The sequence below is a fragment of the Pontibacter anaerobius genome, assembly GCF_026241195.1.
Classification (GTDB): domain Bacteria; phylum Bacteroidota; class Bacteroidia; order Cytophagales; family Hymenobacteraceae; genus Pontibacter; species Pontibacter anaerobius.
The window spans coordinates 1-48,093 of the sequence record NZ_JAPFQO010000017.1; the positions used below are offsets into that span (position 1 = coordinate 1).

Consider the following 48,093-nt stretch of genomic DNA (forward strand, 5'->3'; position numbering starts at 1 on the left):
GTTATGGTTGGGAAATGACAAAGTCAAGAGCATAACTTCGGCAGGTGGCTCTTTTACAGAGGGTTGCCCGGCAATAGAGAGGCCAATGATAGGATTGGTTTTTCTTTTGATGGTGGCCAGCCCGGAGCCTGACGCCTCTGGCAACGTCGCTAATAGCCCGCCATTAACGGCATTGCCGCCGGCTAAAGCGCCACTCGAGAAGGAGTTTAAAAGGAGAAAATAACCCAACCATCCGGGTTGCTTTTCCCTTATTTTTACATCGCAGTGCCGGGAGAAAATAGGGAAAAACAACCCCGGCCAACACACCCTAGCAAACACCCTCGCAAGCCTGACAAGCCAAAGCGTCTGCTAGACCATTTCGTTGATGGTAATCAAGAAGTATGAATGATTGAGTTGAGAGATAATGAAAACAAGAAATTGAAATCATCAGAGTGGAAAACTGTTTCAGCCATTGGTTTGATTTTCAGCTTTGGTTACTGCATCTCGATTATCAATAGCGATTGGCTTTCATTTCTTGGAGGAATAATAAGTATAATTAGCGGCTTTGTTTACTTTCTCTCTTTATTGGCTGTACTTGTAATTTCAGCATTAAAATGGAGAAAGATGAGATTATCATTGTTGCTCCTAAATCTAATTATAGTTGGGGCATTTTCACTTATATACTTGTATCGTGACGGATACTTTTTTGGCAAGATGAAATTAGAAGCTGAATTTATTAGTGACTTTGGAAGAAATGACTTAACCCTTTGGCAAGAACACTATAGATTAACCTCATCGGGAATGTTAAGCAGCAAAAGTTACTTTGGTAAGTATATTCTAAGAGGAGACACTATAATTCTTGACGGTGGAAAAGATTCATTTGTACCAAAAGAAATGGTAATCAAGGGTAATAAAATTCTTTTCACAAGAAATAAGAATCAAAGAGAGGAATATAGCTTCGAAATTATAGAAAATTAAAAATTACATTGCCCAACAAGGCACAGGCATCATGTTCGGCCAATGCCTCACCCACTGCCTGTCCGAAACCGTTAGCCAAGATAGCAAAGTATGAATGACAATTTGAAGTCAATAAGAACAGTGGGAATAGTGCTTATTGTAGTCTCATCTCTTATTATCATATCCAGCCTTATTGGATTATTTTACCTGGTGGACCTTATAGCTGAGGGAGCGAGTGAATTTGAAGAAGTACCATATGAGAGTCATATGCTTTCCTACGCAAAGCCTGTCGCTGTCGTATCTTTAGCTTTAGGCTTGGGATTCTTTGTTGCAGGAATTTTCATCACGCTCTATAAAAATTGGGCAAGAGTCTTAGCGCAAGTTTTCGCAGTGCTCTACTTGATTAGCCTCTGGTATCAGGCAATTTTCATTGCTCCCTACAACCCTTTTGACAAAGGAGAGTTTGGTGTAGAGCAAGCGTTCGGAGCTTTATTATGGTCTTTTCCTATCGTTCTGCTTATTAGGTATTTGAGCAGAGAAAAAGTAAAAAACCACTTTGCCTAACCCAATACATAAGCTATGCTACGCATCGCTCGCTTTATGTACTAATCCGAAATCTATGACTAAAACAAGCGCTTTGCTCTAAATATTGTTCAATCTCACCTCATAAGGCGTTCCCCTCTTGACGACGGCCACTGCCTGGTGCAGCAGCTTGTTCCTGACAGCGTTCAGGACGCTCATCTTGCTCTTGCCTTCCCCGACTTTCCGCTCGAAGTAGGTCCTCATCTCCCCGTTGTTGCGGATACTGCTCAGGGCCGCCATGTGCAGCACCTGCTTTAGTTCTTTGTTGGCGAACTTCGACACACCCGTCTTGCCCATCACGCTCGTGCCGCTGCGGTACTCAAAGGGAGCCACCCCGCAGTAGCAGGCCAGCTTGCGCCCGTCCTCCATCCTGGAGAAGCCCTGGGTGTAGACCAACAGCGAGATGGCAAGTACTTTTCCCACGCCTTTGACGCTTGTCAGCAGGTCATACTTCCGCTTCAGCTCACCGTCCTTTGCGATGAACTGCTGCATCTTTTCCTCTACCTGCTCCTTGCTCTTCTCTAAGCCCCTGATGGCTTTCCTGTTGACCTGCTCCAGCGTTTTGCCAGACACAGGGTCTATCTGCAGCAGCTCCTTGATGGTGCCCTTGATGCTTTTGAGCGCCTTGATGAGCCTGTTTCTGCTTGCCTGCAAATCCTTCAGCCTTTCCAGCGTCACGCCCGAGAGCGAGAGGCACTGGGCCTCCTGCTGGTGCAGAAGGGCATAGCGGGCGATCCTTTGCGCGTCCACCTTGTCATCCTTTCCCCTGACCATGCCAATGCTCCTTTTTATCTGCAGGGCGCTCTCCAGCCACACGTTTACCTCTCTTGCCAGCAGGTAGTGCACTAGCTGCCTTGTGTACTTGCCCGTGTGCTCCATGCAGCAGAGGGTGTCAGATCCCGCCTCGCATCCCTACTGCTTCATCCAGGCCTTCATCCGCTGGAAGCCCTCTCTGTTGTTGTTGAACTTCTGGTGATGCAGGACACCATCGCCTCTTCTGACCAGGCACACGTCCAGGCTGTCCTTGGACACATCGATGCCCAGGATAAAAGGGGAGACTTGCGGTTGCATTGGCTTTTCCATATCTTTTAGCATTAGTTAAGGCTAGCTGCGAATCGAAACCTTTATCGTGGGCCCAAAGTCCCTAAAATCTATATGACTCCTCGCCTGCAATTAAAAGTAAAAGCAGCCAGACTGATTCGGACTGTAGGAATTTCGCCTTGTTAGCGAGTAGTTCACTGGCTGCTCTTCAGGTATAGGTAGAAGTTACTTCAATACCTGGTAATAGGAAAGTATAGCTATTAGAAAAATGATATAGCGCTAATCTAAAGGTTAGGTGTAATAAAAATTAAAAAATGAAGGACAACCAAATCAGTCTTGAAGAGTTGAAGTCGTGGTTCTCCGATGTATGGAATATTATAGTCGATATTCATATTTCCATCAATAATATGGAGAGGTTATGGGTTGACAAATATGAGTATGAAGAGCAAATTAAAAGACATGGGTTCTTTCAGCACCATTGGTACCAGTTAAAGTTTATCTCAATAATCCAGTTCTACAAGCTGATAAAGGACACTGAAGAAAGAAGCTTTACTAAAGTCTGTAATAAGCTGATTAATAACAAATACACTCCTGACTTAAAGAACCATTTAAACATACTATCAAATACATCTACTTTGGTTTGTAAGGACAGAGCTGAATTAAAGTCCTTTGCAAGCCAACTAAAATCATCATTTGATGATAAGGCTGAATTGATAAGTAAAGTAATTGAGCTTAGAAATAACATCTATGCTCATAAAGGCACAGATAACCAAGTAAAAGCTGTAACCTTGGATGAACTAAAAGAGCTATGTGATTTTCTTACCAATGCATTTAATGATTTTTGGCTTAAAACCTTCTTCCAACAGGCTTACATCACGGCTGAAGACTGGAATATAAATTACGTTTTATTCCACTGTAATGAGTCTATGGAATGGGATGAGAAGGAGAGAATAAGAAAAATTACCAAAACCTAACACGGCAAAGGCTTTAAGCTTCGGCTGATGCCTTGCTCATAGCCTGTACGAGAACGTTGATTGTAACAAAAACCATCAAGTGAAGAAAATTATTCTCTCAGTATTAGCCATACTTACTATCTTTCTGCCCCTGCCCCAAGTATAACCTCCTATACTTTCCCTGGCCCAATGGCAGCACTTACTTGTTAGATATGTGGTATTCCAAACCAATAGAAGAGGTTATTGCCGAACTCAGCCCCGACCCCGCACGCGGACTATCGGAAGAGGAAGCGAAAGCCAGGCTGCAAAAGTATGGCCCCAACACGCTGAAAGAGAAAAAGAGGAAAAGTGTCTTCCAACTGTTTATTGAGCAGTTGCAGGACTGGCTTATCTATGTGTTGCTAGTGGCCGTGGTAATCACCCTGTTCATGGGCGAGTATATCGACAGCATCATTATTATGGCAGTGGTTATACTGAATGCCGTACTTGGCGTGGTGCAGGAGGTAAAGGCCGGCAATGCCATCGAGGCGCTCCAGAAAATATCCTCCCCTAAAGCCTTGGTACGTCGCGAGGGCATTGTAAAGGAAATAGATACCGAAAATATCGTGCCCGGCGACATCCTCATACTTGATACCGGCAGGTATGTTGCAGCCGATGCCCGCTTGCTTGATGCACCCAACCTGCAGGTAGAGGAATCATCGCTTACCGGAGAGTCTGTGCCCACGGCTAAAGACGCGACAGCGCTCCTGGAGTCGCAAATTCCCCTTGGCGACCGGAGTAACTCTGTTTTCATGTCCACGCTGGTTACCTATGGCCGGGGCACCGCGCTTGTGGTGGCAACCGGCATGCAAACCGAGGTGGGCAAGATCGCCAGCATCATCGGCGAAGAGGTGGAGCCCAAAACTCCGCTAGAGGAACGCCTGGACCATCTGGGCAAAATGCTGGGCAAGCTGGCCATTGGTATCTGCGTGCTCATTTTTGTGGTGGCCTTGCTGCAGGGCCGCGACCTGGCCGAAATGTTTCTGATCTCGGTATCGCTGGCGGTGGCGTCCATTCCAGAAGGCCTGGCCGCCATTGTGGCCATCGTGCTCTCGATCGGCGTTACCAGCATGTCAAAACGCAACGCCATTATACGGCGGCTTCCGGCCGTGGAAACGCTTGGCTCCGTCAATATCGTTTGCTCCGATAAAACCGGCACCCTCACCCAGAACAAGATGAAGGTGGTGAAATACTTTAACCTGGACGGTGAGGTAACGGTAGAGCACGGGGAGCAAAACACAGCCTCCGCTGATGCTACGTTGCTGGCAAAGGCATTCATCCTCTGTTCAGACGCCACTTATGACACCGATAAGGAGGAAGGCACCGGCGACCCGACAGAGATAGCCCTACTGATGCTGGGGGATGACCTGGGCCTAGATCGGGAGGCCCTTTCCGCCACAAGCAAACGCCAAAATGAGTACGCTTTCGACTCGGAGCGCAAGCTCATGTCAACCCTGATAGAGGAGGACGGCCACTACACCGTTTATACCAAGGGCGCTATCGACAACCTGCTGACCATCTGCACCCACACCCGGGAGAAGGGACAGGTGGTGCCACTTACCGAGGAGCACAGGCAGCGATATGTAAACGCCACGGAAAGTATGTCGGGACAGGCACTGCGTACCCTGGGGGTGGCTTACAGGCCCGTTGATGCAGTGATAGCTCCTCAGGAAATGGAGAAAGACCTCATCCTGCTGGGGCTGGCAGGAATGATAGACCCTCCCCGGGAGGAAGTAAAGGCTTCTGTGGACAAGGCCCGGAACGCCGGCATCACCTCCATCATGATCACAGGCGACCATAAGAACACCGCCTATGCCATTGCCCGCGAGCTGGGTATAACCGACAACCCCGGGCAGGTAACTACTGGCCAGGAGGTTGATGAGTTGCCAAAGGAAGTCTTTCGCGACAGGGTAAATAACTTTCGTGTATTTGCCCGGGTATCTCCGGAGCACAAGGTCAAGATAGTGCATGCGCTCAAGTCTAATGGCAATATTGTGTCGATGACCGGGGATGGCGTAAACGATGCCCCCTCGCTACAGGCTGCCGACATTGGCGTGGCCATGGGCATCACCGGTACCGACGTAGCCAAAGGCGCCTCCGACATGATCCTGACCGATGATAACTTTGCTACCATTGTCTCTGCCATAGAGCAGGGAAGAAATATTTACAACAACATCCGCAAGGCGGTGCTCTTTCTGCTAACCTGTAACCTGGGTGAGGTGGTGGCCATGTTCATCACGCTGTTTATAGGCTGGGAGGCACCGCTGATAGCTACGCAACTGCTGTGGATAAACCTGCTGACGGACACTTTGCCCGCCATTGCCCTGGGTATGGACCCCTCCGATCCTGACGTGATGAAGCAGCAACCGCGCGCTCCCGACGAGAGCTTTTTTGCAGGTGGCGCAGGCATGCGTGCCATTGGGGGCGGCCTGCTCATCGGGGGGTTAACGATTTTCGGTTTCTGGTATGGCTACTATGAACACGGCTTCAGCCCCTTCGATGATGCCGTACCGGTAGAAACGCTGGAGAATGCCAGGACCATCGCGTTCATGACATTAGTGGCATGCCAATTATACTACTCGCTGGCCCTGCGCCACCCTACTAAATCCATTTTCCAGGTCGGGGTTTTCTCTAACAGGTTCCTGATTGGTGCTATTGTGTTGGGTCTGCTGCTGCAGTTGGTGATTATTGGTGTGCCCGTTATGCAGCAGGCGTTTAACCTGCAGATGCTGGATTTCAGGGGTTGGGTAACAGTGATTATACTTGGGGTGGTACCGCTCGTGCTTAATGAACTGTTTAAAGTATACCTGCGAGCGAGGGAATGAGGTAGAGAGGGTAAGGTTTATACATTGTAGTTGATGCTTACTTTGACTTGAAGCAAGCTATCCTTTTCTGCTACCGATTATCCTCAGTCTTACTTGTCTAATGTTGCATCTCCGGCTTTGGTGCCCTCAAGGCCGGGAGGCCTCGTCTTCCCGCATCGCGCTGTGTCCCCTCATGCGCCGGGGGCGCTGCCCTTCGGGCACCTGATCTCACAAGGCGCTCAACGTGAAGACTGCGATCAGTTTTCGATAGCCACGGCTGACGAAGCTTCGGCAGAACTCCCCTCCTTGGTCAAGGAGGGGCAGGGGTGGTTGGATAATTCCCCTCTTCGGAGTGGATAGGGGAAAGAAAATCTTATGCAGGAAAACTATCCTGTACCCTTAAATACCTACACCACCTGCCCTATCCCAAACAAAAGCACGAACAGTAGCGTGGTCATCGCCATTTGTTTTAGGTATGGATCCAGCTCTTTACTGGTTTGCTTGCGCCACACATTAAGGCCGTTTACCACAACCAGCGGCAGCGCAAGTATAAACAGGAACTGCCAGGGGCTCTCATAGTTCAGCAGCACATAGCCGAAGGCACTGAGCACACCGCCGGCCAGCAGCAGCAGATGGTATACGCGAGCCCTTTTCGGGCCCAGGCGCACAGGTATAGAGCGCTTGCCGGCCAGGGTATCCGAGCTAATGTCGCGGATGTTGTTTACGTTGAGCACCGCCGTGGAGAAGAAGCCGCAGATAAGCGCCGGAAGTATAACCAGTGGCTGCAGTGCCTGCGCCTGCAGAAAATAAGTGCCCAGCACGCCCACCAGTCCGAAGAAAACAAACACGAAAATATCGCCCAGGCCGGCGTAGCCGTAGGGCTTGTCGCCGGCTGTGTAGTTGATAGCCGCCCAGATGGAAGCCAGCCCCAGCACCAGGAACGCCAAAAACAGCAGCAAGCCCTCTGCGCCGAAGGCAACCCAAAGCAACAGCAACCCAGACACCAGCGAGAGAAGGCTGAATACAGCCATGCCCTTTTTCATGTGCTCCGCCTGGATGTGTCCCGCCTGCACTGCCCGCATCGGCCCCTCGCGGTGCTCGCTATCGGCGCCGTGCTTCGAGTCGCCGTAGTCGTTGGCCAGGTTGGAGAGTATCTGCAGAAACAGCGTGGTGAGCACGCAAAGGCCAACCACCGTGGCGTCGAATACGCCGTTGGCGGCCGCCATAAAGCCGCCCATGCCAATGCAGGATAGCGCCAGCGGAAGGGTACGTGGCCTAAAAGCCGAAATCCAGGCCTTCACCAGACCTGGATTTTGGGTATTTGTGTGTTGTGATGTATTCAAAGTATAAAAACTAAATTCCGGCACAGGCAAACGACTGCGCCACGCAAAATCACTGTTATACTTACTGCTTGATGGCGGTTAGCAATTCCTCATCCATCGGTTTTACTTTGGATGGATAAAAAGCCATCACCTTGCCGTTTTCGTCTACGAGGTACTTGCAGAAGTTCCAGCCTGGCTCCTCGTTGTTCGGGGCATTCTGCGACAGCCAGGTATAAAGCGGGTGCTGGTCCTCCCCTTTTACAGAGATTTTATCGAACATCTGGAAGGTGACGCCATAGTTCTTCTGGCAGAAAGTGGCGATCTCCTCGTTAGAGCCTGGCTCCTGCCCCCCGAAGTTGTTAGCCGGGAAGCCAAGTATAACCACTTCGTTGCCATGCGTTTCGTGCAGCTTCTGAAGGCCTTCGTACTGCGGGGTGTAGCCGCATTCCGAGGCGGTGTTCACCAGCAGCACCTTTTTGCCTTTATACTTTGAAAAGTCAATCTCCTGCCCATCTAGCGACTCCATCTTGAAAGTATAGAAGTCGCTTGTAGTTGTTGCATTGTTTGCTGTTTCTGTAGCCATAGTTTCCGTTGATTTGGTTGCTTGATTTGGCTCTTTGCAGGCAACAAATGTTACCGCAGCGGCCATCATACTTAGGAAAGCAATTCTCTTGTTCATTTAGGTTTGATTAACTTTTCAGTAACAGCAGTCTATACTTTTTGTTTTGGAATCTGTGTTTGTATAAAGCAGAGACGCAATATTTTGCGTCTCTGCCTGTGCACGCCGCATTTACGCTATCGCTATACCTGCGTTATGTGCAGAAATTCCATCAATCAATTTAATCTTTTAAATCACCGGTCTTACATACGCTCCGGCACCTCGATGCCCAATAGCTTCATGCTTTCGCGCACAAAGCGGGCCACCATGGCCGACAGGGCGATACGGAAGCTACGGGCCTGCTCATCCGTCTCGTTGAAGATGGAGATCTCCTGGTAGAAACGGTTATAGGCCTTGGCCAGCTCGTAGGCGTAGTTGGCGATTACAGAAGGCGCGTACAGGTTGCCCGCCTCTCTCACCACCGCCGGGAAGTTCACCAACTGCGTGATTACCTCCTGCTCCACCTCGTGCAGGTTCTCAAAGTTATCGAAGGAGGCTGGCTCATATTTAATGCCCATCTCCCCGGCCTTGCGAAGTATGGCCGAGATACGGGCGTGCGTGTACTGCACAAACGGGCCTGTGTTGCCACGGAAGTCAATAGACTCCTGCGGGTTAAAGAGCATGCGCTTCTTCGGGTCCACTTTCAGCAGGAAGTACTTCAGAGCGCCCATGGCCAAGGTATGGTACAGCTCCTGTGCCTGCTCCGGCGTGAAGCCCTCTATCTTACCCAACTCCTCGGTTTGCTGACGGGCCGTGTCGATCATCTCCTGCACCAGCTCATCGGCATCCACCACCGTACCCTCACGCGACTTCATCTTGCCCGAAGGTAGGTCCACCATGCCGTAAGACAGGTGGTAAATGCCCTCCGCGTAAGGTTTGCCCAGCTTTTTCAGGGCCGCTTTCAGCACCTGGAAGTGGTAGTTCTGCTCGTCGGCCACCACGTACACCGACTGGTCGTACGGGAAGTCGTCATACTTGAGTTGGGCCGTGCCCAGGTCCTGCGTAATGTACACGGAGGTTCCATCGCCGCGCAGCAACAATTTCTCGTCTAGGCCTTCACCGGTCAGGTCTACCCACACAGAGCCGTTCTCCTTCTTAAAGAACACCTCTTTCAGCAGGCCTTCCTCTACCAGCTCCTTGCCTAAAGTATAGGTTCCGGACTCGTAGTAGAATTTATCGAAATCCACACCGATGGTGCGGTAGGTCTCATCAAAACCGGCGTACACCCAGCTGTTCATGGTTTTCCAAAGGCTCACCACGTGCGCGTCGCCCTGCTCCCACTTCAGCAGCATATCCTGCGCCTCCAGCATCCAAGGGGCTTTCTTCTTAGCCTCCTCCTTGTCCATACCCTGCTCCACCAGCGCATCGATCTGCTCTTTGTAGGCCCTGTCAAACAGCACATAGTACTTGCCCACCAAATGGTCGCCCTTCAGGCCGCTGGTCTCCGGGGTCTCGTCATGGCCCAGCTTCTCATAAGCCAGCATCGATTTACAGATGTGGATGCCGCGGTCATTCACCAGGTTCACCTTCATCACCTCATGCCCGTTGGCTTTCAGGATCTCAGCTACAGAGTAGCCCAGGAAGTTGTTGCGCAGGTGACCCAGGTGCAGCGGCTTGTTAGTGTTTGGCGAGGAGTACTCCACCATCACGTTGCGACCGCTCGGCTCGGCATGGCCATAAGTTGCATCCGCCATCATGCCACGGAACAATCGCAGCCACTCCCGCTCCTCCACCTCCAGGTTCAGGAAGCCCTTCACCACGTTAAAGTCTTTGATTTCTTTTGCGTGCTCTTTCAGGTACTCGCCCAGCGCCTGGCCTATCTGCTCAGGGCCCTTGCCCACCTGCTTGGTGTAGGGGAAGGTAACGAAGGTAAACGAGCCGGCAAACTCCTTGCGGGTAGGTTGCAGCGCTATGGAAGAGGCATCAACAGTGATTCCGAACAAGGCATGCAGCGCCTGGCTGATGCTTTGGCTAATGGCGTTTTGTAATTGCATTACTGTATGGCTGTACTTTTAGATTCTCGGTGTAAAATGGCTTCGGTGGCGGCTTCCAGTATATCGAAGGCGTTCTCGGCCATGGTATTTTCGGTGTCCAGTGTCGGGTTGATCTCTGTCATCTCGTAACACACCACGCGTGGGTCCTGCAACAGCAGATAATTAAGCTCCTTGGCCTGCGTTACGGTGAGCCCGGTTTCCACAGGGGTGCCGGTACCTTTGGAGAACTTGGAGTCAAGGCTGTCTACGTCGAACGAGACATAGATGATATCGCAGTCCTTCAGGCGGTCGAGCGCCTCCTGGGCTACCTGCGGGATTCCTTTCTTGTTCACCTCGTCGTAAGTAAAGTTCTTGATGCCATTTTTGGCGATGAAGAAATCCTCCGGCTCCTCGGTGTCGCGCACCACAATGTATACCAGGTGCTCCGGCTTCAGCTTAGGCCCGTCAAAACCCAGTTTCTTAAGCGAGTTCCAGAAGAAAACGGTTTCCGGTGCCGGGTCGTTGATCTGGCGCTCCAGGTTATCCACGTTTAGGGCCATGGCCAGCGGCATGCCATGCACATTGCCCGACGGCGAAGTATAAGGCGAGTGGATATCGGCATGCGCGTCGATCCAGATTACGCCCAAAGTTTTATCCGGATAGGCGGCTTTTATACCAGCAATGGTTCCGTGTGCGTTAGAATGATCACCGGCCAGCACCAGCGGGAACATGCCCATGTTAATGGTTTGCTCTACGGTGTTGGCAATGTTCTTTTGCACGGTCAGGATGCTGTCGATGCGGTGTGCGTTCGGGAAGACATCCTTATCAAACAAAGTATAGTTCAGATCTGGTACGCTGACAGAGTTAAACCGTTTGAAGTAGTCAGAACCTTTGTCCCAGCAGGCTACGCGCAACGCTTCTATCCCCATGCTGGCCCCTCGGGTTCCGGCCCCCAGCTCAGACCTGACTTCTATCAGTTTTACTTTTTTCATAGATTTAGAACAAACTTTTTGCAAAGATGGTAAAATACGATCAATATTGCATGTTTTCTTAATTCCCCCCAACCAACAGAATGGATAAATACACTGATCTGATCCACCAAACATTCGATTTCCCTACTGAAGAATTTACGGTAGAAAACAATGAGTTGCTGTTTAATGGGATTCCGTTAATGGATATCATTAAGCAATACGGCACTCCGCTAAAACTGACTTACCTGCCTAAGATTGGCTCGCAGATACAGAAGGCCAAGCGCCTGTTCAACGAAAGTATGCAAAAGCTTGATTACAAAGGCACTTATACTTACTGCTACTGCACCAAGGCCTCTCACTTCTCTTTTGTGATGGAGGAGGCCCTGAAAAACGGCGTGCACATCGAGACTTCGTCAGGGTATGACATGGAGATCATTAAGGCGCTCTACAAGAAGGGTAAGATCGATAAGAATACCTACATTGTGTGCAACGGCTTTAAGCGCGAGCGCTACCGCCAGCACATAACGGAGCACATTAACAACGGCTTCGTGAACTGTATGCCGATTCTCGACCACCTGGGCGAGATAGACTACTACAAGGAGCACGTGAAGGTGAAGGCCAAGGTGGGCATTCGCCTGGCCTCAGACGAAGAGCCGAAGTTTGAGTTTTATACGTCGCGCCTGGGTGTGCGCTACAACGATGTGATCGACCTGTATGAGCAGCAGATAAAGCCGGACGACAGGTTTGAGCTGAAGATGCTGCACTACTTCATCAACACAGGCATTAAGGATACCTCCTACTACTGGTCGGAGCTTAGCCGCTTCGTGCACAAGTATGCCGAGGTGAAGAAAGTGTGCCCTGAGCTGGACACGATCGACATCGGCGGTGGCTTTCCGATCAAAACCTCCATCCAGGCGGAGTACGACTACCGCTACATGACCGAGGAGATCCTGCGCACCATCAAGCGCATCTGTAATGAGGAGGGCGTGCCGGAGCCGAACATCTTCACGGAGTTTGGCATCTTTACCGTGGGCGAGAGCGCGGCCAATATCTACTCTATACTTGACGAGAAGCTGCAGAACGATAAGGAGCTGTGGTACATGATTGATGGCTCGTTTATCACGAACCTGCCGGATGCCTGGGCCCTGAACCAGCGCTGGCCTTTATTGGCAGTGAATCATTGGGACAAGGAATACCGTAAGATACAAATAGGCGGAATGACCTGCGATAGCCAGGATTATTACAATTCGGAAATGCACTCTTTCCAGGTATTCCTGCCAAAGATCCCGAAAGGTGAGCCGCTATACATTGGCTTCTTCCACACGGGTGCTTACCAGGAGCAGCTGAGCGGCTACGGCGGCATCAAACACTGCCTGATTCCATCGCCACAACATATTCTGATCGATAAAGACGAGAATGGTGAGCTAAAAACCTGGCAGTTCGCCCCGGAGCAAACCAGCGAAGCGATGATGAAAATCCTGGGATACGAAGTATAGGCAGCTCCCTATATTTTTGAAACTCTTTTTTTGCTTTTAAAGTATTTATACTATTTTTGGTTCTAAATCCTTCAACATATACTATCATGAAGAAAGTTATTCTATTAGGTAGCTTGTGCCTGGCAATGGGCATGGCCTCTTGCAAAACGTATTGCCCGGCGTACAACTACGCAACCGTAGAGACTCCGGCACAGGAAAAAGCAGCAGTAACTGCATCAGCTAATGAAGTGGCTACTGAGAAAGCCGTTATCTAACACTCCCCCACGCTTAAAGACTAAACCATACATATAAAACCGGCCTTGAGTCGGTTTTTTTGTTTTTGTGGGCCCCGGTGTTCTTGCCAAAGTACAGTTTTATACTTTGGTGAAAAGGGTTAAAAGTACACCTCAGCCTGCAGCTTAGGCGATACCACTTTATTGGTCCCAAAGCTAATGGTTTGCAGCGTAGGCAGCTCGGCTAATTCATGCGTGAAGTCTTCCTCTTCTACCCGTGATAGCAGCTGTTCCCCATCGGTTCTGCACTCCTCGTACGCCTTTTTATACTTTGCCTTGCCAGCGGACAAGTTATAGTCGAAACTGGAAACATACTCGCAGGGCTTGCCATAATAGCTGGTGACGCCGATCAGGTAAAACGCACCATGCTGAAATCTATACTTATGGATTTCGCTCCACTTCCAGCTACTCCCGCCGGAGTGGTAGATATTCAGTACACCATTTATTATTTCCACTAGCCCAAAAGGGTCTCTCATCATGCCACCCTCCTCACTCTTCAATATAGCATTTTCAGAGGCTTGCCATACTTCCCAGTCTTCGCCTTTCTTTTTGTAGATGTGTAACACACGTACGTAGCCTTCATCCGTTTCCCGATCTGTGTTATAAACAACCACCTTCTCCGGTATGCCGTCCCTGTCCAGGTCGCCGGCTGCTTCCCCGATTATCTCCAGGTTTTTATACTTTTCAGAAAGGTTACCAGCAGCAGCTACCTGTGCATGGCTGGGGAGGCTGCTGGACAGGAGGCAGCAGCAAAGAGGAAGTATAAACCTGTTCATACTTTCTTTGAGAGTTTTGCAGCTTTTTGGGCAAGCCGCTGGTCTATACATTGCTTATTCTCGACGGTAATTTCAGAACCTTCTGCCAGCATTACCGATGCCGGCTCCTGGTTGTTCAGGAAGCTAAAACCTTGGCCGTATACTTCCCCAAAATCAACCGTAATAGTATAATCCAGCACAGTGTAGGCATTCCACCTTGGGTGCGTCACCTCGTACTCGTTTGTCCTGGTGTCGCTAACCCTGGCGTAGCCCCAGTAGTGCTCGGTTATAAACTCTGTTTCGCTGCCTGTGGCAATCGCTGTGGCCTCTTTGCTTGCCCTAACGCTAAAAGTCTGCCACCGGGAGTTATTTCTCCAGCTGTACGCCACCAGCCGCTCGCCCTCCGTTTCCTCCCAACGGTGCTTCATGGGCATCGTCTCGTAGTTCTCGTTGTAGATGGTGTTGGCCACGAAGGTTAAGGCCGGCTTCGGCACAATCTCCTTGATGAACACCACGCCCCGCTTCCACTCGCCCCGCTCCAGCCGCTTTACATAAAACCGCAGGTTCACCTCCTCAAAATTCACATGGAACGGGATTCTGCAGTTCAGCAAACGGGTGTTCACAAACATAAAGCCCACCAGGCTCGCATAGCACCTACCGTTCCAGAGGTCCAGTTCGGTGCCGTACGGGAGGTATCCGGCTAAGAGCGAAGGATCCACTTTATAGTTTGCAATCGCCAGCTTTCGCCATTCTGCTTTCAGGAAGCTCATAGGTTTGTGCTAAGTGTTATCTGGATAATTAGTAATTAGCTGCTAGAGCCTTTGCTTTAAACTGTTGCCTGTTTTCCTGCTGTTTTCTGTTGGTTCAGACTTTTCTCGGTGTGGGAGACGTCAATCACAAGCTGCAAACGACGCTACGCCGAATATGGAGCAGGTGCCGTGTGCTACTTGTTGTGGTTCTTTGCTTCTTTAACATAGAAATCAACAAGCTTCTTCGATTCGTCGGTTGTTAAAATACAGCCATACATTGTTTGTGTCTGCGGAAGCTCTGCGTATATTGTTTTGATTCTGTTTTCTATCTCAGTTTTATACTTCTCAAGTTTTATGGGTTTCCTATAGTAATATTCAGCAGCTGTCAGCCTTGTTGCTGGGTTTTTACTGTAGAGTAACATGAGGTAATCTTCGGGGGTAAGCTTGCTTTGCACAAAATTGAAGGCGGCTCTGTTATCTAGTATACTTGAAGCTTCTCCACCACGAAGCCCATAAACTACTCCAGAGAATGGGGTCATAAGATAAGCCAAAGCTCTTGTGGATGGCTCTCTGGTAAAGTTATCCAGTGGTTTCGCCATTTCTTTAAAGTTGAAGTACAGGTCTTGAGCCTTATCGTTCTCGTCGAACCGGTAAAGGGCAGAGTAAAGTCTCTTGTACCTTTGCGTTAACCTGCCATCCCTAGGCATTTGAGGACTGAGCCTATAGCTTACCAACTTATCCTGAAAGTAAATTAGTTGATAAAATACAGTTACATAACCTTTGCCCATACTTCCTTCAATTGAAAAGTAACCAAAACCTAAGTCATCCCTTAGTTTCTTATCAGGTTGTAAGTATGCTTCTATCTTGAGCGGGTTCGCTTTGTAAGCTGTTATATAGCTGGAAATGAAAACAGAATCTTCCTTTACCCAAGACTCTTCTATTTTATCATCTTGAGCATATACCATAGGGATTGCAAGCAGAAGGGCAAATATTAAGAAGAGTGTTTTCATAAGTTGTAGTGCAACGGTGTTTGTGCAGCCGATGGGCGAAGCGAAGACGAGCATAAGTTCTGCGCCTTGTTGGCGGCTGCTATTCTTATTTTACATGAACCAGATGTACACCGTCATTTCTTTTTTATTTGAGTCAATGATAGAAAGAGTATAATCTCTTGGGTCATTTTCATCTATTTCAAGTTTGTAATACCCCTTCTCTATATCAGCAATGCCTTCTGGTATGAAGAGCTCAGAAGATTTTTCCAGAACGGGCAGAGCATTGTAGTTTTTTTCAGTTGCCTGACGAACAAGCTCGCTTAGCTGCTTGTTTGTAAGTTTGGCTTTGACATGTGTTGTTCCGTCTCCGTTTAGTGCCCAGTCATCTTGAAGCATTACAAACTTTATACCTTCTGGCATTTTTAGACCACTTACAAGTCTTGCAACCTTTATAGGAGTTCGTGGAGGTAAAGAATCAGGATAGAAGGTATAGCCTACAAGCAGAAGACATCCTATAAAAATCAATATCCTGTATCTCTTCTTCATTCTATAATTATAAGTTACCGCCAAATTACTATATAACAGTAATACCTACTCCTACTATCAGCACTATGTGGCGAGTTATACTTGTCAGTTTAGCTACTCTCTGGCACTAAGTAAGTATAGCTAAAACATCAGAAGATTCCTATACTTCTACAGCCGCCTTGGCAAGTATAAACTGCGCCGCCTCCCACAAATCTGTCAGCTGCCATACATGCGCGCCAGATTCATACTTATCGCCCACCAAAATGCCTTTCACCCCCACTTTTCAGGCCGCTTCCAGGTCGCGCAGGGAGTCGCCTACCATCCAGCTTTGGGTAGGGTCTATGTTATAGTTATTCACACCTTCAAACTTATTAAAGCTTCGAAGTCAGTTATAAATACCTTACTATATAATTATATACTTTACTTAAAGGCCAAAAGTCTAAGATCTAATCAACACTTATTTAAATAATTGATTTACATATAGTTAAAGCCTATACAGATCATCATATTTAGTACAAAATGTTATATCAAATCAGCATCAAATACTTATTATTTTAATTAAATAAAAAACAATATTACTACAATAACATCAAGTAAAGCATGAACTACTTGTAGAGTTACTCTCCGGCTTGTTTGATCATATTTTTTACGATTAATTTCAGAACATCGCTTCAATGAATAATGTGGGCAGTATACTTAAAACCATTGGCCTGCATATCCTCTTCTGGATACTGATCGTCCTGTACTTTGCCTGGGGGTTTGGGTTAGGTATTGATCCTATGAAATCCATTTACAATGCTCTATTCTTTCTTCCGGGCCATATAATCATGGTCTATAGCCTGCTGTATTTTTTAGTACCTAGATTCCTTTTGCATAGAAAATACTGGCAATTCTTTTTAGGAGTAATAATCTTAGTCGCTCTTTGCGGAGCATACACCGTTGTAGCACAGCTTTCAGTTCTCTCAGATCCACGGCTTCAGGGGGCAAGTTTTTCAGTAGGCAGGAATATCCTGCCCTTCGTTCACGTTGCCGGTATTGCTACCTCTATCAAACTTCTTAAATACTGGTATGTGCAAAGAAGGCAAACCTTGGAGGCAGAACAGCAGCGAACGGTTGCCGAGCTTAAACTGTTGAAGGCCCAGCTTCACCCCCATTTTCTGTTCAACACACTCAATAACCTTTATTCGCATACGCTTGAGTTTTCACCTAAATCACCGGAAATCGTTTTAAAGCTATCTGAGTTGCTAAGGTTTATGATTTATGAAAGCAACTCCCCCAGAATCGCATTGGCAAAAGAGATAGACCTGCTGCTGCATTATATCTCCCTGGAAAAGCTGCGTTATGGCGATAGGCTGGAAATATCGGTAAGCATTACGGGAGATACAGAAAGATATCAGATAGCGCCGCTTTTGCTGCTCCCTTTTCTCGAAAACGCATTCAAACACGGAACAAGCAAACAGATCGATCAATGCTGGATAAGCTTAGATCTCGCACTAGAGGACTCAGTCATGAATTTTAAGCTTATCAATAGTATTGACCCACTAGAAGAGGCAAATCCGGCGGCTCCCGGTGGGCTTGGCCTGCGAAATGTAATGAAGAGGCTTGAAATTCTGTACAAGGGAAAGTATAAACTGGATATCCAGAAACTGGAGGAGGTTTACGTGATAAACCTTGTGCTTCAATTAGAACTGCTTGAAGAGCAATATGCAGATCAGTTACAATTAGTTAGAACAGTTTAACCATGGCTTGCAGATGTATCATTGTTGATGATGAACCCCCGGCAATTAAGGTTCTTAAAAAATTTATCGAATCGGTTCCGCAATTGGAAGTCTCTGGGACATGTAAAAATGCTTTTGAAGCATTGAACCTGCTTTCGAAGGAGAGAGTTGACCTGATCTTTCTGGACATACACATGCCAAAACTTATAGGCACGGAACTGCTCAGAACATTATCCCATCCTCCAAAAGTAATTTTTACTACGGCGCATAAGGACTTTGCCATTGAAGCTTTCGAGCTTGACGCGGTTGATTATCTGCTTAAGCCCATATCTTTTGAGAGGTTTCTAAAAGCAGTCAATAAGGCACTTCAGCTCAACTATTCTTTACCCGAACCTGCTGCTTCCGCGGTCAGTTTTGTTTATTTCAGGGCCGACAGAAAAATGATCAAAGTCTTCCTGAAGGATATACAGTATATCGAGAGCTTCAAGGATTATGTAGTTATACATATGGAGGACGCACCGGAACTGAGGGTTAAGATTACCCTGAACCATGTGGAAGAAATGTTGCCCGGAAACCAGTTTCTAAGGATCCACAGGTCTTATATCGTTTCGGTTGATAAAATCACAGCCTTCACTAAAACCGATGTGGAGATCGGCAGGATAGAATTACCAATTGGAAAAAGCTTTACCAATGCATTCCTGAAACTAACTCCAAACAATTCAAATTTACCAGATGGTGTGGCTGAAAGGTGAATTCGGAATGGTATAAAACAGGTTAATCTTTGGTAATAGTCACTTTTAACTCAGCTCCGAATGTGGTTTCAGTAGGAGCAGTAGTGATGAACTCATAATTCCCTCTGCCCAAAAGGTTGTTAATATAGGCTCCCAGGTTAAAGCGTTTTGTAAGCTGATAGTTTCCATTCATACTTAAGAAGAAGCCGCCCAACTGCCCATAATTCCATTGTGTTCCTACCCTCTGGCCTTCAATAACTGAGGTGCCGTTGAAAATGGTTTCAGGACTTGTTGCGGCCGACACGTTTCTGCCGGAGAAGAAATCATACTTCTGAACCCAGCGGGTAAATAGAGTGCCGTAAAATTTTCTGTATTTCACATTAATCGCCGAACTGATTTTATGCTTTGGTGTATTTACAGATAGGTCGTTATCTGTCACTTTCCCATCCTGATTCCCATCGTTTTGCATATCATTTTTATCCAGTCTATAATCAAAATAAGAGTAGTTTAAAGTAAGATTGTAGTAGTTTGAAAAGTAGTAATTCAGGCCTATATCAAATCCGTAAGTTTCAACCTCTCCAAAATTAACATTCGTGTTTATCACAGCCCCTGCAGGTAGTCTTCCGGGTGCCACGCCATGAGTAAAATCACTTATGGGCCTGTTTCCACGATGAGTTACCACGGGTCCACCTGAAGTTCCCATTGGCACAATATTAAAGACCGGACTGATCATATTTTTTGACCAGTTGTAATAGGCGTCTGTATCCAGGAATAATTTCCGATCAAGTAGAATTGTCTTATAACCCACCTCCAGCGTTTTAATCTTTTCTGGCCGGATTGGGTCTATTTTCGAACCATCAGAAAGGGTAAAACCGTCACTATTGCCTAATACCACACCACCACCCAAGCTCATATGCGTGTTAATGAGTGTTGGTGTAGAATACCCTTCGCCATAAGTTAATCTCAAAGTACCTGGTTTAGAAGTATAAAGCACACCTGCTTTGGGCAGGAAATTAAAGCCATACAAACTATGCTCATCGCCTCGTGCTGTTAACAGAAACTCAAGGCCGGTTTTCTCTGGTTTATAACTTATCTGCCCGTATAAACCGAATTGTTCTAACTCTATGGCTCCATCCCCATCGAGCAGATACGTGTTGTTACTAAACGCATGCTCCTTTTGATATTGCGCCCCTGCCACAACGTCAAAATTCTTCCAAGAGTAATTACCTTGCACCTCGGCGTTATTTCTGTACGAATCCTCTTCAATGCTGGCTTTTTGAGGTCCGGCCAAGGAGTTCTGTAAAGCCTCTTCCGGAGATTGGCTCTGATTGATCAAAGTATAATAATTAGTCGTACGGGTTAGAAGGTTTACAGATCTGTCCAGTTTGATCCACGTCCTGTAAAACTGGCCGTACCAATGGGGAGATTTATAGGTTACCTGCAGACTCGAATTGTTCCAGTCTTTCAGGTTATTCCTTCCGGCATTGCCAACCGAAATACTGTTACTCAGATTAAGTGCATAGTTCAATCCAAATTCTGTGTTGGGCCTTGGCTTAAAGTATAAACCGAGCAGCGTTTTAAAAAACGACACGTCCCTGTCTACGCCAACTTCAGCTTTGCCCACAAACTCGCCTGGTGTAGAAGAAGCGAGATAAACCGAATCAGTCCATTTTTCCTCTGCTCCCCGCAGATATTCGGTAGTAACTTTATAAGCCCATTTATCTTTTATGGCGTTGGCATGGCGTAGTCTTAAGTTATAGTAAATATTAGAACCAGCCCCAATCACAGCTTCTGTGCCTTTATACTTGAATGGCGATTTTGAAACAGTATAGAATACACCGTTCAGGCTATTCGGGCCATACAGCGCAGAGGACGGACCTAGCACAATCTCTACTTTTTCTATGTCTTCTTTTATGAATGGGCTCAAAGGACCAACAGGCGTCCGTATTCTAACATGAGCTATCCGATTATCATCCAGGATAAGCATTTTTTGGTTAAATGCTGAGTTAAACCCTCTTATACTTATACTGCCCCAGAAATTCCCGATCCTGCTAAAATCAACTCCCTTTTGTAAGGCAAATAGTTCCTCCGGGCTTCCTGTTATATTTTCAAATTGTGAGGCCGTAATAATATCAACGGTAGCTGGTGCCTTGGTAATTTTTTCCTGTATTCTGGAACTGGAAATTACGATTTCATCAATCACTTCATTGGAGTGCTGTAATACGATTTTTCCTAAATCTGAAACTTGATCGGTGACAGTAACGGGTAAGATCTGAGTTGCAAAGCCAATAGCTGAAACCTGGACCTGGTATTCTCCCGCTTTAAGTGTTATCAGGAAATACCCGTCGGAATTGGATATTTGTCCTCTGTTAACAGATTCAATGTAAATAGTCGCGTTGGGAACTGCGATGCCGAACTTATCCACTACCTGACCTGTAAAGCCACTTTCTCCATGCAATGTTGTCTGTACAGCGCCGAGTAAAAGCAAAAATAAGTAAACTGTTTTCATAGTAGTATTTCTTAGGCTGAGCAACTAATCAAAAACTCAAAGGTTGAGCACTTTATTCAATACGATTTTCAAACAAAATAATTCTATTTAATAATATAATAGTCACAAATTATACTTTGTAATTTATTAATATAAACTCTGGAAGAGTTAGTGGTTTTAAATAGCAATAGTCCGGCCTTTAGAAGGCCGGACTATCATAGAAAAGCACTAAAATTTAAAGCACCTTTTTAAGTTCTCTCAAATTGTTCTGGTAAACGTATTCTCCAAGCTCTTTTCCCTGTCTTTCGCCTACTACTACAGCGTGTCTAAAATGATAACCTATATAGATTCTGGATATAGCGTTCTCATAGGCCATTTGCGAGAAGCTGCTAAGGTGGCGTTCAACTCCAGGACGACGGTAGGGGCTGGTAACATACATATTAACATGGTCAGTTTTAAAATAGGATTTAAAAACCGCTGCGGCAGCACCTCCGGCATAAGCGTGCGTAGAAGGGAACTCCGCTGTTGGTGGAGTAGGGAAACTAGATTTCCAGTTAGTATCTCCCACGGTAGCATCAACCCCGTCAACGTCTCCGGCTCTGATAGCTGAAACTGGTCTCCAGAATTTGTAGTAAGCCTTTCCCTCAAAAGATGCTATATAGGCGTCAACTACAGCCATTTCAACAAGACCTAGTAACCTTGCAGCTTCCCAACCATCCAGTTTTCTGTCCTCAATTAAGGCTCTGGCCATCCTATTCATGGAACTTGCGTTACTCTCAATCCAGAAGACGCCAATCTCGGTTTGTTCTTCAGTTCTTAAAGGACAATCATCACAGCCAAGGGACTTGACCTCATTATAATCGGCCAGATATTCACTGGAATTTAAAGGATACGGTGCTTCATCCCTGAACTGATCTCCTGATCGTATACCGAAAGGGGTAAGTTCCCCCATATTGGGAGCGTAGGCCATATTTATGAAGGGCTCAAAATTAGCCTGATATTCTCCCGGTGCAGTACCCCCAGCATATGGCACAAAGCTTAGCTCGAAATCATTTGCCCTTTTGGCCAGTACGGCTGCTGCTGCGGCTTTGCCAATAGTAATGCCCTGGGTTTTGAGGTCTGAATCTTCAATACTGGCAAGAACCTCGTTTAATTTTGCATCGGCGGCGGCTGTGGACCCTGAAACAAGCTGGGCAAACATATCCCGCGCTGCCTGCGAAACGGCAGCATCGGCAATAGCATGAATGTTCTTCTTTGAAACATCCCCGGCATCGACTCCTGAATTGTCAAGTGCGTAGGTCTCGTATTTGGGAACTACATTGTTTAAAGCATCATGCATCGCCAACGTGACCATGGCATAGATCTTAGCCTCCGCTGGCAGTGGCATGCTATTATCGATAGTTTGACTCAGAAACTCGTTCCATTGAAGAACGACCTCACTGCTGTAGGAGTTAATCATGCCGTTGTTAAAGTTCTGCACACCCTGAACATCGGCTGACATTGCAGGACTTACATCGATGGAGTCGAGTTCATCCTTTTCGCATGATCCCAGGCTCACAAGAAGCAAAAGACCACTTAAAATTTTAATAGCTGTTTTCATAACCTTGATTAATTTGATTTAACCAAATCTAACATGAAAAACAGATCGTAAATTTTATCGTCGGTATAGGGCGGTTTCTATAAGCTAAACAATCGATTAACGTCGACTAAGGCGTTGAAGATGAGTCACAATTTCAATCATAATCCTGGTAAAATTGCCTATACTTGAAATGATATGCTATTGTGAAAAGGCGCCTTAGGCGAAGAGCAAGATCAGAATTATAGCTAATAGTTACTGCTCAGATAGTATAAACTGCGCCGCCTCCCACAAATCTGTCAGCTGCCATACATGCGCGCCGGGCTCATACTTATCGCCCACCAAAATGCCTTTCACCCCCACTTTTCCGGCCGCTTCCAGGTCGCGGAGGGAGTCGCCCACCATCCAGCTTTGGTCGGGGTCTATGTTATACTTAGCAATAGCACGTTCCAGCATCAGGCTGTCGGGTTTGCGCGAGAGGGAGGCCGAGTAATTGGGGTGGCCGGGTGCCATGTAGTGGGCGTCGATCAGGGACTCGCAGGAGCCCTGCAGCTTTTGGTGGCAGGCCAGCACATCCGATTTTTGGTACAATCCTTTGGCCACGCCCCCCTGGTTTGTAACCACTATCAGCAGATAGCCGTTCTTCTTCAACAACCTAAGCGCCTCAGGCACACGGGGCAGCACTTCAAAATCTTCCAAAGCATACGTATAGTCGCCTCGTTCGCGGTTCAACACGCCGTCGCGGTCCAGAAAAACGCACTTTTGCTGCTGCATGTGGTATAGTTTGTGTGGGTGAGGCGCTAATTTACACATTAAAACGTTTAAGAAAGTAAGCCTTAGCCTCGGCCAAGGCTGGCCAGCCACTTAAATAGAGGCATCATAGTATAAAAATTAACAGGAACAGCAGCAGATGAGAGTAGCGATTATTGGAGCGGGGATTTCGGGGTTGGCGCTGGCCTATTACCTACAAAAACTGGGCATACCTTACGACCTTTTCGAGTCTGGCAGCCAGGTGGGTGGCAACATCCGTTCTGTTCAGGAGGGTGATTACCTGCTGGAGCTTGGCCCTAATGCTACCCAATTTTCGCAGGAGCTGGATGAGCTGGTACGCGAGTTGAAGCTAGAGCAGGAGTTGCTACCAGCCACCGGCAACAGCCTAAACCACTTTGTGCTGCGCGATGGCTCCTATCAACAACTGCCGCTTACGCCTTTCTCGCTGCTCTCCAGCAAGTGCTTCTCCTGGAAAACCCGTTACCGCATTCTGCAGGAAAAAAACGTACCGCCTGCCGGACATGACTACGAAACAGTGTCCCAGTTTTTTGAGCGGCGCTTTGGCCCCGGCGTGCTGCAATATGCCGTGAACCCGTTTATAGCAGGCTTGTATGCCGGCGACCCGGATAAGTTGCTGATCCGGAAAACTTTTCCGCGCCTGAAGGAGCTGGAGATGGAACATGGCTCCGTACTGAAGGGGCTGGCGCTCCACAGCAGAACACACGACCGGCAGCAACCCATCTCATTTATAAACGGCATGCAAACCCTGCCAAACGCTATTGCCGACAAGTTGATCTCGCTGCACACCGAGCACCGCGTGGTAATGGTTACCCGCAGCCAGGGCAAGTACATTGTAAGCTGCTCCACCCCCACCGATACCGACGCCGAGGAATACGACATGCTGGTGCTGGCGCTCCCTGCCTACAAAGCCGCGGACCTGCTGCATTATACTTTTCCGGGTATGGCGGCCGCCCTGCAAAACATCCACTACCCTCCCCTGTCGGTGGTGCACACGGCCTACAACCGCCGCGACGTAAACAACCCGCTTGATGGCTTCGGGGCGATGCACCCGAAGGCCGAAGATGCCTTTACCGCACGCTCTATCTGGAGCAGTTCGGTTTTCGGTGGCCGCTGCCGCCCTCACGAGGTGCTGTTCACGACATTTGTGGGCGGGGCGCAGTCGGAGCATCACGCCCTCACGGACCGCGAGCAACTGCTGCAGCAAGTGCATGAGGAGCTGAAAGAGCTTCACGGCATATCAGCCGACAAGCCTAATTTCCAGTACGCACACCTCTGGAAGCACTCCATGCCGCAGTACGACATCCACATTGAGGACGCACATGAAATGGCACTTAACCTGGAAACAGAAGGAATGCATATCGCCGCCAACTGGCATGCCGGTGTTTCTGTTCCGAGCTGCATCCGGCATGCCAAAGAGCTCGCCTGTAAAATTAATTCAGAAAGGGCTCATGCCAAGAATAGCTGATTAGCTATCTTTGAGGCATGAAAGATGCGTTGGTGATCATCCCAACTTATAACGAAAGGGAAAACATAGAGGCGATGGTGCGCAAGGTGATGTCCTTACCGCACCCGTTCGAACTGTTGATCATAGATGACGGCTCCCCAGACGGGACCGCTGCTATCGTGCGCCAACTGCAACTGGAGTTCCCAGGCCGCCTGCACCTCGAAACCCGCCAGGGCAAACTAGGCCTGGGCACAGCTTATATTCACGGCTTTAAGTATGCGCTGCGAAACGGCTATAAGTTTATTTTCGAGATGGATGCCGACTTCTCGCACAACCCCGAGGACTTACTCCGCCTGTACGATGCCTGCGCCAAAGAAGGGTATGACATGGCTATTGGCAGCCGCTATGTACAGGGCGTAAATGTGGTAAACTGGCCCATGAATCGGGTGCTGATGTCGTGGTTTGCCAGCTGGTACGTGCGCCTGGTTACCGGCATGCCCATCCACGACACCACCGCCGGCTTTAAGTGCTACCGCCGCAAGGTGCTCGAAACCATTCAGCTCGACGAGATCCGGTTTGTGGGCTATGCCTTCCAGATCGAGATGAAGTTTCTGGCCTACAAGTATGGCTTTAAGATTAAAGAAGTACCCATCATCTTCACCGACCGCACCAAGGGCGTATCCAAAATGTCGTCGGGCATCTTTAAAGAGGCTGTGCTAGGGGTGATCAAGATGAAGCTGAACAGTTACTTTCGCCACTTCGACCGCTACTAACACTGAATAATTATACCCTTTCCCTGGCCTGCAAAGTATGGATGACTATTGCTGGCTGGCCATGCCGCTCTACCGGTTAAAATTGCTCTGCTACAGCCACTCCGGCAGACTATCCAAGCAATTCTTGTTTTCCTTAGCTATATTTGACTTTTGTTGAACAGCACAATACCCTAACCTGTATGGATAGCATTTATTTCTGGATAATTTTTAACGCCTTTGTAATTGTGCTGCTCGTTCTGGACCTCTTTGTTTTCCACCGCAAAGAGCATGAGGTAAAGATAAAGGAGGCCCTGCTTACCAGCCTGTTCTGGATCGTGCTGGCGCTTGGGTTCAACGTGCTCATCTACTTCTGGAAAGGTGAGCAACCCGCCATGGAGTTCCTCACGGGTTATCTCATAGAGAAATCGCTGAGCGTGGATAACCTCTTCGTCTTCATCCTGATATTCAACTACTTTAAGGTACCGTTAAGGTATCAGCACAACCTGCTGTTCTGGGGTGTGTTCGGGGCGCTGGTGCTGCGGGCCATTTTCATACTTGTGGGGGTGGCGCTTATTGCCAAGTTCCACTTCCTGCTCTACATTCTGGGTGCCTTCCTGGTATACACGGGCGTTAAAATGGCCTTCTCTAAGGATAGTGACGTGGACCCGGAGCACAACCCGCTGGTGAAGTGGGCCAGCAAGCATATCCGCATTACCAAAACAGCTGTGGGTGGCAAATTCTTCACCAAGATAAACGGAAAGTGGTTCGCCACGCCGCTTTTCCTGGTGCTGATCATGATCGAGAGCACAGACGTGGTTTTCGCTGCTGATTCCATTCCGGCCATCATAGCCATCTCCAAGGATCCGTTTATCGTGTACACCTCCAACGTGTTTGCCCTGCTGGGGCTGCGCGCTTTATACTTTGCGCTGGCCGGCATCATGCAGCTGTTCCATTACCTGCATTACGGGCTGTCGCTCATTTTAGCCTTTATCGGGGTTAAGCTGCTGCTCGGCGCCAGCGATATCTACCACATAGACATGCGCTATGCACTTATTGCCGTGGGGGCTATTCTGGCTGTATCCATTGCTGCCTCACTCATGTTCCCTAAAAAAGAAAGCGAGCTGCCAGAGCCGCCTATTAAGGAGTAAAGCACTGGTTTTTAAAGTATAAATCTTCCAAATTCATCCCGCAAAAGAAAAATATTTTTGGGCAAAAACTTGCTTTATTGGTTATCAAAACTTTATACTTGCTAAAAATATAGACAAAGACATGCTTCAACTACTGGCCTGCATTTATACGAATTCCTTTAAGGTGCCTCACACGGGGCTTCCGAGGTAATGTATTTGTGCACTGTAAAGAGTTGTAAGATATAGACCACCAAGGGAGCCCCGCCACAAGCGGGGCTCTTTTGTTTTAAGCTAGTTTCGAACTAAAACCAACCAAAACAAGAAGAAGATTTTTTAACATGCCAAGACCATGAGAGCAAGTAGAACACCGATCAATGTAGCACAGAAAAGCAGCTTCCGACACGCAGACGGCAGCCTGGTGCTGATTGCGGGACCATGCAGTGCCGAGAGCGAAGAACAGATGCTGAAGACAGCCCAACAGCTAAAAGCCATTAAGGGAATTAATGTGCTAAGGGCGGGGATCTGGAAATCGCGCACACGCCCTAATTCGTTCAAGGGTGTCGGTACGGTGGGGCTACAGTGGCTCGAAATGGTGAAAAAAGAAACCGGCCTGCGCACCACCTGCGAAGTGGCCAATGCACAGCATGCCGAGGAGGCCATGAAGTATGGCGTAGACATCCTGAGCATCAGCGGTCGTGCTACGGTAAACCCTTTCGCCATGGAGGAAATAGCCGCTGCCCTGAAAGGCACCAACATTCCTGTGCTGGTAAACAACCCGGTTTACCCTGATTTAGGCCTGTGGCTGGGTGCCCTGGAGCGCCTGAACCAAGCCGACATTACCGACCTGGGCCTGATAAACCGAGGCTTTGCCGCCGATGAGCAGTACCCGTACCGCAGCCACCCGCGCTGGGACCATATGCTGCAGCTGCAGGAGATGCACCCGGAGCTGCCTATACTTTGCGATGCCGCCCACATTGCCGGCCGCCGCAGCCTGCTGTACCCTGTGAGCCAAAAAGCGGTAGACTTGGGCGTGGATGGACTGCTGTTCGAGTCGCACATGAACCCGGCGGCGGCGCTTAGCAGCCCACAGCAGCAGCTGATGCCACAGGAACTGGACCTGCTCATCAACGCCATTGAGTCTAAGGTGAAGTTAGACGGCACAAACCATTTGGTGGAGCAGCTCGACGACCTGAGCCAGCAGATGGACAGCGTCGATAAAGCCTTGGTAGATTTGCTGCTTCGCCGCCGCGAGGTGTCGCAGAAGATAAGCCTGCACCAGATGGGCGATGTGCAGGAGAGCCTGCAGGTAAGCCGCTGGCAGCGCGAGCTGGATGCCTGGCTGCAGCGCGACGACTACACCGACATGGACAGCACCTTTGTGAGAACGCTGATGGAGGCGCTGCAGCAGCACCGCCAGAGCCCGGAGGGAGGCATAGGCTCTACAGCCGTAGCTTAGTAAAATTTGATGACAGATAAAGTATAAACCGATGCCGCACAACACATTTTATTTTAGCTATTACTTTTTTGGTTCTCCGCCGGGGCTCCACAGGTAATGCTATTGTGTTTGCGAAACGCATCAAAGTATAAACCGGAGAAGCCCCGCCACCAGCGGGGCTTTTTCTTTTTCACCACCTCACCAAACAACCATGCACAAAACAAGAATCGCCATCCAGGGAGGCCCAGTCTCCTTCCATGATGCAGCCGCCAGGCAGTTGCTTACCGGTAAAACAATAGAAACAGTAAACTGCACCACCTTCCGCAGCCTTTGCTCGGCATTGCAACAGGACGGGATAGATGCCGCTGTGATGGCCATCGAGAACACGCTGGCCGGGAGCCTGCTGCCGAATTACACCTTATTGCTGGAGCACCACCTGCACATTGCGGCAGAGCTTTGGCTATCCGTAGACCAGAACCTGATGGCGCTGCCAGGGCAAAGTATAGCTGACATCTGCACTGTAGTGTCGCACCCGGTGGCGCTGGCGCAGTGCAGCGGCTTTCTGCAGCAGCACCCGCACCTGCAGCCCCGGGAAATGCACGACACCGCCGATAGCGCCAAGATGATACAGGAGCAGCAGCTGCAAAACACAGCCGCTATTGCAGGAAAAGCAGCCGCTGAGTTATACGGGTTGGATATCTTGGCGGAAAACATGGCCGATACTACAGACAACCACACCCGTTTCCTGCTGCTGCAGCGCGAGCAGCCCGCTGTGCCTGCCGCTGCCGACAAGGCCATACTTACCTTCCGAAAGCCCCTCCATACCTCAACCCTCACGCTCCTCCTGAGCCTGCTGCAGAAGCACCAGGTAGAGCTCACGCTGCTGCAAACCTTGCCATCAACGGATAACAGGGGAAGTATGGTAGCTGAAGTGGAGGCCGAACATGTGGCCCAACTGCAGGAAGCCATTGCACACATCAAGCCGCTGGTGGAAGAGCTACAGGTGCTGGGGATATTGCAGAAAGCCGCTCGTCCGGCATTAGCAATTACAGAAAAAGAAACGGCAGCCATACTTTAAAATGATGATCATACCCAAAGCAGACAGGCTACAGCAGGTGCAGGAGTACTACTTCTCGCGAAAGCTGGCGGAGGTGCGGGCACTGCAGGCGCAGGGCAAACACATCATCAACCTCGGCATCGGCAGCCCTGACTTGGCTCCCTCTGAGGCTACCGTAGAGGCACTAACAACCTCAGCACGGCAGGCAAACAGCCACGGCTATCAGCCTTACAACGGCACAGCTAAACTAAGAAAGGCCATGCAGCAGTGGTATGCACAAGTGTACATCGTAGAGCTACAGGAGCAGGAGGTGCTGCCGCTGGCAGGCTCCAAGGAGGGCATCTTCCATATCTCCATGGCTTTCCTAAACCCCGGCGACAAGGTGCTGGTGCCCAACCCCGGCTACCCGGCCTATGCTGCGGCGGCCCGTTTGGCGGGCGCGGAAGCAGTAAGCTATACTTTGGCGGAGGATACCGACTGGCTTCCGCAGCGGGATGAACTAGAGGCGCTGGTAGCACAGGGCAATTTTAAACTGATGTGGATCAACTACCCGCACATGCCAACTGGCACCGCCGCCGCAACTCATACTTTGGAATGGCTGGTGAGGTTCTCACAACAGCACCGCCTGCTGCTCATCAATGATAACCCTTACAGCCTGGTGCTGCCACAGCAGGAAACACTCAGTCTTTTAAGTATAACCGGGTCGAAAGAGAACTGTCTGGAGCTGAACTCGCTGAGCAAATCACATAACATGGCGGGATGGCGCGTGGGCATGGTGCTGGGGCGGCAGGAGTACCTTTCCGCCATACTTGCCGTGAAAAGCAACCTCGACTCAGGCCAGCTGCTGCCGGTGCAGGAGGCTGCCATTGCCGCCCTGCAAAACAGTACCGTCTGGCATGCGGAGCGCAACGCAGCATACTCCCAAAGGCAGCAGCTGGCACATAAGCTCCTCAACCAACTGGGCTGTTCTTATCAGCAAAACCAGGCGGGCATGTTTGTGTGGGCGCGCGTGCCGGAGGAGATAACAGACGTGGAAGTATACCTCGACGAGCTATTGCACGAACAAGGCATCTTCCTGACGCCCGGCAAGATTTTCGGAAGCCAGGGCGAGCGCTACCTTCGTGTGTCGCTTTGCGCCCCTGCCGAACAACTCCAAGAAGCCATCAACAGAATCAAATCATCCACAGAAATCTTAACCGAAGTATAACCATGACTACTACAACCAACCATCTTAAAACAGTTGCTACAACCAAAATCCTGAATGGCGGCCCGCTGCCAACAGTTATTGCCGGCCCCTGCAGTGCCGAGAGCGAGGAGCAGATGCTGCAAACGGCGCGCGAGCTGAAGAAAGACCACCGGGTATCCATTTTCCGGGCAGGCATCTGGAAGCCCCGTACCCGCCCGGGCTTGTTCGAAGGAGTGGGAACCGTGGGGCTGGAGTGGCTGCAAACGGTGAAGCAGGAAACAGGGCTGCAGACTGCCGTGGAAGTGGCCAACACGCAGCACGTGGAGGAGGCGCTGAAGTATGGTGTGGATATACTTTGGGTGGGCGCGCGCACCACTGTTAACCCTTTCTCGGTGCAGGAAGTGGCCGACGCGCTGCAGGGAGTAGGCATTCCGGTGATGGTGAAAAACCCCGTGAACCCGGATATCCAGCTTTGGCTGGGTGCCCTGGAGCGCCTGAATCGTGCAGGCATCACCGACCTGGGACTGATCCACCGCGGCTTCTCCACCCCCAGCAACAAACCGTACCGCAACCACCCCAAGTGGCAAACCATACAGGAGATCCGAAGCCTGGCCCCTGGCATCCCGCTGCTCTGCGACCCCAGCCACATTGCCGGCCGCCGCGACCTGCTGGAGACGGTGAGCCAGCAGGCACTTCACCTGGGCGCCGACGGCCTGATGATAGAAACGCACACTAACCCGGACTTGGCCCTGAGTGATGCCGCCCAACAGGTAACGCCGGCCGGGCTGGATAAGCTACTTACCGTGCTGGACCTGGAGTCGGAGCGGGTAGCACAGCCGGAACAGCTGCAGGACCTACGCAGCCTCATCGATAAGCTGGACAGCGAGCTGCTGAACGTGCTTTTCCTGCGGGCTGATGTGTCGAAGCGGATCGGGGAGTACAAACGCGCCAACGCACTGGATATTTACCAGGCCAGCCGCTGGCAACAGATACTGGAAAACAGGCTGAAAACTGCCGGTGATATAGGCCTGGATGAGGATTTTGTAAAAGCGATCTTTGACAGCATCCACAGCTTCTCACTTGGTATTCAGAATGAGGTGTATGCTGCACCGGCAGTGTCTAAACCAGTAGCACAACAGTAGGTTTCTAATGTAGAGTAGCTGCCCCGAGTATACTTCCGTCGAATTTTAGGAGCGATGTAAGGCACGTTTTGTACCTTTGTATTGTTGCAAAACAGCAACATTTACCAAGAAATCCGTTTTAATGAAAACTCCAATCTCGCGCCTGCGCACGGTGGGCATTTACGAAGGCTTGTCTTACCTTATTTTGCTGGGTATCGCGATGCCATTAAAGTATATGTTTGATATGCCTCTGTTTGTAAAGTATGTAGGCTGGGCACACGGTGTGCTGTTTGTGCTCTACATGCTGGCACTGTTGCAGGTAACGCTGGTGCACAACTGGGGCTTTAAGAAAGTAGCGGCTGGCTTTATTGCCTCGCTCCTGCCCTTCGGCCCTTTTATTCTGGACAAGAAGCTGCTGGATAAAGAGGAAGCCGCAGCGAAAGAACAAAAACAGGCACAGGTAGCGTAAGCTGCTTTTTTATACTTTGCACACGGCCCATTTGCTACTGTAGCAGGTGGGCCGTGTGCTTTTTTACTTGCTGCTGTTTGATAAATCGTTTTAGAGGCGACTCTTCTTTTTCTTGAACTCTTTTTTACTGTACTCCCATTCTGGCCCTTCTGGCGCAAGTCTTCAGGCTTGTGTCCTTTTATGGTGTTGAGTTTGTAACGCAACTGGCTCGGAGAACCATACTTATACTTTGGCTACCCTTTATACTTATGAGTTTATACCTCCTGCTGTTCCGGACATCCCTGTCTGGAACTCACTCTGCCGCGGATTTCCTAGTCCGCATACTTATACTTGCTTAGCCGCTGCTTTCTGCAACCTGAGCCAAGTTATCCTTGCTAGCTGCTGCTGATCCTCAGCCTTACAAGCATCCTTTTCCATTTCCGGCCTTGGCTCCCTCCAGCCCGGGAGGGCTCGTCTTCCCGCATCGCGCTGGGACCTTTTCCTGCCCTCGTGCCTCGGGCTGCCTTCGCTCCCGCTCGGCACCGGAAAAACTCCAAAGGCGCTCAACGGGAAGACTGGGATCAGTTTGATAGCCTAAGCTGATGCAACATGAACCGGACTCCCTCTCCTGTTTTGGGGGTAGGGGCCCTCGAGAAAAGGAGAGGGCTGGGGTGAGGTAAATTCCCCTCCTCGGAGGGGCTAGGGGTGGGTTCATACTTTTGCTGATGACATCCAACCCCAACTATGGAACTTACACTTCAACATCAGTAATTACAGGCTCCCCGCCTTAGACAAGGAGGGGCTAGGGGTGGTTGGATAATCGCCTGCTGAAATTCCCCTCCTCGGAGGGGATAGGGGTGGGTTTACACCTTCGTAGGGACAGGTCGCGACCTGCCATTATGCAAATTGTACTTTAGCCGAAGCAGCAGCAGAATCCCCTACCTTGGACAACCGAGAACGCGAGTTCGAAGGTAGCGAGCGCAGCTATGAGGGGCAGAGATGGTTGGAACCGATGCAGAAGAAGTTCACCGAAGTCCCCTCACTCAACCACCTTCTTACGCGCCTCCGCCTGCGCTATGATACTGGAAGCCAACAGCTGCAGCGCGTGGTAGATCATGATGGGCAACAATATGATTCCCACCATATTTCCTCCCGGGAACAATACCTTCGACATTACAGTGCCGTGCACCAGCGACTTTTTGGACCCGCAGAAAATGGCTGTAATCTGGTTCTCGCGGGCAAAGCCCAGCAGTTTGGTGATGCCGTAGATGATGCCGTACATCAGGAAAAACAGCCCGATCATAGCCACGCCAAGTATAAGTATATCTGTTACGCTGTAGCCGCTGAACATCTTGCGCGCAAATGATTCTGAGAAGGAAGTGAACACGATCATCAGAATAATGACCTGGTCGAACACGCGCAGGCGTCCTCTGTTGCGCTCAGCAAAAGCTCCCCAGTAGCGGTGCAAAAGTATGCCCAGCACCACCGGCAGCAGCACCTGCAGCACCAGTTTACCCATCACGCTTCCCATATCGAAGCCCTCGGTGCTGGTCGTCAGGAACAGGCCCATCCAAAGCGGCGTGATAAAGATACCCATCAGGCTGGAGATGCTGGCATTGAAAATAGCCCCTGGGATGTTGCCTCCCGCTATCGACACCATCACCACCGACGAGGAAACCGTAGAGGGCAGCGCCGCCAGGTAAAACACACCCAGCCAAAGTAGCTCCTGCGGCGTATCCTGAAACAATTTATGCAGCGGCAGAATAAGCAGCGGGAAAAGTATGAATGTGCTTAGCTGCACCACCACGTGCAGCTTCCAGTTGCTCAGGCCCACCTTCAGCTTCTCGGGGCTCAGGCGCAGGCCGTAGAAAAAGAAGATAACAGATACGCCATAGTTGGCCACATCGCCCAACGACACCGGCTCCCGGTCCACGCCCAGCTCTGGCAACAGGTAAGCCAGCACAATCATACTTAGCAGGGCCAGCAGAAACCAATCCAGGCCTACGCGTGCCGCCAGCGCTCCGGCCCAAGGTATCAGGCCGATGGGTTGCGATTTGCCGTTCTCTTCTTTTTTCATCATCGCAAGTATACGCAATACTATACTTTTTAAAAGCAAACAGCCCCTGCAACTATGGCTACAGGGGCTGTTTTTATACTTTAGTAATTTAAAAGTCCAGCATATCGATCGTTTCCAACTCAAACTGGCTGGTGTCTTCTTCCACCATCGAGGTATCCGGGGCGGTCACGATCAGATCCCGGGCGCGGCCGTAGAGGCGCACGTTCGGGTACAGGTTCTCGTACTCTTCCTGCGAGATCAAACCGCGGCGGCGCATAATGCCCCCGATCATGCGGTAGTAGCCAGACTTCCAGCTACGCAGGTTGCCGGCGCTGTCGAAGGACGAGCGGTAGCGTTTAGGGCTTGGGATGATGCTGGTCAGGAAGATGGCCTCCGCCAGGTTCAGTTCCGAAGGCTGTTTTCCAAAGTAGAAGCGGGAGGCATCCTTGGCGCCGTATACATCCGGCCCCCACTCAATAATGTTCAGGTATACTTCAAACAGGCGGTTCTTCGATACCAGGTCCAGGTTCTCGATCATCCACACAATAATGGCCTCCTCTACCTTTCGGGCAATCGTTTTCTGGCGCGTCAGGAACACGTTTTTCACCAACTGCATGGAGATGGTACTACCGCCACGTGCAAACTCGCCCTCCTTCAGGTTCTTGATGATGGCCTGCCGGAATGCCTCCTCATGAAAGCCGTTGTGGTTGTAGAAGCCGGCATCCTCGGCGGTAAGTATGGCATTGCGCAAGTATGGCGATATTTGGCTGATTGGGGCATAAAACGGGTTAGCCGGCCCTACAGTAAATGTCCGGATCGGCTTGCCATACTCAAACATGGTATGGGTAAACGAGCTGTTTATCTTCTCGATGTTGGTATTGCCCCATTGCACGATCTTAAAGTCCTCGGAGGCATCCAGGTCAGAGTCAAACACCACCTGCTCCAGGCTGTCCATGTTCACATGAAACTTCAGGTCGTACTGCAGCCAGCCCTCGGCCTGTATCCCCTCCAGGTTTTCGAAGAGGCCGGATGGCAGGGAGTTGAAGAAATCGTTGCCAGGTACCTGCTCTGTCTTTACCTTGAGGTCGATGATTTTAGAGGTCTCGTTCTGATAAGAGGCGTAGAGGTTGGCCTTGGCCTTGTTCACGCGCACCTCCGTCAGGCTGTCTATCACGTACAGGTTCGGCCCGAGCGTCACCACGTAGTCAACGGCACCTTCGGCAACGTGCACATCCTCTGCCGCAACCTTCGGATGGTTGAGGACAAGGTTATTCACCATGGCTTTGCCGCGCACGGTTAGCTTATCGTTGCGGAACTTCTTATCCTCCAGGCTTACGTGCAGGGTATCAAAAGCAACTTTAGCATCCAGCTTCTGCTGCACATACGGCAACCGGATTCCCGCCGTGTCGGCGGTGTAAAGGCTGGCCGAGATATTGTAATCGCCGGGGTCTATGGTGCCTTTCACAAGCAGGTTGTTTACCAGCGAATCAGTACGCATGTACACCTCCGACTCAATATCCCCGTCATCTATCAGCAGGTAGGGCATCCGTACATCAATGGTGCGGTTGGTGGAAGTATAGGAGGCGTTGAGATTCTTGAAGTCTACCTGGTCCGGCACGTTATCAAAAGCGGTCTCGATAAGGCGGTTGAGCAGCTGGCCATAGTTGCGGCCGGTAGCGGTGGTATCTTTTGGCTGCGGCGCTTTCTCATCCTTTTTGAGAAGGAAGTCATAGTTCGTCTCATCGCCTTTCTTCACCGCTGTCAGGTAGCTGTCGTTCACCTCCAGTCGCCTGAACACGATGCGGCCCTTAAACAGCGATCGGAAACCAACGGTAGCATGCACGCTGTCGGTTGTAAACAGGGTGTCCTTTTTAAGCGGCACCAGCGATATATCGCTTAGCACCACAGAGTTCCAGTCTACAAACTCTGCGTTTCCGATTTTAAAATCGACCGGGTACCTGGCCTCCACCTTGCCAATAACGCGCTCTATGGTATAGTTTAACAGGCGGCTCCTAAAGGCGAAGAGCAGCACAAAAAGAAGTACAAAGAAGGCCAGCACGCCGCCAACCCATATAAAGATTTTATTTTTCAAACGATGGTCCAAAGTATAATCTAATGCGAATTAACTAATAAGATCTGTATCTAAAAAAGTAGTGCTTATTTATAGAGAGTTTATACTATATATCCATTCCTGAATTAGTATATATTTCTATTTTCTCCAACTAGTACGGCTACGGCCCCGATAGGATATGCCAACCGCCCCCTCCGCTACAAGCATAATGCCAAAAACAATTGACACACAACACATTAACCATCCTAACCCTTAATAAGTTGCGCTTAATAATGCTGGAGGCGGTGCCCTTATAGCGGCTATGAAGTATAAACGGGCGCAGAGTTGGCTTCGTGTGGCAAAGCTGTGTATCTTTGAGCAGGAGAACCACATCCCCTTTACCATGAACCTGACAACACTAACCGCTATCTCGCCGGTGGATGGTCGCTACCGCCGCCACACCAGCGAACTTGCCCCCTATTTTTCAGAGTTTGGCCTTATCCGCTACCGTGTGCTGGTGGAGGTAGAATACTTTATCGCGCTTTGCGAGCTGCCGCTGCCACAACTGCAGGAGGTTAACGCCTCCCTGTTCCCGGAATTGCGTGCCATTTACGAGAATTTTACGGAGCAGGACGCCCTGACCATCAAGGAAACGGAGAAAACCACAAACCACGACGTAAAGGCGGTGGAATATTTTTTGAAGGAGAAATTTGATCAGCTGGGTCTGAGCGGGTACAAAGAGTTTATCCACTTCGGGCTTACCTCCCAGGACGTGAACAACACCGCCATTCCGTTCTCGCTGCGCGAGGCGCATGAGCGTGTGCTGCTGCCAACATACCAGGATATACTTCAAACCCTGCAGGGGCTGGCGCAGCAATGGAAAAGTATACCAATGCTGGCGCACACCCACGGACAGCCGGCCTCTCCTACCCGCCTGGGCAAGGAGATCATGGTGTTTGCAGAGCGCCTGCAGCGACAGCTAGACCTGCTGCGCCAGGTGCCTTTCTCGGCTAAGTTTGGGGGCGCTACCGGTAACTTTAACGCGCATCACGTAGCTTACCCAAGTATAAACTGGCCGGAGTTCGGCAACCGTTTTGTGCAGGAAGGGCTTGGCCTAACCCGCAGCCAGTACACCACGCAGATAGAGCACTACGACAACATGGCCGCCTATTTTGATGGCCTGAAGCGCCTGAACACCATCCTGTTGGATTTCTCCCGCGATGTGTGGCAGTACGTTTCCATGGGCTACTTTAAGCAGAAGATAAAGGCCGGTGAGGTAGGCTCCTCCGCCATGCCGCACAAGGTAAACCCAATCGATTTTGAGAACGCTGAGGGCAACCTGGGCATCGCGAATGCCTTGCTGGAGCATTTATCGGCTAAACTGCCCATCTCCCGCTTGCAGCGCGACCTCACGGACTCTACCGTGCTTCGCAACGTGGGTGTGCCGCTGGCGCACGCGCTAATCGCTTTAAAGTCTTTAGAGAAAGGTATTGGCAAGCTGGAGCTGAACGAGGCTGCCCTGCACGCTCACTTGGAGGACAACTGGGCCGTGGTGGCCGAGGGAATCCAGACGGTGTTGCGCCGCGAGGGCTATCCGCAGCCATACGAAGCCCTGAAAGAGCTGACCCGCAAAAATGAGAAGATGACCGAAGAGCGCATCCATACTTTTATCGATACACTACAGGTAAGCGACGAAGTGAAGGCGGAGCTGAAGCAGATTTCTCCGTTCAATTACACAGGCGTGGAGCAGCTGGTGTGAGTGTAGGGAAAGTATAAAAGTATAAATCCCCGGCAGCTTTGGCTTCCGGGGATTTTCTTTTTAGCTGGATTTATACCCTCATCAACTTAAAGCTGCGTCATGAAGCCTTTTAAAATTTTGTACAAAGCCTGAACCCATCCTAGGAGGGGAATCTGCCTATACCGCTGCTCTTCCGGACCTAGAGGTCCGGAAGAACTCTGCCGGGGATGTCCGCATCCCCTTTTTTTGGTTTATGCGGACAATGATGTCCGAAACAGCAGATCTTACTATTCACACACGACGCTTCGACTCATCATTTTTCCATTGGTCAGGTCTATCTTATTCCCGTTGCCATCATACAGTTTAGCACTAAACTCAGTAGTGGTTATTTTTTTCGAATTTTTATCCTTGGTGTTGCTTATATGCTCCACAATACGGAAGCTGCTCCCTGTCTGGTCACCGCTCCCAAAATCTGAGCTCCATACTTTCCCGTCTACGTCTGTGTACCGGATCAAAACACCGTCTATAACACGCTCATCCGAAGTAGTTTCCAAGTTGCCAAAGGTATAGGAGCTTACTTTAAACATTTCCTCTACCTGTGAGCAGCTTTTTATACAGGTCTCAGACCATTTGATAAAAGAAACCTCTAGCGATTTTCGCATATCTGCTCCCTTCAGGCGCATTGCCTGTCTGCTGACACAGCCTGTAGTTTTGGCTGGCCCGTAATAAGCGCCAGCTTCACTCACATAGCCATCCTTACCTTCCGGTAGGAACAGGGATTTGCCGTTCATGTCGGCCTCGAAATAAAGATCGGTGTTTAAAGCACTTTCTGTACCAGGTTCAGTATCCTCTTTATCGCAGCCACTGATACCAATTACACAAAGTAGTGCCAGCATGGTGGCGAAAAGCTTGTTTGTTTTCATAAAAAATACATTAAGAGTTTGATTAATATATAAATATTACGATTTACTAATTAACGCCATAGTTTTAACTCTTATTGTATTTTTTCTATAGATTTTAATCTTTTATTACTATCAAACAAACTACTCCTCTTAAAGAATGCAGCTAGTGAATTTTAATTACATACCTGAGTCTGAAAAGCTACTTCTGCTAGACCAGTATGTTCCTTCTGCTGCAGGTGTTTTGATTTACAGGTTTTGCTTTAGGTCGTGGATAAGGAAGTACTTCAGCGTAAAGCGTTCCTCTCTACCGGGTTCATACTTGGCCGAGCGTGGCTCCACCTCAAAATCGCTTTCATTAAAGGGTTTGTAGAAGTGAATGTTCTCTGAAGTATACGGCAACTGCTGGTACGTTACGCCTGCCGCCGCCGCCAGTTCTGCCATACTATAATCGCGCTCGCCGAGCAGGGCTTTCGCCTGCTTGCCAGTAAAATCCTGCTGCAGCAGGTGTTGAGCGGCCGTATGCGCCACTTCGTAAGAGGAAATGTAAGGCAGCTTCAGATCCGGCAGGTAAGGCGTGTGGAGTCCCCAATTTAGGTTCTCGAAGAAGTTGCCGCAGCGCAGGTGCAGCAGGTGCTGTGGCAAACACTTATTCAACTCCTCCTCCAGCGCCACCAGGCCTGTGGGTTTGCCTGCTCTTCTGATAATGCTGTTGCTGATGTTGACGATATGCGTAACCGCTGTACCCTGCAGCAGACGCGCCAGCCGGCGAGCCGTGGCGGACACATCAGAAAAGACATCGTTTGGTACAGTTAGGAACAGGCTGCTGGCTTTCTGGAGCGCATGGTGCAGAAAAACATCATCGCTAAAATCACCTTCCAAAATTTCTGCTTTGCCTTCAAACCGGCTCAGGCGGCTCCGGCTGCGGCCCACCACTCCTACCTGCGCGCCTTGGGCTACTAGTTCCTGCGCCACCTTGCCGCCAATGTTGCCACCGGCGCCCAGCACCAGTATATAATTACTTTCCATAGTTTTATGTTGTAGCTAATCGTGATTCTGTGGCAAAGTAACTTCTTCCTCTTTATACTTGATACAGTATCAGACATATGGCAATACTTAACTGATAGAAAGCAGCTAACGCTACCAGGGAAGGCCGTTCAGGTGAATGTGTTTGGGAAAGAAAAATCCCTGTTCCGGCGGCGAAAGTAGCATAACATTGGAGTCGTAGCGTTGCTCACCCGTTGGCTGGTGGTAGTATAAAGCGTATTCATCAAGCTTGTACCAACCTAAGCGGCTGTAGAACAGCAATAAATCATCAGCGCAAAGCAACATCCCGAAAGTACAGTCAAGCTCACCAAAGATAAACATCTCCGCCTCACGCAGCACCTGACTGGCGAAACCTTTGCCACGGTAGCTTTTTGGCGTGATCACGTTATTAATGCCAGCCACTTTATACTCCTGCCCATCCATACTTACATCACGTAGCACCACATGGCAAACCGTGGCTATCTCGCCGTGCTCATACTTCGCCAGCACCCAATCCGGCAGCGCCCACTCACGCTCCTGCACAAAAGGCACATGGCCAAACTGCTCCTCCACTAAACGGCTAAGCGTACTTCTTACAAAAGGGTTTAGCTCACTATATTTCTCTTTTATGATCATCAGCTAACTAACTATTATTAGGCTTTGAGCTGCACTGGAAAACGGAGGCTACTGATTTTTACTTTCAATTTATCTGGCAAGCCATACATGGCCTGCGTAAACAGCTATCAATTTAATCTCTATTTATACTTAGTGATGTTCTAGGGAAGTATGTTGATCTTATCTAAAGTAAAGTTAGACTAAGGCTGCAACTCCATCACGCAGCTCATCTCGCCGACATAACGCCCATCTACCAATCAAAATATCATAATCTTAGATAAATCAGCTGAACCGAGGTTAGGCATTGGCTGCAGTGCTCCCCTCCATAGTTGCAAGACCTCTAGAGGCAAACCGTTAATTTACCACACATATGATCTGCAGGTTTACCTTGCGCCCCACCATAAAACTGCCAAACTTATCGCCAATGTTAAAATCCTTACGGTTCAGGGTCAGTTGCCCATGCAGCACCATCCTGTCGCCATCCCCGGAAACTGTGAACGGAATCGTAACCTCCCGTGCCATGCCCCTGACCAGCAGCACGCCGGTAGCTACATACCCGCTCCCGCGGACTTCGATATTAGTTGAGGTAAACATGGCTCGTGGATACTTCTCCACATAAAAGAAATCCTCGCTACGCAAGTGATTATCGCGCTTTTCGATACCTGTGTCTACACTGGCCACGTCTATAGCAGCCTGCATGCGGGAAGCGGTTAGTTGCTGCGGGTTAAAGTATACCGTGCCTGTTATTCCAGTAAATCTGCCCTCAACGGTGTTAACACCCATATTAGACACCTCAAACTTTATGATTGATTTTTGCGGGTCTATACTTTGCGGGAAGCCAGCCAGACACAGCAGGCAGAAAAATAAGGTAAACAGGTGTTGTTTCATCATCCGTAGAAAAACGTACACTATTTCTACGCAAAAACTTTAGGTCAGAAGGAGGCTGCCTATACTTTCACCCTCTCCGCCAGTTCCCACACGGCCTGCACAAAGCGGCTCCAGCTAAAGCGTTTTTTATACTTCGTGATGTTCTCGGAAAGTATGGCTCCTGCGCCCGAAGTATAAAACTGATGAATGGCAGCGGCAATGGGCTCCGGCTGCGGCTGCACCACATAACCCACCTCGCCGTGCGGCACAAGTTCTGACAGACCTCCTACGCGCGTTACCACCATCGGCTTGTCAAAGTGGTAAGCTACCTGCGTTACGCCGCTCTGGGTAGCGTGTTTGTATGGCTGCACCACCAGGTCGGCGGCGCAGAAGTAATGACGTACCTCGGCATTAGGAATAAAATCAGTACGAAGTATAAGCCTCTCCTGCAGCTGCAGTTGCTCGATAAGATTACGGTATGGCGCGGCATCCTCATAAAACTCCCCGGCCACAATCAGCTTCAGGTTTTGTAGTTCCTGCACCTGAGGGTCGGCCATAGCCTGTAGCAGCAGGTCCAGCCCTTTGTAGGCCCGTATAAAGCCGAAGAAGAGCAGGTAGTTATACTTTGGATCAAAACCCAGGGCAGCGCAGGCTTCCTCTTTAGGCTCGGCCTCGCCAAAATTATCGTAGAGCGGGTGTGGCAGGTAAACGCTCGGTTTCTTCGGCTCAAAGCGCTCCAGGTCCTGCTGCACCGAGCGCGACAGCGTAACAAAGCCGTGGCAGGAGCCGAGGAAGTATTTGGTGAAGGGCACATCACCGGGGCGCTTCTCGTGGGGCACTACGTTATCGGTAATGGCCAGAATGCGGCTATACTTGTTGCTCCGGATGATGTGGGCGATAGTGCCCAGCGCCGGCCCCATAAACGGCAACCAGTAGCGGAAAATAACTAGATCAGGCTTTTGCTTCTTGATGTACCGGCCCGCACGCCACCAACTCAGGGGGTTTATGGAATTGATAAGTACTTTTATAGGTAGCCCAACAGGTGCGGGTTCGTCGGTAATCTGACTCTTGCCCGGGAACAGGAAAGACGGGTATTGCAGGCTAAAGGTAACGATCTCCACCTCGCAGCCGGCCTCCTGAAAGGCATAGGCCAGCCGCTCGTTAAAAGTGGCCATTCCCCCGCCCCGCAGCGGGTGCGCCGGGCCAACTATGGTTACCCGCTTCGCCATTATTTTTTAACGGCCCCTACCCTGTCCCGGATCAGGTACTCATTGCGCTTGCTGGCAGCCATGGAGATCATCTCGGCCAGGAAACCGGCCAGAAAAAGCTGTACACCAAGTATAACTGCCACCAGCGCCAGGAAGAACAACGGCTGATCCACAATATCACGCACTCGGCCCTCTGAATAGAGCCCGAACAGTTTCTGCACGATCAGCCAGATTGTTATACCCAAACCTACCACAAACATAAGCGTGCCCAGCGAGCCGAAGAAGTGCATCGGGCGCTTTTTAAAGCGGCTCACAAAAGTGATGGAGAGCAGGTCCAGGAAGCCATACACGAAGCGCTCCAAGCCAAACTTGGTGGTGCCATATTTACGCTCCTGGTGCTGCACCACCTTCTCGCCTATCCTGGTAAAGCCGTTCCATTTGGCAATAACCGGGATGTAGCGGTGCATCTCGCCATGTACTTCTATACTTTTTACCAGCAGCTGGCGATACGCTTTCAGACCGCAGTTAAAGTCGTGCAGCTGTATGCCGGATAGCTTGCGTGTAGCGGCATTAAAGAACTTGGTTGGGATTGTTTTGCTAACTGGGTCAAAGCGCTTTTTCTTCCAGCCGCTCACCAGGTCATACTTCTGGTGCTTGATCATGTCATAAAGCGCCGGGATCTCCTCGGGGCTGTCCTGCAGGTCAGCGTCCATGGTAATTACCACCTCACCCTCGCAACGGCGGAACCCCTCGTTCAGGGCCGCAGACTTGCCGTAATTGCGGTTAAAGCTGATGCCCTTTACGGCTTTGTCCTCCTCGCCCAGGGCATGAATCACGTCCCAGGAGCGGTCGGTACTGCCGTCGTCCACCAGAATTACCTCATAAGAAAACTCGTGCGTGTGCATCACTCTCCGGATCCAACGCACGAGTTCAGGCAGCGACTCCTCCTCGTTGAAGAGCGGAACTACTACCGAAATATCGTAAGTGTATTGCATGTTCTATTCAAACTCCGGCCGCGAATTCTTCATGATAGCAGAGATGATCAGCGACAGGATAAATCCAATAATCAACGTAACCACAGCAGACCCCAGTATTATGGCAACAGGGCCCTGGAAATTCTCAGCTATGGCCATGCCAGCGTCAATTTGCTCGTCAGTCATACCCTGCTGCAGCATCTCTACGCGTTGCTTCTCCATTATACGGTTCATGTACTCCGGGTCAACAAACTCCATGTATAACCATGAGAAAGTGCCAGACAGCAAACCGTAGATAACAGAAACAATGGCACCTATTCCCAAGCCCTGACCATAAGAGATAAAACCGTGGTTCTCTGCCTTAAAGTTTTTCATTGCCACCGCAATGCCCCCTATCAGGATAAGATAGGCCAGGCTAGAGATCCAGCGGTTTTCAGCCAAACCAGATACCATCAGCACTAATGTAAAAATAACGCCGATTAGCGCGAAGATGAAGCCCCACTTTAAGGCAACAGATCCAACAGAAGGTTCTTTCTCGATCATGATTTTTTTGTTTATGGTTTAGATGAAATTACTTTCTGAAAAACACAGCAGCCACCAGCGCGAATATGCTGCCCACAATCATCCTCCACAAAAAGAAATCAGCAGCCTGGGTTGAGGGGGTCAGGCTGTTCAAAGCATTGTATACATTCCTATACGATTCCTCCCCCATTAGCTGTATCTGCTGCTCACGCGTCTCCTCCAGCAAAGCCTGCATTTCCGCGATATGGTTTTGCAGAATATCTGGGCCAACAAGGTAAATAAAAACAAAAACGAGCATGGCTGAACTTAGGGCGCTGTAAAATGCCACTGTTAAGCCTACACGTAGCCCTCTGCCAAAATTAAGTTCAGTATCGATATACTTTTTGTAGTTGCGGAGAGCGAGGAAAATAAAGATCGGGATTGGCAGGTAAGAAATCCGCCCCATATCCCCGAAAGGGTTATAGCCGATAAAGTATAAAAGGGCCACCAGTGCAAAGCAAATAAGGCCACTCAGCACACCATACCGTATACCTATCCGCACAATTGTTTGATTAAACATAGTCTCTCCCTTGGGTAAAGCGGCTCTGGGCCTGCCTTATCTAAATATAGGTATAAATATATTAAAAAGAACCGTTGAGCACTAACTGCCCCTTGTGTATTGTTCCCAGCACCTTACCCTTCAGCTCACGGCCAAAGAACGGGCTATTGTATGATTTGGACTTGCTCTTTTCCACTGACGGCAGCCAGGTTTGGTCTGGGGCGAAGATGGTCATATTTGCAGCCTCTCCTACAGCAAGGCGTGCCTCTGGTAAACCAAGTATGCGGCGCGGGTTTACCGTTAGTTTCTCGATGAGCGCCTCTAGCGGCAGCTCCAGGAAAGTGTTTGCCACAGCAAAGGCTGTTTCTAGGTTTATGATGCCGAACTCGGCCAGGTCGAACTCTAGTTTCTTACCCTCCACGTCCTGTGGCATATGTGCTGAAACCAGCGCATCAATGGTGCCGTCTTTCAGACCTTCCTTTATAGCGACAGCATCGGCTGCGCTACGGAAGGGCGGGTTTACTTTATAGTTTGTATCGAAAGGCTCAATGGTCTCATCCGTAAAGGCTGTCTGGTAGCTGGCCACATCGCAGGTCACTTGCAGTCCTTCTGCTTTCGCATTCCGGATAGCCGCTATGGCAGCCGCAGTGGATATAAGTGAGAAGTGCAGTTTGCCGCCTGCATAGCGCAGCAGTTGCAGATCACGGGTCACGGTCACTTCTTCCGCCAAAGCCGGAATCCCTTTCATACCCAATCGGGTGCTGGCTTCCCCTTCGTGCATCTGCCCGTTTTCGGTAAGTCGGGTGTGCTCCGGCCTGTTCATTAGCAAGCCATCAAACGGTTGCAGGTATTGCAGCGCCTTCAGAATAACGTCAGCGCCTTGCAGCGGGTGCGTACCATCGGTAAAAGCCACCGCTCCAGACTGATGCAGGTCGATCATTTCAGTCAGGTCTTTACCCAGCGCATCAACGGTTACGGCGGCGGCAGGCAGAAGTGTTACCGGCAATGTATGGGTTCTGTTTTTGATGAAGTTGATAGCGCCTTTGGTTTGCACTACCGGCTCGGTGTTGGGCAAAAGCAGTACCTCTGTAAAGCCTCCAACAGCGGCAGCGGCGGCAAGGCTTTCCAGGTCTTCTTTATACTCCAGCCCCGGCTCGCCTGCATAGGCATTCATATCCACCCATCCTGCAGAAACAGACAAGCCATCAAGTGAGATCACTTTATCCGCCTCCTGTTCATCCGGGCCAATGTAAGTTATGGCGCCATTCGCTATCAAGATATTCTGCTGTTGCAGATGAAACTCAGACTGTGGGTTGTAAACGGTTGCTGCTCGGAGAAGTACTTTCATGCTAGAGGAATCTAATAAGTGCAATTTCGGCCATCAGGAAAAACAGACACAATATTAGGCAATATTTCCAAAGCTTGACGCCAAAATATCGTTTTTCGAACTCACCTTTCACTGAAAAAGCATCACCGTAATCATATACATGGATATTGGGCCTGTTTTTGCCAACCAAGGCACGCAGTTCGTCAGGGCTGTACTGCTCCAGGTACGATTCGCCTTTCTCATAATTGAAAGCAAGCGTGGCCAGTGTGGAGTCTTGCAGCTGCAAAGTATAGAAGCCGGCCTCATCCATATCAGGGGGTACGTTAAAGTATACTTTCCCGCCCCGCACCTGCTGATCAGGTATAAAAGCCAGCGTATCACGCTTCAGCTCATATACACCTTCTTTACGCATAGCAACTGCTGGCACTTGTATTGTGGCATTGCCTAAAGTATACGCCAGCTGTTGTGTCTGCTTGTAACTGCTTATGGCCAAGCGGTACATCACTGGCACAAAAAGGGCATGATTTGGAAGCGTGCTGAATGCCTCATCGAGGGGTGCCGCCATCAGGTAAACAAAACCATTACCCCTGTCGAAGCGCGAGAGAAAGGGGGCGCCGCCCCTATACTTCAGGATATCATCAGAAGCTCTGGACCAGGCCAAACTTCTAACAGCCCGCGGCATCTGCATATCAGCATCAAAATCAGAGAATATACTTCTGAAGAAAGGGTTATTGGGGTCTGGTGCAGCTAAACTAGTTTTAGTGGCATCAGCACGGGTACCTAAAAAGGAAGCAGGCAGGTTCAAATTCTGCAACAGCGAAGTATAAGCTCCCCTGTTTTCACTGGCAGGTGGAACTACAGCCAGTGTACCACCCTCCTTCACATAGTTTGCCACTGTTGCTGCCAACGCCGCCGGCAACGACTCCACACCATTCAGAACCACGATGTCTGCAGCAGCAAGGGCCGCATAATCAATCGTACCGCTACGGAAAGAAGTATACCTGAAGATACTTTCGTTGCTATATAACTGCTGCAACGTACCCGCCTGTTCGTCCGCAACTTCAACAATAGAGATGGGGGCTGAAGGTGACAGTATAAAATAATAAGTGTTGTCAAATTCTACCGGGTAGTCTTCTACCACTAAATATGCTTTTCGCACACCACCCCCAGATAACCTGAAAGACATAACTGCCTCTACAGACTGCTTGGCTGGCAAATCCAAACTCAAAGCAGATACCTGTTGCTCCTCAATAAACAACTTAACCGGCAGGTCTTCAACAGCTTCTACCCCTGTGTTGGTCAAAAGCACCCGAAGTGTATTCTCTGCTCCAGCTCTTATAAACTCATCCTCCAGGTAAACGGAATCTATGGTAACGTTTGCTGTGCTAGCAGCAGCCATTGGCACCAGGTGTACTTGTGTTAAAGAATCTGAAGCATCCAGAGCAGCAGGTGTGAACGAGTTCTTCTGAAAATCAGAAAGTATGAAAAGATGATTAGCCCCGTTTTTGATAGCAGCAGCTGGCATAAAAGCTTTTGCAGAAAAGCTTATACCATCTAACAGGGCAGCGGCTTCTCCCTTCTGCACAGGAGAACCATGGTTTAAAACCTCTGCAGCGGATAATTTAAATGCTGCTGATGAAGGGAAAAGGCCCGTGATTACTTTGGCCCGGTCAGCAGCAACATGCATTAAAGTAAGATCTTCCTCCTGATGCAGGTTTTGCATACTATAGGAGTTATCAATGGCGATTCCAACGTCAGAATCATCTACAGCCACAACCGCATCTGAAGCCGGAAGAAAAGGCTGAGCAAATGCCAATACCAGAAAAATAACGAAAAGTATACGGGAAAGAAGTATGAGCAAGTCCTTAAGATTCCGCTGGCTTGCCGTAAGATCCTTAGACACCTGAATAAACCTAACATTACTAAACATAACCCGCTTGGCACGCCTTAGCTGCACCAGGTGTAGTATGATAGGAACAGCAACGGCTGCCAGTGCAAACAGGAAGGACGGATACAGAAATGCCATAGCTCAAGTTAACGAGGAGCAGATGAAAAAACAACATGCCCCAAAGCTATACTTGTAAATGGCACCAGGTGTTGGGAGAAAGGGTCGGAATCGGGATTTTACCTGCCCTGCGCAGCGGCGGGAGCCTCATGGAGCCGCCCTAGCCATGCTCCCTCAGTTTGTGTTCTTGGCCAAAAAAAAGAGGACCGTCCCTGTGGGGGCGGTCCTCTTGATGGGTTGGCGGCCACCTACTCTCCCGGGTGTGACCCCAGTACCATCGGCGCACCCGGGCTTAACTGCTCTGTTCGGAATGGGAAGAGGTGCTCAC

Annotated in this window: 43 protein-coding genes, 1 rRNA gene and 1 pseudogene; 17 read left to right on the forward strand and 28 right to left on the reverse strand. The window is 49.6% G+C overall.

The features are described 5' to 3' along the window. A partial coding sequence (locus OO017_RS19505) for a hypothetical protein (protein WP_266054388.1) occupies positions 1–228 on the reverse strand: 228 nt, incomplete at its 3' end. 156 nt (positions 229–384) lie between these two features. Between OO017_RS19505 and OO017_RS19510 the strand changes: the two genes are divergently transcribed. Further along, positions 385–957, forward strand: coding sequence for a hypothetical protein (locus OO017_RS19510; RefSeq protein WP_266054389.1), 573 nt, complete (start codon positions 385–387; stop codon positions 955–957). Between the two features lie 90 nt (positions 958–1,047). Then, positions 1,048–1,500 carry a hypothetical protein gene (locus OO017_RS19515; protein WP_266054390.1) on the forward strand — a complete coding sequence of 151 codons (453 nt, stop codon included), beginning with the start codon at positions 1,048–1,050 and terminating at the stop codon, positions 1,498–1,500. A 78-nt stretch (positions 1,501–1,578) separates the two neighbouring features. Here the strand turns inward: OO017_RS19515 and OO017_RS19520 are convergent, their stop codons facing one another. The 3 genes and pseudogenes from OO017_RS19520 to OO017_RS19530 all read right to left on the reverse strand — a co-directional run bounded on the left by OO017_RS19520 (position 1,579) and on the right by OO017_RS19530 (position 2,601). Continuing rightward, a complete protein-coding gene (locus OO017_RS19520) occupies positions 1,579–2,010 on the reverse strand; it encodes a transposase (RefSeq protein ID WP_266054427.1) in 432 nt (143 codons plus the stop codon). A gap of 102 nt (positions 2,011–2,112) precedes the next feature. Continuing rightward, positions 2,113–2,403 (reverse strand): annotated as a pseudogene (locus tag OO017_RS19525) (IS110 family transposase); the annotation flags it as partial. Positions 2,404–2,430: 27 nt separating this feature from the next. Continuing rightward, the gene (locus tag OO017_RS19530; protein ID WP_266054391.1) at positions 2,431–2,601 is read right to left on the reverse strand and encodes a hypothetical protein; all 171 of its coding nucleotides are present in this window, start codon (positions 2,599–2,601) and stop codon (positions 2,431–2,433) included. A 272-nt stretch (positions 2,602–2,873) separates the two neighbouring features. Here OO017_RS19530 and OO017_RS19535 point away from each other — a divergent pair, with 272 nt between their 5' ends. After that, positions 2,874–3,533 carry an AbiU2 domain-containing protein gene (locus OO017_RS19535; RefSeq protein ID WP_266054392.1) on the forward strand — a complete coding sequence of 220 codons (660 nt, stop codon included), beginning with the start codon at positions 2,874–2,876 and terminating at the stop codon, positions 3,531–3,533. 191 nt (positions 3,534–3,724) lie between these two features. Further along, the gene (locus OO017_RS19540; protein ID WP_266054393.1) at positions 3,725–6,376 is read left to right on the forward strand and encodes a cation-translocating P-type ATPase; all 2,652 of its coding nucleotides are present in this window, start codon (positions 3,725–3,727) and stop codon (positions 6,374–6,376) included. 386 nt (positions 6,377–6,762) lie between these two features. On the opposite strand, the gene OO017_RS19545 is transcribed toward OO017_RS19540, so the two are convergent. From OO017_RS19545 to rocF, 4 genes are all read right to left on the reverse strand, one after another. Further along, positions 6,763–7,698 (reverse strand): 1,4-dihydroxy-2-naphthoate polyprenyltransferase, encoded by a 936-nt coding sequence (locus OO017_RS19545; RefSeq protein WP_266054394.1) that lies wholly within the window; start codon positions 7,696–7,698, stop codon positions 6,763–6,765. Positions 7,699–7,759: 61 nt separating this feature from the next. Continuing rightward, positions 7,760–8,356 carry a glutathione peroxidase gene (locus tag OO017_RS19550; RefSeq protein ID WP_439651335.1) on the reverse strand — a complete coding sequence of 199 codons (597 nt, stop codon included), beginning with the start codon at positions 8,354–8,356 and terminating at the stop codon, positions 7,760–7,762. Between the two features lie 182 nt (positions 8,357–8,538). Continuing rightward, positions 8,539–10,329: an arginine--tRNA ligase gene (gene argS / locus OO017_RS19555; protein ID WP_266054395.1), complete on the reverse strand. Its 1,791-nt coding sequence runs from the start codon at positions 10,327–10,329 to the stop codon at positions 8,539–8,541. After that, positions 10,329–11,300 carry an arginase gene (gene rocF / locus OO017_RS19560; RefSeq protein WP_266054396.1) on the reverse strand — a complete coding sequence of 324 codons (972 nt, stop codon included), beginning with the start codon at positions 11,298–11,300 and terminating at the stop codon, positions 10,329–10,331. The genes argS and rocF overlap by 1 nt, the downstream gene beginning before the upstream one ends. 80 nt (positions 11,301–11,380) lie before the next feature. On the opposite strand from rocF, the gene OO017_RS19565 reads away from it, so the two are divergent. Together OO017_RS19565 and OO017_RS19570 are read left to right on the forward strand one after the other, a co-directional pair. Continuing rightward, positions 11,381–12,775, forward strand: a complete 1,395-nt coding sequence (locus tag OO017_RS19565; protein ID WP_266054397.1) for a type III PLP-dependent enzyme domain-containing protein — start codon at positions 11,381–11,383, stop codon at positions 12,773–12,775. 86 nt (positions 12,776–12,861) lie between these two features. Beyond that, on the forward strand, positions 12,862–13,029 hold the full coding sequence (locus OO017_RS19570) for a hypothetical protein (protein ID WP_266054398.1): 168 nt from the start codon (positions 12,862–12,864) through the stop codon (positions 13,027–13,029). Positions 13,030–13,148: 119 nt separating this feature from the next. Here the strand turns inward: OO017_RS19570 and OO017_RS19575 are convergent, their stop codons facing one another. The 4 genes from OO017_RS19575 to OO017_RS19590 form a co-directional block, all read right to left on the reverse strand. Further along, a complete protein-coding gene (locus OO017_RS19575; RefSeq protein ID WP_266054399.1) occupies positions 13,149–13,823 on the reverse strand; it encodes a hypothetical protein in 675 nt (224 codons plus the stop codon). Beyond that, positions 13,820–14,572 (reverse strand): YqjF family protein, encoded by a 753-nt coding sequence (locus tag OO017_RS19580; RefSeq protein WP_266054400.1) that lies wholly within the window; start codon positions 14,570–14,572, stop codon positions 13,820–13,822. Before OO017_RS19580 ends, OO017_RS19575 begins: the two co-directional genes overlap by 4 nt. Before the next feature lie 173 nt (positions 14,573–14,745). After that, positions 14,746–15,561, reverse strand: a complete 816-nt coding sequence (locus tag OO017_RS19585; RefSeq protein ID WP_266054401.1) for a hypothetical protein — start codon at positions 15,559–15,561, stop codon at positions 14,746–14,748. Between the two features lie 90 nt (positions 15,562–15,651). After that, complete coding sequence (locus OO017_RS19590) at positions 15,652–16,086, reverse strand: hypothetical protein (protein WP_266054402.1); 435 nt, start codon at positions 16,084–16,086, stop codon at positions 15,652–15,654. A gap of 653 nt (positions 16,087–16,739) precedes the next feature. Between OO017_RS19590 and OO017_RS19595 the strand changes: the two genes are divergently transcribed. Further along, positions 16,740–17,804, forward strand: a complete 1,065-nt coding sequence (locus OO017_RS19595; RefSeq protein WP_266054403.1) for a sensor histidine kinase — start codon at positions 16,740–16,742, stop codon at positions 17,802–17,804. A gap of 2 nt (positions 17,805–17,806) precedes the next feature. Next, positions 17,807–18,535, forward strand: coding sequence for a LytR/AlgR family response regulator transcription factor (locus OO017_RS19600; RefSeq protein WP_266054404.1), 729 nt, complete (start codon positions 17,807–17,809; stop codon positions 18,533–18,535). A gap of 22 nt (positions 18,536–18,557) precedes the next feature. On the opposite strand, the gene OO017_RS19605 is transcribed toward OO017_RS19600, so the two are convergent. The 3 genes from OO017_RS19605 to OO017_RS19615 all read right to left on the reverse strand — a co-directional run bounded on the left by OO017_RS19605 (position 18,558) and on the right by OO017_RS19615 (position 23,352). After that, entirely contained in the window at positions 18,558–21,023 is a 2,466-nt protein-coding gene (locus OO017_RS19605) for a TonB-dependent receptor (protein WP_266054405.1), read from the reverse strand. Between the two features lie 214 nt (positions 21,024–21,237). Next, positions 21,238–22,602: a vanadium-dependent haloperoxidase gene (locus OO017_RS19610; RefSeq protein ID WP_266054406.1), complete on the reverse strand. Its 1,365-nt coding sequence runs from the start codon at positions 22,600–22,602 to the stop codon at positions 21,238–21,240. Between the two features lie 231 nt (positions 22,603–22,833). After that, the gene (locus OO017_RS19615) at positions 22,834–23,352 is read right to left on the reverse strand and encodes a D-glycero-alpha-D-manno-heptose-1,7-bisphosphate 7-phosphatase (RefSeq protein ID WP_266054407.1); all 519 of its coding nucleotides are present in this window, start codon (positions 23,350–23,352) and stop codon (positions 22,834–22,836) included. Between the two features lie 136 nt (positions 23,353–23,488). On the opposite strand from OO017_RS19615, the gene hemG reads away from it, so the two are divergent. The 8 genes from hemG (at position 23,489) to OO017_RS19655 (ending at position 31,961) form a co-directional block, all read left to right on the forward strand. Beyond that, positions 23,489–24,835: a protoporphyrinogen oxidase gene (gene hemG, locus OO017_RS19620; RefSeq protein WP_266054408.1), complete on the forward strand. Its 1,347-nt coding sequence runs from the start codon at positions 23,489–23,491 to the stop codon at positions 24,833–24,835. Between the two features lie 17 nt (positions 24,836–24,852). Further along, positions 24,853–25,587, forward strand: a complete 735-nt coding sequence (locus tag OO017_RS19625; RefSeq protein ID WP_266054409.1) for a polyprenol monophosphomannose synthase — start codon at positions 24,853–24,855, stop codon at positions 25,585–25,587. Positions 25,588–25,766: 179 nt separating this feature from the next. After that, positions 25,767–26,714, forward strand: a complete 948-nt coding sequence (locus OO017_RS19630; protein WP_266054410.1) for a TerC family protein — start codon at positions 25,767–25,769, stop codon at positions 26,712–26,714. A 328-nt stretch (positions 26,715–27,042) separates the two neighbouring features. Further along, complete coding sequence (locus tag OO017_RS19635) at positions 27,043–28,149, forward strand: 3-deoxy-7-phosphoheptulonate synthase (protein ID WP_266054411.1); 1,107 nt, start codon at positions 27,043–27,045, stop codon at positions 28,147–28,149. 190 nt (positions 28,150–28,339) lie between these two features. Beyond that, positions 28,340–29,206, forward strand: a complete 867-nt coding sequence (locus OO017_RS19640) for a prephenate dehydratase domain-containing protein (protein ID WP_266054412.1) — start codon at positions 28,340–28,342, stop codon at positions 29,204–29,206. Positions 29,207–29,210: 4 nt separating this feature from the next. Further along, positions 29,211–30,392 (forward strand): pyridoxal phosphate-dependent aminotransferase, encoded by a 1,182-nt coding sequence (locus OO017_RS19645; RefSeq protein ID WP_266054413.1) that lies wholly within the window; start codon positions 29,211–29,213, stop codon positions 30,390–30,392. A 2-nt stretch (positions 30,393–30,394) separates the two neighbouring features. Further along, positions 30,395–31,513 (forward strand): chorismate mutase, encoded by a 1,119-nt coding sequence (locus tag OO017_RS19650; protein ID WP_266054414.1) that lies wholly within the window; start codon positions 30,395–30,397, stop codon positions 31,511–31,513. Positions 31,514–31,634: 121 nt separating this feature from the next. Then, a complete protein-coding gene (locus OO017_RS19655; RefSeq protein ID WP_266054415.1) occupies positions 31,635–31,961 on the forward strand; it encodes a DUF3817 domain-containing protein in 327 nt (108 codons plus the stop codon). A gap of 1,018 nt (positions 31,962–32,979) precedes the next feature. On the opposite strand, the gene OO017_RS19660 is transcribed toward OO017_RS19655, so the two are convergent. Continuing rightward, positions 32,980–34,017, reverse strand: a complete 1,038-nt coding sequence (locus tag OO017_RS19660; RefSeq protein WP_266054429.1) for a bile acid:sodium symporter family protein — start codon at positions 34,015–34,017, stop codon at positions 32,980–32,982. A gap of 88 nt (positions 34,018–34,105) precedes the next feature. Beyond that, the gene (locus OO017_RS19665) at positions 34,106–36,088 is read right to left on the reverse strand and encodes a biosynthetic peptidoglycan transglycosylase (protein WP_266054416.1); all 1,983 of its coding nucleotides are present in this window, start codon (positions 36,086–36,088) and stop codon (positions 34,106–34,108) included. 361 nt (positions 36,089–36,449) lie between these two features. Here OO017_RS19665 and purB point away from each other — a divergent pair, with 361 nt between their 5' ends. Further along, positions 36,450–37,805, forward strand: coding sequence for an adenylosuccinate lyase (gene purB / locus OO017_RS19670; protein WP_266054430.1), 1,356 nt, complete (start codon positions 36,450–36,452; stop codon positions 37,803–37,805). A 266-nt stretch (positions 37,806–38,071) separates the two neighbouring features. Here purB and OO017_RS19675 read toward each other — a convergent pair whose 3' ends face one another. The 11 genes from OO017_RS19675 to rrf form a co-directional block, all read right to left on the reverse strand. After that, positions 38,072–38,707 carry a hypothetical protein gene (locus OO017_RS19675; protein WP_266054417.1) on the reverse strand — a complete coding sequence of 212 codons (636 nt, stop codon included), beginning with the start codon at positions 38,705–38,707 and terminating at the stop codon, positions 38,072–38,074. 225 nt (positions 38,708–38,932) lie between these two features. Continuing rightward, entirely contained in the window at positions 38,933–39,712 is a 780-nt protein-coding gene (locus OO017_RS19680) for an NAD(P)H-binding protein (protein ID WP_266054418.1), read from the reverse strand. A 111-nt stretch (positions 39,713–39,823) separates the two neighbouring features. Further along, positions 39,824–40,345: a GNAT family N-acetyltransferase gene (locus tag OO017_RS19685; RefSeq protein ID WP_266054419.1), complete on the reverse strand. Its 522-nt coding sequence runs from the start codon at positions 40,343–40,345 to the stop codon at positions 39,824–39,826. A gap of 333 nt (positions 40,346–40,678) precedes the next feature. Continuing rightward, positions 40,679–41,215: a YceI family protein gene (locus tag OO017_RS19690; RefSeq protein WP_266054420.1), complete on the reverse strand. Its 537-nt coding sequence runs from the start codon at positions 41,213–41,215 to the stop codon at positions 40,679–40,681. A gap of 56 nt (positions 41,216–41,271) precedes the next feature. After that, positions 41,272–42,420 (reverse strand): glycosyltransferase, encoded by a 1,149-nt coding sequence (locus tag OO017_RS19695; protein WP_266054421.1) that lies wholly within the window; start codon positions 42,418–42,420, stop codon positions 41,272–41,274. Next, complete coding sequence (locus tag OO017_RS19700) at positions 42,420–43,394, reverse strand: glycosyltransferase family 2 protein (RefSeq protein WP_266054422.1); 975 nt, start codon at positions 43,392–43,394, stop codon at positions 42,420–42,422. The genes OO017_RS19695 and OO017_RS19700 overlap by 1 nt, the downstream gene beginning before the upstream one ends. 3 nt (positions 43,395–43,397) lie before the next feature. Then, positions 43,398–43,916 carry a DUF4199 domain-containing protein gene (locus OO017_RS19705; RefSeq protein ID WP_266054423.1) on the reverse strand — a complete coding sequence of 173 codons (519 nt, stop codon included), beginning with the start codon at positions 43,914–43,916 and terminating at the stop codon, positions 43,398–43,400. A gap of 28 nt (positions 43,917–43,944) precedes the next feature. Further along, on the reverse strand, positions 43,945–44,454 hold the full coding sequence (locus tag OO017_RS19710; RefSeq protein ID WP_266054424.1) for a DUF4199 domain-containing protein: 510 nt from the start codon (positions 44,452–44,454) through the stop codon (positions 43,945–43,947). A 61-nt stretch (positions 44,455–44,515) separates the two neighbouring features. After that, complete coding sequence (locus OO017_RS19715; protein WP_266054425.1) at positions 44,516–45,781, reverse strand: dihydroorotase; 1,266 nt, start codon at positions 45,779–45,781, stop codon at positions 44,516–44,518. Between the two features lies 1 nt (position 45,782). After that, entirely contained in the window at positions 45,783–47,786 is a 2,004-nt protein-coding gene (locus OO017_RS19720; protein ID WP_266054426.1) for a BatA domain-containing protein, read from the reverse strand. A 214-nt stretch (positions 47,787–48,000) separates the two neighbouring features. Then, positions 48,001–48,093 (reverse strand): 5S ribosomal RNA (gene rrf, locus OO017_RS19725); the annotation flags it as partial.

Bases quoted from the DNA above. Each gene is read 5' to 3' on its own strand.
- OO017_RS19580 (WP_266054400.1), bottom strand. From the start codon at position 14,572: ATGAGCTTCCTGAAAGCAGAATGGCGAAAGCTGGCGATTGCAAACTAT.
- OO017_RS19635 (WP_266054411.1), top strand. From the start codon at position 27,043: ATGAGAGCAAGTAGAACACCGATCAATGTAGCACAGAAAAGCAGCTTC.
- OO017_RS19685 (WP_266054419.1), bottom strand. From the start codon at position 40,345: ATGATCATAAAAGAGAAATATAGTGAGCTAAACCCTTTTGTAAGAAGT.
- OO017_RS19630 (WP_266054410.1), top strand. From the start codon at position 25,767: ATGGATAGCATTTATTTCTGGATAATTTTTAACGCCTTTGTAATTGTG.
- OO017_RS19720 (WP_266054426.1), bottom strand. From the start codon at position 47,786: ATGGCATTTCTGTATCCGTCCTTCCTGTTTGCACTGGCAGCCGTTGCT.
- OO017_RS19550 (WP_439651335.1), bottom strand. From the start codon at position 8,356: ATGAACAAGAGAATTGCTTTCCTAAGTATGATGGCCGCTGCGGTAACA.
- OO017_RS19520 (WP_266054427.1), bottom strand. From the start codon at position 2,010: ATGCAGCAGTTCATCGCAAAGGACGGTGAGCTGAAGCGGAAGTATGAC.
- OO017_RS19695 (WP_266054421.1), bottom strand. From the start codon at position 42,420: ATGGCGAAGCGGGTAACCATAGTTGGCCCGGCGCACCCGCTGCGGGGC.
- argS (WP_266054395.1), bottom strand. From the start codon at position 10,329: ATGCAATTACAAAACGCCATTAGCCAAAGCATCAGCCAGGCGCTGCAT.
- OO017_RS19510 (WP_266054389.1), top strand. From the start codon at position 385: ATGATTGAGTTGAGAGATAATGAAAACAAGAAATTGAAATCATCAGAG.
- OO017_RS19590 (WP_266054402.1), bottom strand. From the start codon at position 16,086: ATGAAGAAGAGATACAGGATATTGATTTTTATAGGATGTCTTCTGCTT.
- OO017_RS19610 (WP_266054406.1), bottom strand. From the start codon at position 22,602: ATGAAAACAGCTATTAAAATTTTAAGTGGTCTTTTGCTTCTTGTGAGC.
- OO017_RS19640 (WP_266054412.1), top strand. From the start codon at position 28,340: ATGCACAAAACAAGAATCGCCATCCAGGGAGGCCCAGTCTCCTTCCAT.
- OO017_RS19705 (WP_266054423.1), bottom strand. From the start codon at position 43,916: ATGATCGAGAAAGAACCTTCTGTTGGATCTGTTGCCTTAAAGTGGGGC.
- purB (WP_266054430.1), top strand. From the start codon at position 36,450: ATGAACCTGACAACACTAACCGCTATCTCGCCGGTGGATGGTCGCTAC.
- OO017_RS19625 (WP_266054409.1), top strand. From the start codon at position 24,853: ATGAAAGATGCGTTGGTGATCATCCCAACTTATAACGAAAGGGAAAAC.
- OO017_RS19680 (WP_266054418.1), bottom strand. From the start codon at position 39,712: ATGGAAAGTAATTATATACTGGTGCTGGGCGCCGGTGGCAACATTGGC.
- OO017_RS19615 (WP_266054407.1), bottom strand. From the start codon at position 23,352: ATGCAGCAGCAAAAGTGCGTTTTTCTGGACCGCGACGGCGTGTTGAAC.
- rocF (WP_266054396.1), bottom strand. From the start codon at position 11,300: ATGAAAAAAGTAAAACTGATAGAAGTCAGGTCTGAGCTGGGGGCCGGA.
- OO017_RS19540 (WP_266054393.1), top strand. From the start codon at position 3,725: ATGTGGTATTCCAAACCAATAGAAGAGGTTATTGCCGAACTCAGCCCC.
- OO017_RS19515 (WP_266054390.1), top strand. From the start codon at position 1,048: ATGAATGACAATTTGAAGTCAATAAGAACAGTGGGAATAGTGCTTATT.
- OO017_RS19675 (WP_266054417.1), bottom strand. From the start codon at position 38,707: ATGAAAACAAACAAGCTTTTCGCCACCATGCTGGCACTACTTTGTGTA.
- OO017_RS19530 (WP_266054391.1), bottom strand. From the start codon at position 2,601: ATGGAAAAGCCAATGCAACCGCAAGTCTCCCCTTTTATCCTGGGCATC.
- OO017_RS19605 (WP_266054405.1), bottom strand. From the start codon at position 21,023: ATGAAAACAGTTTACTTATTTTTGCTTTTACTCGGCGCTGTACAGACA.
- OO017_RS19645 (WP_266054413.1), top strand. From the start codon at position 29,211: ATGATCATACCCAAAGCAGACAGGCTACAGCAGGTGCAGGAGTACTAC.
- OO017_RS19700 (WP_266054422.1), bottom strand. From the start codon at position 43,394: ATGCAATACACTTACGATATTTCGGTAGTAGTTCCGCTCTTCAACGAG.
- OO017_RS19575 (WP_266054399.1), bottom strand. From the start codon at position 13,823: ATGAACAGGTTTATACTTCCTCTTTGCTGCTGCCTCCTGTCCAGCAGC.
- OO017_RS19535 (WP_266054392.1), top strand. From the start codon at position 2,874: ATGAAGGACAACCAAATCAGTCTTGAAGAGTTGAAGTCGTGGTTCTCC.
- OO017_RS19570 (WP_266054398.1), top strand. From the start codon at position 12,862: ATGAAGAAAGTTATTCTATTAGGTAGCTTGTGCCTGGCAATGGGCATG.
- OO017_RS19715 (WP_266054425.1), bottom strand. From the start codon at position 45,781: ATGAAAGTACTTCTCCGAGCAGCAACCGTTTACAACCCACAGTCTGAG.
- OO017_RS19595 (WP_266054403.1), top strand. From the start codon at position 16,740: ATGAATAATGTGGGCAGTATACTTAAAACCATTGGCCTGCATATCCTC.
- OO017_RS19650 (WP_266054414.1), top strand. From the start codon at position 30,395: ATGACTACTACAACCAACCATCTTAAAACAGTTGCTACAACCAAAATC.
- OO017_RS19690 (WP_266054420.1), bottom strand. From the start codon at position 41,215: ATGATGAAACAACACCTGTTTACCTTATTTTTCTGCCTGCTGTGTCTG.
- hemG (WP_266054408.1), top strand. From the start codon at position 23,489: ATGAGAGTAGCGATTATTGGAGCGGGGATTTCGGGGTTGGCGCTGGCC.
- OO017_RS19655 (WP_266054415.1), top strand. From the start codon at position 31,635: ATGAAAACTCCAATCTCGCGCCTGCGCACGGTGGGCATTTACGAAGGC.
- OO017_RS19585 (WP_266054401.1), bottom strand. From the start codon at position 15,561: ATGAAAACACTCTTCTTAATATTTGCCCTTCTGCTTGCAATCCCTATG.
- OO017_RS19660 (WP_266054429.1), bottom strand. From the start codon at position 34,017: ATGAAAAAAGAAGAGAACGGCAAATCGCAACCCATCGGCCTGATACCT.
- OO017_RS19600 (WP_266054404.1), top strand. From the start codon at position 17,807: ATGGCTTGCAGATGTATCATTGTTGATGATGAACCCCCGGCAATTAAG.
- OO017_RS19565 (WP_266054397.1), top strand. From the start codon at position 11,381: ATGGATAAATACACTGATCTGATCCACCAAACATTCGATTTCCCTACT.
- OO017_RS19710 (WP_266054424.1), bottom strand. From the start codon at position 44,454: ATGTTTAATCAAACAATTGTGCGGATAGGTATACGGTATGGTGTGCTG.